At 74.4% G+C, this 57,671-nt stretch carries 50 protein-coding genes (2 of these 50 only partly in view); 18 read left to right on the forward strand and 32 right to left on the reverse strand.

The genetic code is table 11. The annotated features are described in order from the left end of the window. The 4 genes from SM573_RS24855 to SM573_RS24870 all read right to left on the reverse strand — a co-directional run. A protein-coding gene (locus SM573_RS24855; RefSeq protein ID WP_474610299.1) for a GAF and ANTAR domain-containing protein crosses the window boundary here: on the reverse strand, positions 1–732 show its 5' portion. It extends 9 nt beyond the left edge of the window; the window shows 732 of its 741 coding nt (coding positions 1–732); the start codon lies at positions 730–732; the stop codon falls past the left edge of the window. A gap of 177 nt (positions 733–909) precedes the next feature. After that, the gene (gene secA2, locus SM573_RS24860) at positions 910–3,201 is read right to left on the reverse strand and encodes an accessory Sec system translocase SecA2 (protein ID WP_474610300.1); all 2,292 of its coding nucleotides are present in this window, start codon (positions 3,199–3,201) and stop codon (positions 910–912) included. 90 nt (positions 3,202–3,291) lie between these two features. After that, positions 3,292–4,380 carry a zinc-binding dehydrogenase gene (locus SM573_RS24865; RefSeq protein WP_474617180.1) on the reverse strand — a complete coding sequence of 363 codons (1,089 nt, stop codon included), beginning with the start codon at positions 4,378–4,380 and terminating at the stop codon, positions 3,292–3,294. Then, a complete protein-coding gene (locus SM573_RS24870; protein ID WP_474617181.1) occupies positions 4,373–5,383 on the reverse strand; it encodes a Gfo/Idh/MocA family protein in 1,011 nt (336 codons plus the stop codon). The genes SM573_RS24865 and SM573_RS24870 overlap by 8 nt, the downstream gene beginning before the upstream one ends. 195 nt (positions 5,384–5,578) lie before the next feature. Between SM573_RS24870 and SM573_RS24875 the strand changes: the two genes are divergently transcribed. The 5 genes from SM573_RS24875 to ctaD all read left to right on the forward strand — a co-directional run bounded on the left by SM573_RS24875 (position 5,579) and on the right by ctaD (position 11,361). Further along, a complete protein-coding gene (locus SM573_RS24875) occupies positions 5,579–6,595 on the forward strand; it encodes a glucosyl-3-phosphoglycerate synthase (RefSeq protein ID WP_474610303.1) in 1,017 nt (338 codons plus the stop codon). An 88-nt stretch (positions 6,596–6,683) separates the two neighbouring features. Continuing rightward, positions 6,684–7,841: a glycosyltransferase gene (locus SM573_RS24880; protein ID WP_474617182.1), complete on the forward strand. Its 1,158-nt coding sequence runs from the start codon at positions 6,684–6,686 to the stop codon at positions 7,839–7,841. A gap of 98 nt (positions 7,842–7,939) precedes the next feature. After that, positions 7,940–8,401: a DUF4383 domain-containing protein gene (locus SM573_RS24885; protein WP_474610305.1), complete on the forward strand. Its 462-nt coding sequence runs from the start codon at positions 7,940–7,942 to the stop codon at positions 8,399–8,401. A gap of 116 nt (positions 8,402–8,517) precedes the next feature. Further along, on the forward strand, positions 8,518–9,246 hold the full coding sequence (locus tag SM573_RS24890) for an ATP-binding protein (protein WP_474617183.1): 729 nt from the start codon (positions 8,518–8,520) through the stop codon (positions 9,244–9,246). A 105-nt stretch (positions 9,247–9,351) separates the two neighbouring features. Next, complete coding sequence (gene ctaD / locus SM573_RS24895) at positions 9,352–11,361, forward strand: aa3-type cytochrome oxidase subunit I (protein WP_474610307.1); 2,010 nt, start codon at positions 9,352–9,354, stop codon at positions 11,359–11,361. Between the two features lie 72 nt (positions 11,362–11,433). On the opposite strand, the gene SM573_RS24900 is transcribed toward ctaD, so the two are convergent. The 4 genes from SM573_RS24900 to SM573_RS24915 form a co-directional block, all read right to left on the reverse strand. Then, positions 11,434–12,570 (reverse strand): SigB/SigF/SigG family RNA polymerase sigma factor, encoded by a 1,137-nt coding sequence (locus SM573_RS24900; protein ID WP_474610308.1) that lies wholly within the window; start codon positions 12,568–12,570, stop codon positions 11,434–11,436. 225 nt (positions 12,571–12,795) lie between these two features. Continuing rightward, positions 12,796–14,199 (reverse strand): hypothetical protein, encoded by a 1,404-nt coding sequence (locus SM573_RS24905; RefSeq protein WP_474617208.1) that lies wholly within the window; start codon positions 14,197–14,199, stop codon positions 12,796–12,798. A 381-nt stretch (positions 14,200–14,580) separates the two neighbouring features. Next, entirely contained in the window at positions 14,581–16,341 is a 1,761-nt protein-coding gene (locus SM573_RS24910) for a thiamine pyrophosphate-binding protein (RefSeq protein ID WP_474617184.1), read from the reverse strand. Continuing rightward, a complete protein-coding gene (locus tag SM573_RS24915; RefSeq protein ID WP_474610310.1) occupies positions 16,334–17,458 on the reverse strand; it encodes a baeRF2 domain-containing protein in 1,125 nt (374 codons plus the stop codon). The genes SM573_RS24910 and SM573_RS24915 overlap by 8 nt, the downstream gene beginning before the upstream one ends. Positions 17,459–17,602: 144 nt before the next feature. On the opposite strand from SM573_RS24915, the gene SM573_RS24920 reads away from it, so the two are divergent. Both SM573_RS24920 and SM573_RS24925 read left to right on the forward strand, forming a co-directional pair. After that, positions 17,603–18,151: a hypothetical protein gene (locus tag SM573_RS24920; protein WP_474610955.1), complete on the forward strand. Its 549-nt coding sequence runs from the start codon at positions 17,603–17,605 to the stop codon at positions 18,149–18,151. A gap of 57 nt (positions 18,152–18,208) precedes the next feature. Then, a complete protein-coding gene (locus SM573_RS24925) occupies positions 18,209–19,069 on the forward strand; it encodes an alpha/beta fold hydrolase (protein ID WP_474610311.1) in 861 nt (286 codons plus the stop codon). Between the two features lie 7 nt (positions 19,070–19,076). On the opposite strand, the gene SM573_RS24930 is transcribed toward SM573_RS24925, so the two are convergent. After that, positions 19,077–19,430: a DUF3817 domain-containing protein gene (locus SM573_RS24930; protein ID WP_474610312.1), complete on the reverse strand. Its 354-nt coding sequence runs from the start codon at positions 19,428–19,430 to the stop codon at positions 19,077–19,079. Between the two features lie 179 nt (positions 19,431–19,609). On the opposite strand from SM573_RS24930, the gene SM573_RS24935 reads away from it, so the two are divergent. Beyond that, positions 19,610–21,088, forward strand: coding sequence for a glutamate-cysteine ligase family protein (locus SM573_RS24935; RefSeq protein WP_474610956.1), 1,479 nt, complete (start codon positions 19,610–19,612; stop codon positions 21,086–21,088). A gap of 52 nt (positions 21,089–21,140) precedes the next feature. Here the strand turns inward: SM573_RS24935 and SM573_RS24940 are convergent, their stop codons facing one another. The 6 genes from SM573_RS24940 to glgX form a co-directional block, all read right to left on the reverse strand. Continuing rightward, complete coding sequence (locus SM573_RS24940) at positions 21,141–22,091, reverse strand: ion transporter (RefSeq protein WP_474610313.1); 951 nt, start codon at positions 22,089–22,091, stop codon at positions 21,141–21,143. A gap of 113 nt (positions 22,092–22,204) precedes the next feature. Beyond that, positions 22,205–23,377 (reverse strand): zinc-dependent alcohol dehydrogenase, encoded by a 1,173-nt coding sequence (locus SM573_RS24945; RefSeq protein ID WP_474617185.1) that lies wholly within the window; start codon positions 23,375–23,377, stop codon positions 22,205–22,207. 18 nt (positions 23,378–23,395) lie between these two features. Continuing rightward, positions 23,396–24,352, reverse strand: coding sequence for an SRPBCC family protein (locus tag SM573_RS24950; protein WP_474610315.1), 957 nt, complete (start codon positions 24,350–24,352; stop codon positions 23,396–23,398). 236 nt (positions 24,353–24,588) lie between these two features. Next, a complete protein-coding gene (treZ, locus tag SM573_RS24955; protein ID WP_474617186.1) occupies positions 24,589–26,322 on the reverse strand; it encodes a malto-oligosyltrehalose trehalohydrolase in 1,734 nt (577 codons plus the stop codon). Continuing rightward, a complete protein-coding gene (gene treY, locus SM573_RS24960; protein WP_474617187.1) occupies positions 26,319–28,640 on the reverse strand; it encodes a malto-oligosyltrehalose synthase in 2,322 nt (773 codons plus the stop codon). Before treY ends, treZ begins: the two co-directional genes overlap by 4 nt. A 1-nt stretch (position 28,641) precedes the next feature. After that, the gene (glgX, locus tag SM573_RS24965; RefSeq protein ID WP_474617188.1) at positions 28,642–30,759 is read right to left on the reverse strand and encodes a glycogen debranching protein GlgX; all 2,118 of its coding nucleotides are present in this window, start codon (positions 30,757–30,759) and stop codon (positions 28,642–28,644) included. Between the two features lie 332 nt (positions 30,760–31,091). On the opposite strand from glgX, the gene SM573_RS24970 reads away from it, so the two are divergent. Beyond that, positions 31,092–32,492 (forward strand): glycosyltransferase family 4 protein, encoded by a 1,401-nt coding sequence (locus SM573_RS24970; protein WP_474617189.1) that lies wholly within the window; start codon positions 31,092–31,094, stop codon positions 32,490–32,492. An 85-nt stretch (positions 32,493–32,577) separates the two neighbouring features. On the opposite strand, the gene SM573_RS24975 is transcribed toward SM573_RS24970, so the two are convergent. The 4 genes from SM573_RS24975 to SM573_RS24990 all read right to left on the reverse strand — a co-directional run bounded on the left by SM573_RS24975 (position 32,578) and on the right by SM573_RS24990 (position 37,681). Beyond that, positions 32,578–33,861 (reverse strand): citrate synthase, encoded by a 1,284-nt coding sequence (locus tag SM573_RS24975; protein WP_474610320.1) that lies wholly within the window; start codon positions 33,859–33,861, stop codon positions 32,578–32,580. Positions 33,862–34,019: 158 nt separating this feature from the next. Continuing rightward, on the reverse strand, positions 34,020–36,104 hold the full coding sequence (locus SM573_RS24980) for a sulfatase-like hydrolase/transferase (protein ID WP_474617190.1): 2,085 nt from the start codon (positions 36,102–36,104) through the stop codon (positions 34,020–34,022). Further along, on the reverse strand, positions 36,097–37,521 hold the full coding sequence (locus SM573_RS24985; protein ID WP_474617191.1) for a class I SAM-dependent methyltransferase: 1,425 nt from the start codon (positions 37,519–37,521) through the stop codon (positions 36,097–36,099). The genes SM573_RS24980 and SM573_RS24985 overlap by 8 nt, the downstream gene beginning before the upstream one ends. A 10-nt stretch (positions 37,522–37,531) precedes the next feature. Beyond that, complete coding sequence (locus tag SM573_RS24990) at positions 37,532–37,681, reverse strand: hypothetical protein (protein ID WP_167183181.1); 150 nt, start codon at positions 37,679–37,681, stop codon at positions 37,532–37,534. Positions 37,682–37,867: 186 nt separating this feature from the next. Here SM573_RS24990 and SM573_RS24995 point away from each other — a divergent pair, with 186 nt between their 5' ends. Continuing rightward, complete coding sequence (locus tag SM573_RS24995; protein ID WP_474610323.1) at positions 37,868–38,269, forward strand: VOC family protein; 402 nt, start codon at positions 37,868–37,870, stop codon at positions 38,267–38,269. Positions 38,270–38,327: 58 nt separating this feature from the next. Here SM573_RS24995 and SM573_RS25000 read toward each other — a convergent pair whose 3' ends face one another. Further along, positions 38,328–39,017: a helix-turn-helix domain-containing protein gene (locus SM573_RS25000; protein WP_474617192.1), complete on the reverse strand. Its 690-nt coding sequence runs from the start codon at positions 39,015–39,017 to the stop codon at positions 38,328–38,330. 83 nt (positions 39,018–39,100) lie between these two features. On the opposite strand from SM573_RS25000, the gene SM573_RS25005 reads away from it, so the two are divergent. Then, the gene (locus tag SM573_RS25005; RefSeq protein ID WP_474617193.1) at positions 39,101–39,952 is read left to right on the forward strand and encodes an arginase family protein; all 852 of its coding nucleotides are present in this window, start codon (positions 39,101–39,103) and stop codon (positions 39,950–39,952) included. A 59-nt stretch (positions 39,953–40,011) separates the two neighbouring features. Here SM573_RS25005 and SM573_RS25010 read toward each other — a convergent pair whose 3' ends face one another. From SM573_RS25010 to SM573_RS25020, 3 genes are all read right to left on the reverse strand, one after another. Continuing rightward, complete coding sequence (locus SM573_RS25010) at positions 40,012–41,535, reverse strand: sensor histidine kinase (protein WP_474617194.1); 1,524 nt, start codon at positions 41,533–41,535, stop codon at positions 40,012–40,014. Continuing rightward, complete coding sequence (locus tag SM573_RS25015; protein ID WP_474610957.1) at positions 41,513–42,253, reverse strand: response regulator transcription factor; 741 nt, start codon at positions 42,251–42,253, stop codon at positions 41,513–41,515. The genes SM573_RS25010 and SM573_RS25015 overlap by 23 nt, the downstream gene beginning before the upstream one ends. Positions 42,254–42,333: 80 nt before the next feature. Continuing rightward, entirely contained in the window at positions 42,334–42,567 is a 234-nt protein-coding gene (locus SM573_RS25020; protein WP_474610327.1) for a hypothetical protein, read from the reverse strand. Between the two features lie 203 nt (positions 42,568–42,770). Here SM573_RS25020 and SM573_RS25025 point away from each other — a divergent pair, with 203 nt between their 5' ends. Together SM573_RS25025 and SM573_RS25030 are read left to right on the forward strand one after the other, a co-directional pair. Next, complete coding sequence (locus SM573_RS25025; protein WP_474617195.1) at positions 42,771–43,724, forward strand: serine/threonine-protein kinase; 954 nt, start codon at positions 42,771–42,773, stop codon at positions 43,722–43,724. Between the two features lie 136 nt (positions 43,725–43,860). Then, on the forward strand, positions 43,861–44,286 hold the full coding sequence (locus tag SM573_RS25030) for an OsmC family protein (protein ID WP_474610329.1): 426 nt from the start codon (positions 43,861–43,863) through the stop codon (positions 44,284–44,286). A 54-nt stretch (positions 44,287–44,340) separates the two neighbouring features. On the opposite strand, the gene SM573_RS25035 is transcribed toward SM573_RS25030, so the two are convergent. Further along, entirely contained in the window at positions 44,341–45,213 is an 873-nt protein-coding gene (locus tag SM573_RS25035; protein WP_474610330.1) for an endonuclease/exonuclease/phosphatase family protein, read from the reverse strand. Positions 45,214–45,621: 408 nt separating this feature from the next. On the opposite strand from SM573_RS25035, the gene SM573_RS25040 reads away from it, so the two are divergent. Further along, positions 45,622–46,473: a hypothetical protein gene (locus tag SM573_RS25040; RefSeq protein WP_474610331.1), complete on the forward strand. Its 852-nt coding sequence runs from the start codon at positions 45,622–45,624 to the stop codon at positions 46,471–46,473. A 7-nt stretch (positions 46,474–46,480) separates the two neighbouring features. Here the strand turns inward: SM573_RS25040 and SM573_RS25045 are convergent, their stop codons facing one another. The 5 genes from SM573_RS25045 to SM573_RS25065 form a co-directional block, all read right to left on the reverse strand. Further along, on the reverse strand, positions 46,481–47,017 hold the full coding sequence (locus SM573_RS25045) for an ATPase (RefSeq protein WP_474617196.1): 537 nt from the start codon (positions 47,015–47,017) through the stop codon (positions 46,481–46,483). 148 nt (positions 47,018–47,165) lie between these two features. Continuing rightward, a complete protein-coding gene (locus SM573_RS25050; protein WP_474610333.1) occupies positions 47,166–47,612 on the reverse strand; it encodes a response regulator in 447 nt (148 codons plus the stop codon). 66 nt (positions 47,613–47,678) lie between these two features. Continuing rightward, complete coding sequence (locus tag SM573_RS25055) at positions 47,679–48,026, reverse strand: STAS domain-containing protein (RefSeq protein WP_474610334.1); 348 nt, start codon at positions 48,024–48,026, stop codon at positions 47,679–47,681. An 80-nt stretch (positions 48,027–48,106) separates the two neighbouring features. After that, on the reverse strand, positions 48,107–49,138 hold the full coding sequence (locus SM573_RS25060) for a cobalamin B12-binding domain-containing protein (protein ID WP_474610335.1): 1,032 nt from the start codon (positions 49,136–49,138) through the stop codon (positions 48,107–48,109). Beyond that, a complete protein-coding gene (locus SM573_RS25065) occupies positions 49,135–50,841 on the reverse strand; it encodes a PP2C family protein-serine/threonine phosphatase (protein ID WP_474617197.1) in 1,707 nt (568 codons plus the stop codon). Before SM573_RS25065 ends, SM573_RS25060 begins: the two co-directional genes overlap by 4 nt. Before the next feature lie 205 nt (positions 50,842–51,046). On the opposite strand from SM573_RS25065, the gene SM573_RS25070 reads away from it, so the two are divergent. Continuing rightward, complete coding sequence (locus SM573_RS25070; protein ID WP_474617198.1) at positions 51,047–51,538, forward strand: STAS domain-containing protein; 492 nt, start codon at positions 51,047–51,049, stop codon at positions 51,536–51,538. Here the strand turns inward: SM573_RS25070 and SM573_RS25075 are convergent. After that, positions 51,525–51,842: a hypothetical protein gene (locus SM573_RS25075; protein ID WP_474610338.1), complete on the reverse strand. Its 318-nt coding sequence runs from the start codon at positions 51,840–51,842 to the stop codon at positions 51,525–51,527. The genes SM573_RS25070 and SM573_RS25075 overlap by 14 nt on opposite strands. A 202-nt stretch (positions 51,843–52,044) precedes the next feature. Between SM573_RS25075 and SM573_RS25080 the strand changes: the two genes are divergently transcribed. From SM573_RS25080 to SM573_RS25090, 3 genes are all read left to right on the forward strand, one after another. Next, positions 52,045–53,025, forward strand: a complete 981-nt coding sequence (locus tag SM573_RS25080) for a DUF2267 domain-containing protein (protein ID WP_474617199.1) — start codon at positions 52,045–52,047, stop codon at positions 53,023–53,025. Between the two features lie 97 nt (positions 53,026–53,122). Continuing rightward, on the forward strand, positions 53,123–53,929 hold the full coding sequence (locus SM573_RS25085) for a spermidine synthase (protein WP_474610340.1): 807 nt from the start codon (positions 53,123–53,125) through the stop codon (positions 53,927–53,929). Between the two features lie 94 nt (positions 53,930–54,023). After that, positions 54,024–55,100, forward strand: a complete 1,077-nt coding sequence (locus SM573_RS25090) for an AI-2E family transporter (RefSeq protein ID WP_474610341.1) — start codon at positions 54,024–54,026, stop codon at positions 55,098–55,100. Positions 55,101–55,153: 53 nt separating this feature from the next. On the opposite strand, the gene SM573_RS25095 is transcribed toward SM573_RS25090, so the two are convergent. Then, positions 55,154–56,455: an NAD(P)/FAD-dependent oxidoreductase gene (locus SM573_RS25095; protein ID WP_474610342.1), complete on the reverse strand. Its 1,302-nt coding sequence runs from the start codon at positions 56,453–56,455 to the stop codon at positions 55,154–55,156. Positions 56,456–56,496: 41 nt separating this feature from the next. Continuing rightward, positions 56,497–57,671 carry the 3' portion of an amylo-alpha-1,6-glucosidase gene (locus SM573_RS25100; RefSeq protein ID WP_474610343.1) on the reverse strand. The gene runs 976 nt beyond the window's last position, so only the last 1,175 of its 2,151 coding nucleotides appear in the window; its start codon lies off the right edge, out of view; the stop codon is at positions 56,497–56,499.

Genomic DNA, 57,671 nt, shown 5'->3' on the forward strand with positions numbered 1-57,671 from the left:
GCGGGACCGGGAGACGGTGCGGACCAGCCGTTCGGCCACCTGGCGCAGCGGGATGTCGAGGGAGGAGGCGGCGGTGCGCAGCACCTCCAGCGCCTCCTCGGCCGGGCAGCCGCGCTGAGTCATGATCACGCCGATGGCCTGGCCGACCACACCGTCGTCCAGCAGCGAGGTGTCGCGCTCGCCGGCCACCTCGAGTTGCCGGGCCCGGTCACGGACGGCGGCGAGCAGCAGTCCGGCGTGCTCGGCGAGCAGCATGGCGGTGAGCTGGTGCTGGGTGGTGAGCACGTCGGACGCGCCCGCGTAGAGGTTGATGGCCCCGAGCACGTGGTCGTCCACGTCGAGCGGAGCGGAGATCACGCCGCGCACGCCGAGGTCGACGGCGTGGGCGGTCCAGTCCGGCCAGCGCCGGTCCCGGCCGAGGTTCTCCGAGATGACCATTTCCCGACGCCGGATCGCGTCCATGGCCGGGGTGTCGGGGCCGTGCCGGAGGTCGTCCAGGCCGGCGAGGCGAGGATCGGAGGCGGCCGCCCCGGCCGGCTCACCGGCGCGCAGGACCGTGAACCCGCACCAGCTCACCCCGGCCACGGCGTCGCGGGTGATCCGGACGAGCGCGGCCAGAGCCTCATCGAAATCGGTCACGGAGATGAGACCGGCGGTCAGCTCACGCAGCAGCGCGGCGGTCTCCAGCACGCCGACGGTCGGCGCCGTCGGCTGGTCGGTGTCGAGGTTCACCGGCGCGCAGCCCCCACCCCGCGCCCCGTCACGGCACGCCCGGTCGGTGCCTTCACGTGTGTCATCGTCTGCTCTCCCGGATGTTCGGACCCGGCCTCATACCCGGGCTCAGCCGGGTCGAAACGGTCTAAAAGGGGGCCCGGCCGGCGGTACCGGCGCCGGCCGGGCTCCTCCTCGTCAGCGAGCGGCGCCGGTGAGCCGGCGCCCGACCGAGGCGATGAGCCGGTCGAGTTCCGAACCGAACGGGTTGTCGTGCACCAGGTAGGTCCACGTCGCGCTCGGGCGCACCAGCTTCGCCTCGTCCGGCTCCCAGTCCTCGTCGAAGTCGGTCTCGGTGAAGGTCGCGATGGTGCGCGCCTCGATCTCCGGGACCAGGGCGTTGAAGGCCGGGACGGCCGCGCGGTGGAACTCGTCCAGCGGGTCCAGCCGGCCCAGCGCGCGCAGGTGCACGCCCTCGCGGACCTCGGAGAGCTCGGCCAGGTGCTCGGCCCAGAGCCGGTCGAGGTGGTAGAGCGCGATCGACCGGGCCACCCGGGCGAGCAGGTCCTCGTCCATCTCGCCGGCCTTCTCCGGGACCTTGTCGAGCAGCATGAGCGCCGCCACGTCGCTGGTGAGCAGCCGCTCCCGCCGCTCGGCGAGCGCCTTGCGCTGCTGCTCGATCACCACGCTGTAGCGCCAGGTGTTGCGGTGGATCTCGTGGTTGACGCCCTCGGCGACCCGCTGGGCGTGCTCAACCGCGTAGTCGACCTGCTCGTCGGTGACCAGACCGTCGGCGTGCATCCGGGGGGACGCCGGCACCGCGTCGGCGGCGTGGCGGACCACGAGGTCGTCCTCCAGGCTCACGAAGAAGACCGAGCCGCCCGGGTCGCCCTGCCGGCCGGCCCGGCCGCGCAGCTGGTCGTCGACCCGGCGGCTGTCGTGGCGACCGCTGCCGATCACGTAGAGACCACCCAGCTCGGCGACCCGCTCCCGGTCGGCCTGGTCGCTGCCGCCGAGCCGGATGTCGACACCCCGACCGGCCATCTGCGTGGAGACGGTCACCGCGCCGTACGCGCCGGCCTCGGCGATGATCGCCGCCTCCTCGTCGTCGTTCTTGGCGTTCAGCACCACGCACGGCACGCCGGCCGCGTGCAGGCCGGCCGCGAGCTGCTCGGACTCCTTGACGTCCAGGGTGCCGACGAGCACCGGCCGTCCGGCGGAGTGGCAGCGCCGGATCTCGTCGATCAGCGCCTCCTCCTTCTCCGCCCGGGTGGCGTAGATGCGGTCCGGCTCGTCCTCGCGGATGCACGGGGTGTTCGGCGGGATCACCGCCACCTCGAGGTCGAAGAACTCGCGCAGCTGGTCGCCGACCAGCACCGCGGTCGCCGTCATGCCGCAGACCTTCGGGTAGAGCCCGATGTACGCCTGCACGGCGATGGTGCCCAGCACCTCGCCCTCGGCCGTGGCGTCCAGCCCCTCCTTGGCCTCCACGGCCGCCTGGAGCCCGTCCGGCCAACGACGGCGCTGGGCCACGCGGCCGCGCATCTCGTCGATCAGCTCGACCGAGCCGTCGCGGACGATGTAGTCGACGTCCCGGTGCAGCAGCGCGTGCGCGTGCAGCGCCACGTTCACCGCGGACAGGTGCTCGACGTGCTCCTCGTCGTAGAGGTCGAGGCCGAGCTTGGCCTCCACGGCGGCCAGGCCGGCGGAGGTGAACGCCACGCTGCGGCCGTCCTCGGCCACCGTGTAGTGCTTGCCCTTGCGCAGCCCGCGCACCAGCGCGGCGGCGGCGTGCACCGGGTCCTGCTCGCCGGGCACCGCGCCGGCGAGCACCATCGGCACCCGGGCCTCGTCGATCAGGATCGAGTCGGCCTCGTCCACGATCGCCGTGCGCAGCGGCGGCTGGACCCGGTCCTCGATGTCGGTGACCAGCTGGTCGCGGAGGAAGTCGAAGCCCGCCTCGCTGACCGAGATGTAGGTGACGTCGCAGGCGTAGGCCGCGCGCCGCTCCTGCGGGGTGGACGCCTCGTTGACCCAGCCCACGCTGAGGCCGAGCAGGGTGTAGACCGGCTCCATCCACTGGGCGTCGCGGCGGGCCAGGTAGTCGTTGACGGTGAGCACGTGCACCGGCCCGTTGCCCAGCCGGACGTGCCCGTACGCGGCGATCGTGGCGGTGAGCGTCTTGCCCTCACCGGTGGCCATCTCGGCGACCTTGCCGGAGAGCAGCGCCATCGCCCCGAGCAGCTGCACGTCGTACGGCCGCTGGTCGAGCCCCCGCCGGGCGGCCTCGCGGCCGACGGCGCAGATCTCCACGTAGCCCTCGGCCTTCCCGGCGGCCTCGGTCAGCTCGGCGTCGTCGAGCGCGGCGAGCTCCTCCTCGCGCGCCTCGATCGCCGGCAGCAGCTTCTCCAGCGGGGCCAGGTCGACCGTCGTCCCCGGGCGCTGGAGGAACCGCCGGAACCTGGTCTTCAACCGTTGCGACACACCCATGAGCGGCAACGGTACGCGAACCGGGCCGGTTTCCGCGTCCCGCCCGGCGGCATGTCCGACCCCGGACGGAACGGGTGACGGACGACACCCTCAGACGGTGAGGACGACCTGCATCTCCTGTCGGCGACGGGCGGCCAGAGCGGTCAGCAGGGCGGGCGCCTCCTCGAAGGGCAGCACCGCCGAGACCAGGTGCTTGCGGATCGCGTCGCCGTGGGCGCGGAGCAGGTCCACGGTCGCCGCGGAGAGCCGCTCCCGGTCCCAGGTGGGAGCGAGACCACGCGGCACGCGCCCGATCTGGGCGCACCGGACGGAGAGCCCGTTGTGGTGGAACTCCTCCCCGAGCCGCACCTCGTCCGCCCCCGCCTGGTAGAAGGCGAGATCGATCACGGTGCCCTGTGGTCGCAGCAGCCGCAGCGCGAGGTGCAGCGCCCAGGCCTGCCCGCGGCACTGGAACACCACGTCGGCGCCGCGGTCGCCGGCCGCGTGCGCCCAGCGCGTCTTGAGCACCACGGCCGGATCCTCCGCCTCCGGGTCGAGGGTCGCCAGGCCGAGCGCCTCGGCGACCTGGCGGCGGTGCGGGGTCGGGTCGAGCACCACCACCGAGGCGGCGCCGTGTTCCCGGGCGAACAGCGCGGTGAACAGGGCGACCACGCCACAGCCGACCACCGCCACCCGGCGCCCGCGCACCCCGTCGCCGAGCGACCGCACGTCCGCGCCGTGCAGGTCGGCGGCGGCGTGCAGCAGCCCGTTGGCGCAGATCGGGCCCATGTGTGCCACGTACACGCCGAGCAGGGGGTCCAGGTCGTCGGGGAGCGGCACGAACCGCTCGGCGACCGGATCGGCGACCCAGCCGGTGCGGTGGCCGTACGTCATCGCGCCGATCGTGCCCTCGGTCACCGCGGGGGTGGCGCTCTCCACGACCCGGCCGACCTGCATGTAGCCGAGCCGGGTCACCGGGTAGGGGCTGTCCGGCGCGCCGGGGCGGAACAGGCCGAGGTCCGCGTCCCAGGTGACGGTGAGGTAGGGGTTCGTGCCCTTGACGTAGCTGAGCTCCGTGCCCGCCGAGATGCCGCTGAACAACGTCCGCACCCGGAACGTGCCCGGGCGCAGCGGTGCCGGGTCCTGCTCGACCAGGCGCACCCGGCCGGGGCCGTCGACCACCACCACCCGGTCACGCATCGACGGTCACCCCGGTGCGGTGCGGCGTCGTGGTGGCCGGCGGGTCCAGGCGTACGGGCCGGCCGGTGCGGGCCGAGTCGGCGACCGCCAGGGCGAGCCGGTGCGTGGCGAGGGCCTCGGCGTACGGCACGCGCACGTCGTCGCCGAGGCCGCGGACGGCGTCGACGAAGGCGCGGTCCACCGCCACCCGGGCGGCCTCGGGATCAGCCGGCATCCGCCGTTCGCCCTCACCGTCGCAGACGCGCAGCCCGTCCTCGGTCAGCGTGAGCGCCAGCCCGTCGGCCAGGATCTCCAGCCCCGCCCGGTGCTTCCAGCCGAGCACGCAGGCCGTCGTGAGGGTGCCGACCGCTCCCCCGGCGAAGCGCAGCGTGGCGGCGGTCACCGAGTCGACGTCCGCGCCCTCGACGGGTGGCGGGGCGCCGTCGCCGTACGCGGTCACCTCGACCGCCTCGCCGACGAGCACCCGGACGAGGTCGAGCACGTGGGCGGCCTGCTCCACGACCGGGCCGCCGGAGCGGTCCCGCCGGCACCACCAGTCGACCGGTGGCACCTTGTCCCACCAGGTGCCGCTGACCATCCGGACGGGGCGGCCCTCCAGCAGGTCCCGGGCCTGCCGCACCACCGACAGGTACCGCCAGTGGTGGCCGACGGCGGTGAGCAGCCCGCGGCGGGCGACCAGGTCCGCGACGCGCTCGGCGGTGAGCAGGTCCAGCGCGACCGGCTTCTCCACGAACATCGGCACCCCGGCGGCCACGACGGCCTCCTCCGCCGGGCCGTGCGCGAACGGCGGCACGCACACGTACACCGCGTCCGGCCCCGCCGCGAGCAGGGCGTCGACGTCGGGAAAGGTGCGCGCGCCGTGCCCGCCGGCGAGCGCGGCGGCGGCCGCGGGCCGCACGTCGGTCACCCCGATGATCTCGGTGTCCTCGAACCCGGCGAGCACCCGGGCGTGGCGCTGGGCCACCCCTCCGGCACCGACGAGTCCCACCCGGCACGTCCGCATCGATCCGCCCTCTCCGCCCCGCGATGTCGCGTCCCGGACAAGCACTCCCCCCACGGCCGCGCAATCAAACGTTCACCACCCGGGAACCCGGCGTGGAGGCTGTCGTGATCAAGCTGTTAGGCATGATCCGGTTAGCGCGAGGGCGCGAGTGGGAAAAACCGTCGGCGTTCTCGGCCACGATCTGGGGGTGTGCCCGTGCGGGATACTGATTCGACCGTCTCGCCGGTGGTGGAGGCGTGGGCCACCTACCGGACGACCTCCGCGGGCGACTGGAACGCCCGGCGCCTGGCCCGGGCCAAGGGGGAGAGCCGGGTCAGCGTCGTGCTGCCGGCGCGCAACGAGGAAGCGACGGTCGGCGCGATCGTGGCGACGATCCGCGAGCACCTCATGGACCGGATCCCCCTGGTCGACGAGCTGATCGTGGTGGACTCCCGGTCCACGGACCGGACCGCCCGGGTGGCCCGAGCCGCCGGGGCGGAGGTGGTGAGCCAGGACGCGATGACCCGCGGGCTGCCCCGGCTCGACGGCAAGGGCGACGCGCTCTGGGCCGGTCTCGCCGCGGCGGAGGGGGACGTGGTGGCCTTCGTCGACGCCGACCTGCGGGAGTTCCGGCCACACTTCGTGACCGGGCTGGTCGGCCCGTTGCTGACCGACCCGTCGGTCGAGTTCGTGAAGGGGTTCTACCACCGACCACTGGTGGGCACGACGGGCGTGGAGCCCGACGGGGGCGGGCGGGTGACCGAGCTGATGGCCCGGCCGCTGCTCAACCTCTTCTGGCCGGAACTGGCCGGCTTCGTGCAGCCCCTCGCGGGCGAGTACGCCGGCCGCCGCGACGTGCTCGCCCGGGTGCCCTTCGTCTCCGGGTACGGGGTGGAGACGGCGATGCTCATCGACCTGCTGGAGCTGGTGGGGTTGGACGCGCTGGCCCAGGTCGACCTCGGCGAGCGCAAGCACCGGCACCAGGACACGGCGGCGCTGGGGCGGATGTCCGCCCAGATCCTGCTGACCGTCTGGTCGCGGCTGCAGCGGCGCGGCTGGGCGGCCCCGGGCGTCGACCCCACCCCGCTGCTGACCCAGTTCCGCCGGGGCGGCTCCGAGGCACTGCCGAACCTGGAGCGGGAGATCGTGGTCAGCGACGTCTCCGTCGAGGAGCGTCCGCCCCTGGCGGAGCTGCGGCACCGGGTGCCGCGGCGGCGGATGGCGGCGGCGTGAGCACCGGGCCGGGTCGGGCCGGCGGATCGGAACCCCCCGGGCCGGGCCCGCGACGCACCGGGGGCACCGGGGAGAGGCGGGCGTCCCGATGAGCCTCACCGTGCTGATGAACGCCGGTCCCTGGCTGTCCGTGCCGCCCCCGGGATACGGCGGCATCGAGAACGTGGTCGCGACGCTCGTGCCGGAGCTGCGGCGGCTCGGCGTCCGGGTGGTGCTCGCCTCGGTGGGCGACAGCACCCTGCCCGTCGACGAGCTGCTGTCGGTCTTCCCCGAGGGGCAGTTCGCCTCCCTGCAACGGCCGTACAACCAGGTGTGCGGCGTCGCCCAGGCACACCTGGCGGGCGTGGTCCGGACGCTGCACACCCGCGACGACATCGACCTGGTGCACGATCACGTCGAGGCGGTCGGCCTGGCCACCCTCACCGCGATGGGGTCGGACGCCCCTCCGGTGCTGCACACCCTGCACTGGGACCTGGCCAAGCACCCGGCGCTCTACGGTGGCTACGACGGTGGTGACCGGGTCCGGGTCAACGGGGTGTCCGCCGCCCAGCTGGCCCGCGCGCCGCAGGCGCTGCGCGATCACTCGGTGGGGCACGTGCACCTGTCCACCCCCCTCGCCGTCGGGGCGGACCGCCGGCCCCGGCCGGAGAAGGGCGACCACGTGGTCGTGCTCGGCCGGATCAACCCGGGCAAGGGGCAGGACCTCGGCGTGCGACTCGCCCGGCAGGTCGGGTTCCCGCTGGTGCTGGCCGGGCCGGTCGGGCCGTACCACCGGCCCGAGGATCTCGCCGCCGCCGGTGACGAGGCCCGGCAGAACCCCGACGTGCGCTTCTTCCACGACGAGGTCGCGCCCTACGTGGACGGGGACCTGGTCCGTTGGGTCGGCACGGTCGCCGGCCGGGAACGCGACGACCTGGTGGCCGGGGCGCGGGCGTCGCTCTTCCCGCTGCGCTGGGAGGAGCCCGGCGGCACCGCGGTGGTGGAGTCGCTGGCCCTGGGCACACCGGTGGTCGCCATGGCGCGGGGCTGCCTGCCCGAGCTGATCACCCACGGTCGCACCGGGCTGCTCACGGCCGACGAGGCGGAGCTGGGCGAGCTGGTGCTGGCCGCCGGCCTGGTCGACCCGGACGAGTGCCGCCGGGAGGCCGCGGCCCGCTTCACCCCGGCGGTGATGGCCGAGAAGTACCTCGCCCTCTACGAGCGGGTCCGTCGGCTGGCCGCGGCGCCCCGTCTCCAACCGGCCTGAGGGCCGCTCGCCGCCGACGGCCGACCGGCCGGGGGTTTGGCCGACCGCACCGGGGGTAGCCGCGCCCCGCCGAGGGCCCGCAGCGGGAGGAGACGGTGGTGGCCGGACCGATGGCACACTCCCGCGCCCGGGCCAACCCGGCCGACGGCAAGGCGCCGGTGCGCCGGGCGGCGGGCGTGGTGGCGGTGCTGTTCCTGCTCGTCGGGCTCTTCGGCTTCGTTCCCGGCGTCACCACCTCGTACGGCGACCTGCGGTTCGCCGGCCACCACTCCGGCGCCGTCCTGTTCGGCGCGTTCCAGGTGTCGGTGCTGCACAACCTCGTGCACCTCGCGTTCGCGATCGCGGGGCTCGTCGCGTCCCGCACGGTGACCGGGGCGAGGGCCTACCTGGTGGGCGGCGGCGCGATCTATCTGGTGCTCTGGCTCTACGGGCTGGCGGTGGACGCGGACAGCGGCGCCAACTTCCTCCCGCTGAACGCCGCCGACAACTGGCTGCACCTGGGCTTGGGCGTCGTCATGATCGCCCTCGGGCTGCTGGCCGGGCGGCCACCGCGTCGTTGACGACGGCCCGCACGGCGTCGACGGGACCGGGGTCCGGTGTGGCGGCCGACGCGGTTTGGCCGATCGGCCGCGAGGGTAGTTTCCGAGTCCCACCGACGAGACGCGAGAGGTCCCTGATGTCGAGCCGGATCACCTGCCAGGTGCACGACACCTCGCCGGTGACCGTCGTGCGGCTCGAGGGTGCCCTCGACCTGAGCACGATGCGGTCGGTGCACCGGACGTTGGACGACTGCCTCTCCGCCCAGCCCGACGGCCTCGTGGTGGATCTGGGTGGGCTCACCGTGCACGACCGGCTGGCGCTCGCCGTGTTCGCCGCGGCGGCCCGGCGGGCCGAGGAGTGGCCGGCCGTGCCGGTGGTGCTCTGCGCCCCGCCGCCGACCGCCGCGCGCTGGCTCGCCGAGTCCACCGCGTGCCGGGCGCTGCCGGTGCGCCGCGACCGCGTGGAGGCGACCCGCGCCGCGGGGGCCGCCGTCGCGCCCCGGTTGCGGGCCCGGCTGGAGCCGGTCGCCGGCGCGTGCCGCCGGGCCCGGGAGCTGGTCGGTGACGCCTGCACTCGGTGGAACCTGCCCGAGGTCACGGGGCCCGCCTCCGTCGTGCTCAGCGAGCTGGTGGCAAACGTGGTCCGGCACGCCGGCACCCCGATGCAGGTCACGCTGACCCTGCGCCGGCCGTACCTGCACCTGGCGGTGGTCGACGGCAGCCGGTCGACGGTGCGCGAGCGCGCGCCGGACGTACGGTCCGAGGGCGGCCGTGGCCTGCTGCTCGTCCGCCAGCTGGCGCAGCGCTGGGGCTGCGTCCCGGCCGGGGACGGGAAGGCGGTCTGGGCCATGCTGCCGGCGTCGTGACCGACAGCGCGAATTGACCGAAATTACCCCTTGAGGCTGGTTACATAGGGGACGGGGCCGGGTAGGCACGGCCGTCCTCTTCCAGCGACGACGGGGTGAGAAGCCATGCCCGAGCAGGTCACGACGGATCCGGGGCGAGACCGCGGGCCGGCGATCCTCGCGCCGGCCCAGTTCGGCGGCTACCCTGGCCCGCTGCGTGCCCCCCTTCCGGGTTCGTCGCTGATCCGGTTCCTCGCGACCACGGACCACAAGCAGATCGGCATCCTCTACCTGCTGACCTCGTTCGGCTTCTTCGTGGTGGCCGGGTTCGAGGCGATGGTGATGCGCGCCGAGCTGGCCCGACCCGGCCTGCAGATCCTGTCGCCGGAGCAGTACAACCAGCTGTTCACCTCGCACGGCGCGGTGATGCTGCTGCTCTTCGCCACCCCGGCGGCGTTCGGGTTCGCCAACTTCATCGTGCCGATCCAGATCGGCGCCCCCGACGTCTCCTTCCCCCGCCTCAACGCCCTCGCCTACTGGCTCTACCTCTTCGGCGGGATCATGGTCGTCGCCGGCTTCGCCACGCCGGGCGGCTCGGCCGACTTCGGCTGGACGGCGTACACCCCGCTCAGCGACGTGGAGCACTCCCCCGGTGTGGGCGCCAACATGTGGGTGGTCGGGCTCGTCATCTCCGGGCTGGGCACCATCCTCGGCGCGGTCAACCTGATCACCACGATCCTGACCCTGCGGGCGCCGGGCATGACGATGTTCCGGATGCCGATCTTCACCTGGAACATGCTCTTCACCAGCGTCCTGGTGATCCTGGTGTTCCCGCTGCTGGCCGCGGCGCTGCTGGCACTGACCGCGGACCGGATCCTGAACGCGCACGTCTACGACGCCGCCACCGGCGGGCCGATGCTCTGGCAGCACCTCTTCTGGTTCTTCGGCCACCCCGAGGTGTACATCATCGCGCTGCCGTTCTTCGGCATCATCACCGAGATCATCCCGGTCTTCTCCCGCAAGCCGATCTTCGGCTACACCGGCCTGGTGCTCGCCACCATCGCGATCACCGTGCTGTCGATGACCGTCTGGGCGCACCACATGTTCGCCACCGGCCAGGTGCTCCTGCCGTTCTTCAGCATCCTGAGCTACCTCATCGCCGTGCCGACCGGGGTGAAGTTCTTCAACTGGATCGGCACGATGTGGAAGGGGCAGATCACCTTCGAGACGCCGATGCTGTTCGCGATCGGTTTCCTGGTGACCTTCCTGCTCGGCGGCCTCACCGGCGTGCTGCTCGCCAGCCCGCCGGTCGACTTCCACACCCACGACACCTACTTCGTGGTGGCGCACTTCCACTACGTGGTCTTCGGCACCGTGGTGTTCGCGCTCTTCGGCGGCTACTACTTCTGGTGGCCGAAGATCACCGGGCGGCTGCTCGACGAGCGGCTCGGCAAGGTGCACTTTTGGACGATGTTCCTCGGCTTCCACGGCACCTTCCTCGTGCACCACTGGCTCGGCAACGAGGGCATGCCCCGGCGCTACGCCGACTACCTCCCGACGGACGGCTTCACCGCGTTGAACACGTTCTCCACCATCTCCGCCTTCGTGCTCGGCGCGTCCACGCTGTTCTTCATCTACAACGCCTGGAAGTCCTGGCGGTACGGGGCGCGGGTGACAGTGGACGACCCGTGGGGGTTCGGCAACTCCCTCGAATGGGCGACGACCTGCCCGCCGCCGCTGCGCAACTTCGACCGGATGCCCCGCATCCGCTCCGAGCGCCCGGCGTTCGACGCCAAGTACGGCGCGCTCGTCTCCGACCTCGGCCGGGACCTGCCGCAGCGCACCACCCGGCCGCCGCAGGAACTGCGCGACGAGCTGCGGCACGTCTCGCAGGTGCCCGAGTCGCCGGCCGCCGAGGGGGCGCACGGGCCGCACGAGGCCGCCGACTACACGCCCGCGCCGCAGTCGGGTGCCCGCCCCGTCGACGTGCCGGACCCGGAGCAGGTCCGCCGGCCGAGCTTCGAGGACACCGACGAGCCGGAGGAGACCCGCTTAGGGGCCCAGCGGGCGCCGCAGGAGAACGAGGAGTGGCGGCACCCGGGCAGTCGCGGCGACCCGCCGGAGCACGAGCGCTGACCGGCACGCGGTGGGGGCCGGCACCCGTACGGGTGCCGGCCCCCGTCGTCGCCGAGTGCGCCGGCCGGTCGGTCAGTCGCGGGCCGGCGCGAGGCCCGCGGCGGTGAGCGAGCGGCGTACCGCGGGCTGCACCCGCGTGAGCCGCAGCGGCACGCCGGTACGAGCGGCCGCCTCGCGGCCCGCCACCAGCGCGGCGATCCCACCGGCGTCGACCCCGCCCGCGCCGACCAGGTCGACGACCACCTCGCTCGGCTGCCCGGTCACCGCCTCCAGCATGGCGCGGCGCAGCTGGTCGGCGCCGTCGCGGTTGACGTCGCCGCCGACCTCGACCACCACCCGGTCGCCGTTGTGCCGCACCGAGATGCGCGGCTTGGTCGACTCCGTCTCGGCGGCGCCGTTCTGCCACGGCGGCGGGGTGTCGGCGAGCATCGCCTGGCGCAGCCAGGTCAACGCGCGCGACAGCAGCCGCGAGACGTGCATCTGGGAGATGCCGAACCGCGCCGCGATCTCCGCCTGGGTCTGGTTGCCGTAGAAGCGCATCGCGAGGATCCGGCGCTCGCGCCAGGGCAGGCGGTGCAGGAGCCCGCTCACCGTCACGCGGTCGTCGACGGACTCCAGCGCGTTGTCCGACTCGCCGACCAGGTCACCGAACTCCGCCGAACTCTCCCCGCCCACCGGTGCGTTCAGTGAGGCCGGGCTGTAGCCGGCGGCGGACTCCAGCGCGGCGAGGATCTCCTCCTCCGGGGTCTCCAGGCGTTCGGCCAGTTCGGCCACCGACGGCGCCCGGGACAGCTCGCTGGTCAGCGCCGCCGTCGCCTGTCCCACCTCGAGGATCAGGTCGCGCAACCGACGGGGTACGTGCACACCCCAGGTGCGGTCCCGGAAGTGCCGCTTGATCTCACCCACGATGGTAATGGCGGCGTACGCGGTGAAGGAACCCCGTTCCGGGTCGTACCGGTCAACGGCGTTCACCAACCCCAGCCGGGCCACCTGTTCCAGATCCTCCAGCGGCTCCCCCCGTCCGCGGTACCGGCGCGCGAGGCGGCCGGCGAACGGCAGGGCGAACCGGACCAGATCGTCCCGGGCCTCCTGCCGCCGTTCGGGTGGCAGCCCTTCGATCCGTGCCGCGTACGCGAGCGCCGCCGCGTCGAGGTCCTCCAGGCCCCGCTCGGTCGGTGGTGGTGTGCTTGTGGTGGTCTGTCCGAACATCCGCGCCTCCCTCAGGAAGGTCCCCCGCCCGGATCGGGAAAGCCGGTCGTGCGCGTGGTCGGGCCACGCACCGGGCCGGAAGTTGGGTTACGTGACTGGGACGCCAGCGGGCGACGACACCACGCTGCGCAACGTGATCAGTCCATCGCAGCCTGCGATGTTCCCGCTCCGTAGGTACTCAATCACGGGATCCCGGGTTCGCGAGGATGTTTCGCTGGGCTCACCTCAAGAGACGAGCAACCCCTGGTGGGTGCCGCTGTCGCGGAGCACGTCGAGGGCCTCGGGCACGGTCAGCGGGGGCGGCACCGGCAGGTCGTACGGCTGCGCCCGGAGCACCTCAGTGGCGCGACGGGTGGGCACGGAGGTGATCGGGTAGCCCCGTGCGGAGGCGCGGTCCAGGGCGCGGCGACGGCGGCCGAATCCGGCCACGGCCAGCCACTGCGGCAGTCCCGCGAGCGCCGGGGAGCGGATGCCGGGCGGCTCCGGCAGCACGTCCACGGACGTGAACGGCTCGCTGCCGGCGAGCCACCACTCGGCCCCCTCGACGCTGCGCCGGGTGGCGTTCTCGCACCAGTACGGCACCAGCCCCGCCCGCACCACCTGCCACGGGTCGAGCAGCCGCCCGCACTCCACCACCAGCCGGTCGCCGGTCTTGCCCGCCGCGCGCAGCCACCGCCGGTACAGGTCGGCGACGGCGGCGCTGAGCCCGTCCGGCCGGGGGAAGAGCACGCGGTGCAGCGGGTGGCCGTTGCGCGTGGACCAGTCCCGGGCGCTGAGTTCGAAGGCGGACTCCACGCCGTGCTCGGCGTAGCCCGACGGCGAGGAGACCTCCGGCGGCTCCCACCGGGAGGCGTCCCCGCCCGCCGAGCGCAGCACCTGGCGCAGGGCGTGGCTGTCGGGGTGGAAATCCACCGGGTCGAGCCCGCTGGCCGGGCACCCCGCCTGGAAGCTGTGCCCCTGCCCCGGGTCCACCACCGGCCACGTGCGCGCGTCGCGCAGCAGCAGCACCGGCGCGCCCGGAGCGAGCCGCTCGGACAGGAACCGCCGGTACGCGGCCGGCAGGCTCCGCCACCGGGCGGCGAGCAGGACGGTGGCACCGGCCAGCGCGCCCCGGCTCGCCGGGCAGTGCACCTGGCGCACGTGCAGGTCGTCGTTGCCGGCGAGCAGCCGGGCGGCGAGGGCCGCCCCGTGGTCCAGCGCCGCGCCGGGCCGGTCCACCGCGCCCTGCGCCCAGTGCACGGTCATCTCGAAGCCGGCGGGCAGCCAGGGCACCCCGAGGGCCACCGCCAGGTGCACGGCCGCGCCGTGCGGCGAGCCGAGCACCGCGCCCGGGTAGCTGCGCCGTGGGTACTGGTCCACGAACCAGCGGGCCACCCGCTCGGCGTCGACCTCGGCCACCTGGGCCGGCGTGAGCGCGACCCGGCCGACGGCCCGGGTGGCGGCCGCCCGGCGGACCGGCTCCGGCGCGCCGGGGAACCGGGACACCGGACCCGGGTGCCCCAGATCGGCGCAGTCGGTGCCGCGCAGGGCGCGGGCCGCGGCGGCGACCAGGACACGTGCCGCGCTGCCGGCCGACACCACCCGGTCACCGGCCAGACCGGCGTCGGCGGCCGTGAGCCCCTCGCGCACCTCGTGCACCGGCTCCACCTTGCCTCGTTCGCTCACCACGCGGCCCGGCTTCCCGTCCCGATGCGGTTCAAACGGGCCCTCCTCCACCTGCCGGGACCAATCCGCTGATCGGGGACACTTCGCTCGATCCCTGGTGGTTGGCGGTGTCCCGCCACGTGCGAGCGGGCCGTCCCGGCCGCGCGGGATCGTCCACGGCGGCCCCGTCCGGGCCCTTCCGGCGCGCTCGACCCGGCCGCGCGGGACGTCCGCGAGCGACCCGCAAGCCCCGTCGCCGGCCGGTCCGGGACGGCGCGGCGGCGGGCCGCAGGGGTGGTGAACGGCAACGCCGGGCGGCCGGACCCCACCGTGGGCTCCGGCCGCCCGGCCTCGTGACGCGGGCCGCTAGACCAGGTCCTCCGCGGCCACGGAGAGCTGCCGGTCGGTCTGCTCCCGGACACGCCGGGCCGCGGCGCCGTCGGCGAACACGCCCCGCAGGTCGGCGAAGGCCGGCTCCGGCGGCGCGAGCGGCACGCTGGCGTCGACCACGGCCTCCACCACGCACGGGCGGTCGGCGGCCAACGCCTCGTCCCACGCGGCCCCGACCAGCTCCGGTCGGTCGACCCGCACGCCGTGCAGCCCGAGCAGCCGGGCCCAGCCGGCGTACGGCACGTCGGGGCGGCGCTCGGACGGCCCGGTGAGCGGCTGCCGCCCGCCCCCCATGCCCGACAGGTCCCGGTTGTTGAGCACCAGCACCACGAGCCGGGGATCGCGCCACCGGGTCCAGTGGTGCGCCACCGTGATCAGCTCGGCCAGGCCGTTGAGCTGCATGGCGCCGTCGCCGACCAGCGCGATCACCGGCTGGTCGGGGGCGGCGAGCTTGGCGGCGACCGCGTACGGCAGGGCGCAGCCCATCGAGCCGAGCGTGCCGCAGAGCTGCGCGTTCACTCCGGGAGGCAGCTCCAGGTGGCGCGCGTACCAGTAGATGACCGATCCCACGTCCACCGCGATCGCGCCGCTGGCCGGCAGCCGGGTCGAGAGTTCCTGGAGCACCTGCTGCGGGTTGACCGGCTCGGCCGGCGCGGCGGCCCGGTCGGCCAGCTCCCGCCGCCACCGGTCCACCGAGTTCTCCACGGTGGCCCGCCACCGCGGGTTCGGCCGGTCCGGGATCCGGGCGAGCAGCGCCTCCGCGGTCTCGGCGGCGTCGCCGACCAGCGCCACGTCGACCGGATAGCGGCTGCCGATCCGGCGACCGTCGATGTCGATCTGCACCGTCCGCACCTGCCCGGGCATCGGCAGGTAGCCCGTCCACGGGTCGTTCGTGCCGACCAGCAGCAGCGTGTCGCAGCCGCCCATCAGCTCGGCGGCGGCGCGGGTGCCCACCTCACCGAGGACGCCGGTGTGGAACGGCAGCCGTTCGTCGAGCACCGGCTTGCCCAGCAGGGAGCTGGCCACGCCGGCGCCGAGCCGGTCGGCGAGGGCGAGGACCTCGTCGGCCGCGTCCCGTGCGCCCTGCCCCACCAGGATCGCGACGCGCTGCCCGCTGCCGAGCATCTGCGCGGCGGCCGCCAGGTCCTCGTCGTGCGGGATCACCCGGGCCAGCGGTTCCCCGGGCATCGCGGTGATCACCCCGGCGGCGTGGGCCTCCAGGTCGGGCACGACCGCCTCCTGCACCTGCCGGGGCAGCACCACACAGACCGGGCTGCGGGTCGCGGCGGCCGTGCGGAACGCCTGGTCGAGCAGGGTCGGCACCTGCCCGGGACCGCGGGCGTACCGCACGAATTGGTTGCACACGTCGGCGAAGAGCCGGCTCAGGCCGATCTCCTGGTGGGCGCCGCCCAGCGGGCCGGAGACGTCCTCGCCGACGATCGCCACGACCGGCTTGCTGTCGAGTTTGGCGTCGTAGAGGCCGTTGAGCAGCTGCACCGCGCTCGGCCCCTGGGTGGCCAGGCACACGCCGATGCCACCGGTGAACTTCGCGTGCCCGGTCGCCATGAAGGAGGCGGTCTCCTCGTGCCGCGCCGGCACGAACTCCGGATCCCCGCCGGCCCGGTCCAGCGCCGCGACGACCGGGGCGATCGCGTCACCGGGGTAGCCGAACGCCCGCGGCACCCGCCAGGCGCGCAGGCGCTCGACCACCAGATCGGCCGCGGTCCGCTCAGCCATTGCCGCGTCCCGGCGTGCTCGCGTCCACGTACCGCAGCACCGCGCCGACCCCGTCGGTCAGCTCCGGCGCCTCCTCCGGACCGAGCACGGTCAGCTCCGCGTCGGTGCCGACCAGCGCGCGCACCAGCGCCGCGTCGGCGCGTACCCGCTGCGGGTCGGCGATCGACATGGCGGTCAGCTGCCCCGGGTCGACGGCGATCTCGGTGGGCTCGGGGCCGATCCACAGCTCACCGTTGGCCGACGGATCGTCCACGATGAGCATGGTGTCGACCTGGTTGCGTTGCAGCGCGCCGACCACGGCCTCCAGGCCGGCCCCGACGTCCTCCTGCATGCCGAACCGGTCGAGGGCGGCGGCGATCCGCTGGTCGGCCACCTCCGCGATGGTCTGGACGGTCACGTCGTCCAGCAGGGTCTGGTCGGCGCCCGCGGCCCGGGAGCCGGCGTCGGTGCGGACGAGCACGTCCTGCCAGCGGGGCGGCATCTGCGCGGCGATCACGCCGGTGGCGCGGACGTCACCGGCGACCACCACGACGTCGGCGCCGACCCGCTCGGCCAGCTCGACGGTCGCGGCGGTCACGTCGCCGGCGTTGTGGTGCCACGCCTCCATGGCCGCGCGCTGGTAGCGCGACTGCGACCAGCCGCCCGGCTGCACCCGGCGCAGCTGGAAGTCCTCCCGGCCGGTGACCGTGGCCCGGCGGGGCACGCCTCCGGCGCTGACCGCCATGGCGTCACCGCCGGTCCGGTCGGCGAGCACCCGCACCCAGGCCACCTGCTCGCCCCGCTGGGCGAGCAGCGGCATCACGTGCGGCAGCGGCGCGTACGAGGCGAGGTCGCGCAGCGGCGGCGCGGACAGGTACTCGGTGAGTACCACCCGGCCGGCCGTGGCGAAGACGGCGAGCCCGTAGTCGCCCGCGACCGGGTCGTGTCCCCGTACCACCCGGTCCAGCGCGGCGACCGTCGGCTCGTCCGCGCCCTGGTCGATCAGTTGGCCCTGGAGTGCCCGCCACCGCAGGTCCAGCGCCGGGTGGGCGTCGTGCGTGTCGGCCGACGCGTCCAGGTACACCGAGCACCAGGGCCCGGGGCGGTCGTAGAGCGGACGCAGGAAGGACAGCTGCATGCTCGACCCCTTTCCAGCTCGGCCCTGCGCATACCCGTGCCGCCCCGGATGTCACCTGGCCCGGACGTGAGCGCGTGACCAGGTTTCATTCACGCCGTTCAACCTCGCACGCCGATACCATCAGTGAACGGATCAGGACTCTCGGTGGTGGTCATGGACAGCGGACTCGATACCCGGCGGATCGCCCACCCGACGGAGCGCACCTTCACCGGCCGCGTCGTGCGGTTGCTCGACGGCTACACCCGCGAGGTGGCCGTCAGCCAGCCCGTGCTCGTCGGCGTGCTCGCCGCGGCGGGCGTGGGAGCGCTGTTGATGCTGCTGGTGCGCGCGGTCTTCCCCGGCGCGGGCGGCGGCGCCCGGCGCCGCTGGAAGGAGCTGCGCAAGGGACCCGAATACCTGGTGACCCCGCTGCGCCTGCGCGACGCCACCGGCCGCCTCCACGAGGTCGAGCTGCACGGCCACCTGCCGCAGAGCGCGCTGCACCCCGCTGACCACGTGCAGCTGACCCTGCGGGCGCAGGCCGATCCGGACCTGCCGCCGCGGATCGAACGGATCGTCAACCTCACCACCGGCCAGCTGCTCACCCCCCGGCCCGCGACGCTCTGGACGCACCTCGGTCCGCCCCTGCTGCTCCAGGCCACGCTCGGAACGCTGCTGGTGCTCGGCATCGCCGCCTGGTCCGCGCTGACCTGACGGGCGCCCGGCCGGCGGCACGTTTCCGGCGCGCGACCGCGGGGCACCGGGGGTGCCATGTTCCCCGGATTCAGGCTGGAGCACGTCGACGTCGGCCCGGTGCGGCTGCGGGTCCGCCACGGTGGCTCCGGCCCGCCCGTCGTGCTGCTGCACGGTCATCCCCGCACCCACGCCACCTGGCACCGGGTCGCGCCGCTGCTCGCCGAGCGGCACACGGTGATCTGCCCCGACCTGCGCGGCTACGGCGGTTCGACGGCGCCGCCGGACACTCCCGACCACGCGTCGTACGCCAAGCGGGCGATGGCCGCCGACGTGGTGGCGCTGCTCGACGCGCTGGGACACCCCCGGGCCGCGGTGGTCGGCCACGACCGGGGTTCCTACGTGGCGACGCGGACGGCGCTGGACCACCCCGACCGGGTCAGCCGGCTCGGGGTGCTCGACGGGGTGCCGATCGGCGAGGCGCTGGCCCGGGCCGACGCCCGGTTCGCCGCCGCGTGGTGGCACTGGTTCTTCCTGGGGCAGCTCGACAAGCCCGCCGAGCGGGTCATCAACGCCGACCCGGACGCCTGGTACGGCGGGTCGCCCGAGCAGATGGGCGAGGAGGCGTACGCCGACTACCGGCGGGCGATCCACGACCCGGCCACCGTGCACGCGATGTGCGAGGACTACCGGGCGGGACTCGGGCCCGACCGGGCGGCCGACGACGCCGACCGGGCCGCCGGGCGCCGGATCGGGTGCCCGGTCCTCTTCCTGTGGAGCGAGCGGGACGATCTCGTGGAGCTGTACGGGGATCCGGCGGCGATCTGGCGCGACTGGGCCGACGACGTGCGGGTCGCGTCGGTGGACTCCGGCCACCACATGGCCGAGGAGGCGCCGGAGCAGCTCGCCGCGCTGCTCGCCGACTTCCTCCGGGAGTGAGGCGGGCTCAGCGCACGGACGCGGGCTCGGGACGCGCGGGCGACGACGCCGCCGTCGTGCCGAGCATCCCGCGGCGGTGGGCCCAGCGCTCGTACGCCAGGGTGGCGAACGGGGGGACCGCACAGGCGAGCGCGACGCCCGTCGCCAGCAGGCTCCACCGGTGCCGCCGGGCCACGGCGAGGACCAGCACCAGGTACACGACGAACAGACCGCCGTGGATCGGCCCGAAGACCTTCACGCCGAGTTCGTTTCCGGGCGGGCCGTACTTCACCGCCATGCCGACCAGCAGGCCGAGCCAGGAACACGCCTCGGCGATCGCCGCCCCGACGAACAGCCTGGTCACTCCGTCGCGCTTCGCCACCGCCACCACCCTCTCGGCCGGCCATGCTAGCCGCACCGGCGCCCACGGGTGGACGCGACCGGCCGGAGGCGACGGGAATCACCCGGGACACGGATGGGTACAGAACAATCCTCGTGCCCTTCCCCCGCCCGTGCCGGCATGGGAGGTTAGGGATACCAGCGGTGACACGGATGGTGGCCATGGGTGAGGACGTCGGCGCGCGGACCTTCAGCCGGGAGGATCGGACGCGCTATCGGGACAAGGTCCGCCGGTGCCTGGACGTCTTCGCCGAGATGCTGCGCGAGTCCCACTTCGACGTCGACCGCCCGATGACCGGGCTGGAGATCGAGCTCAACCTCGTCGACGACGAGTCGCAGCCGGCGATGCGCAACGCCGACGTGCTGGCCGCCGTCGCCGACCCGAGCTTCCAGACCGAGCTGGGCCAGTTCAACGTCGAGATCAACGTCGCGCCGCGCCGGCTCAACGGCACCGGCACCGCGCAGTTCGAGGAGCACGTGCGGGCCAGCCTCAACGCCGCCGACGAGAAGGCGCGGACGGTCGGCGCCCACATGGTGATGATCGGCATCCTGCCGACCCTGCGCCCCGAGCACCTCACCGGGCACACGCTCTCCGCCAACCCCCGCTACGAGCTGCTCAACGAGCAGATCTTCGCCGCCCGGGGCGAGGACCTGCGCATCGCCATCAACGGGGTGGAGCGGCTGGCCGTCACCGCCGACACGATCACCCCGGAGGCGGCCTGCACCAGCACCCAGTTCCACCTCCAGGTGAGCCCGGCGCAGTTCGCCGACTACTGGAACGCCGCGCAGGCGATCGCCGGGGTGCAGGTGGCGGTGGGCGCCAACTCACCGCTCTTCTTCGGCCGGGAGCTGTGGCGCGAGACCCGGATCCCGCTGTTCCAGCAGGCCACCGACACCCGCCCGGAGGAGATCAAGGCGCAGGGCGTACGCCCGCGGGTCTGGTTCGGCGAACGCTGGATCACCAGCGTGTTCGACCTGTTCGAGGAGAACGTCCGCTACTTCCCGGCGCTGCTGCCCGTCTGCGAGCCGGAGGACCCGGCGGAGGCGCTCGCGGCCGGCGACGTGCCGACGCTCGCGGAGCTGCGGCTGCACAACGGCACGGTCTACCGGTGGAACCGTCCCGTCTACGACGTGCTGCGGGGCCGCCCGCACCTGCGGGTGGAGAACCGGGTTCTCCCGGCGGGGCCGACCGTCGTGGACACCGTCGCCAACGGCGCGTTCTACTTCGGTCTGGTCCGGGCGCTGGCCGAATCCGACCGCCCGCTGTGGTCACAGATGTCGTTCAGCGCCGCGGAGGAGAACTTCCTCACCTGCGCGCGGCACGGCATCGACGCGCACGTCTTCTGGCCCGGCCTGGGCTACCTGCCGGTGACGGAGCTGGTGCTGCGGCGGTTGCTGCCGCTGGCCCACCACGGGCTGGACCGGTGGGGGCTGGACCCGGCGGAGCGGGACCGGCTGCTCGGCATCGTCGAACGGCGCTGCCTCACCGGGCGCAACGGGGCGAGCTGGCAGGTGGAGACGCTGCACCGGCTGGAGTCGGCCGACCACCTCGACCGGCCCGCGGCGCTGCGCGAGGTGGTGCGCCACTACGTCGACCTGATGCACAGCAACCGGCCGGTGCACGAGTGGCCGCTGCCCTGACCCGGGCCGGCGCACCCCCACCCGGCGGCGGGCGGCCTCCACAGCGGACCGGCTAGCGGCCGGCGGGGTCGCGCGCGGCCCCGTGCCGGGCGTGGCCGTCGTCGCGGTCGATGCGCAGCTCCCGCTCCAGCTCGGCGATGACAGCGCGCAGGTCGTCCAGCCGTTGGGTCAGCGCGATCCGGTCCACCTCGTCGGGCACGCCGTCACCGTCCTCGTCGTACCCGGGCGCCAACCGTTCGGTCATCTCCAGCCGGCGGGCCTCCTCCATCGAGTTGACGATGACCGCGATCAGGATGTTGAGCAGCAGGTTCACCGTGATGATGACGTAGCTGACGTAGTAGACCAGCGTCCACGGCGACACCGCCATCCCCTGCTCGATCAGGTCCGGCAGGGTCTCCAGCGAGAGCAGCACGAACAGTGTCAGCAGGGACCGTCCGATGTCGCCGTACTGCTCGGGGTAGTGGTCGGCGAAGATCAACCAGCCGGCCATGCCGTAGACGTACAGGGTCACCACGGCCAGCGCGAGGAAACCGGCGACGCCGGGGATGCTGCGCCACAGCGCCGCCACGATGGTCCGCAGGCCCGGGCTGAAGCGGACGAGCCGCAGCACCCGGGCCATCCGCAGCACGCGCAGCAGCGCCGGGTCGCCGTGCAGGCCGGGAATGAAGATCGCGAGGATCACCAGGAAGTCGAAGACGTTCCAGCCGTGCCGGAAGAAGTCCTGCGGGCGGCGCCCGTACGCCAGGACCCGGACGACGATCTCCGCCACGAAGGCCGCCCGGAACGACAACTCCAGCCAGTGCAGGGCGGGACCGGCCGTCCCGAGGTGCCGGAACGTCTCGACGCCGAGCACGACCCCGTTGGCGACGATGAGGACGACGATGGCGATCTCGAACGGCCGGGACCGGACGGCCCGCGCGCACCAAACCGAGAGGATCGAGAAGCGGGACGCGGGCGCGGTGGTCGCCTGCCGTTGGCGGGGCACGGTGCCGCGGCGGCTCACGACCCGGACAGCTCCGCCGCCAGCGTCTCGTCACCGGGGTCGTGGATCACAACGCGCATGGCGAGAGCCTATCGACCGGCCCCGACCGCCGTCGCCGACGCCGAGCGCCGGCGTCAGACCGTGAGCAGCACCTTGCTGCACTCGTCCTGCTTCTTCTGGAAGATCTTGTAGCCCTTCGGGGCGTCCTTGAGCGGCATCCGGTGACTCACGATGAAGCTCGGGTCGACGTCCCCGCGCTGGATGCGCTCCAGCAGCGGGCGGGTGTACCGCTGCACGTGACACTGCCCGGTCCGCATGGTGAGCGCCCGGTTCATGAACGCGCCCATCGGGAACTTGTCGACGAAGCCGCCGTACGCGCCGATGACCGAGACCGTCCCGCCGCTGCGGCAGGCCAGGATCGCCTGGCGCAGCGCGAAGGGCCGCTCGGTCTCCGCCCGGACGGCCTGCTTCGCACGGTCGTACGCGTAGATGGCGGCGTTACCGTGGTGCCCCTCGAGGCCGACCGCGTCGATGCACGCGTCCGGCCCCCGGCCGGCGGTCAGCTCGTTGAGGGCGTCCAGGACGTCGGTCTCCTCGTAGTCGAGCGTCTCGGCGCCGGTGTGCTCGCGCGCCAACCGCAGCCGGTACGGGTACCGGTCGATGACGAACACCCGCTCCGCGCCGAGCAGCCGCGCGCTGGCCGCGGCGAGCAGCCCGACCGGGCCCGCGCCCCAGATGGCGACCACGTCGCCGGGCTGGATGTCGCACATCTCGGCGCCCATGTAGCCGGTGGGGAAGACGTCGGCGAGCATCACCGCCTGCTCGTCGGAGACGTCGTCGGGCACCTTGATCGGTCCGACGTCGGCGAACGGCACCCGGGCGTACTCGGCCTGGCCGCCGGCGTACCCGCCGAGCAGGTGCGAGTAGCCGAAGATGCCGCCCGGCGAGTGCCCCATGATCTTCTCGGCGATGCCGGCGTTGGGGTTGGAGTTCTCGCAGACCGAGTAGAGGCCGCGCTGGCAGGAGTTGCAGTGCCCGCAGGCGATCGGGAACGGCACCACGACCCGGTCGCCGGGGCGCAGGTTGCGCACCTGCGGGCCGACCTCGACCACCTCGCCCATGAACTCGTGCCCGAGGATGTCGCCCTTGCGCATCGCCGGGATGTAGCCGTGGTAGAGGTGCAGGTCGGAGCCGCAGATGGCGGTCGTCGTGATCCGTACGATCGCGTCCCGGGGGTTCATGATCGTCGGCTCGGGCACGTCGATGACCTTGACGCTGTCCTTGCCCATCCAGGCGGTGGCCCTCATCGTCGTCCTCTCCTCGGGTCAGCGCCGCAGCCCGCTGGGCAACGGCTGCGCGGGGCGTTGCATGACCTGCTGCCGGACCGAGATCCCGTCGGGGCTGCCCTCGGAGCGGACGATGTCGCCGGTCTCCAGCACCTGCTTGAACCGGCGCAGGTCGTCCCGGACCTGCTGCTCGGGCTCCTCGCCGAAGAGCTTGGCCACGGCCCGGCCCAGCGCGCCGGCCGGCGGCGCGTAGCCGAGCTGCACGCGGACCTCGGTGCCCCGGTCGCCGGGGGCGGGCACGAAGCGGACCCGACCGGCGTTCGGCACCCGCGTGCCGGGCAGCGACCGCCACGCGATCGACCGGTTCGGTTGGTCGTCGACGATCTCCGCGTCCCACTCGATGTGACGGCCCGCCGGGCCGCGTGCCGTCCAGTGCGACCGGCGCAGGTCGTCGGCGCGGATGGACTCCACGTGCGACATGAACCGGGGCAGGTTCTCGATGTCGCGCCAGTACCGGTACGCCTCGGCCGGCGAGCGGTTGACCGTCACCGCCATGTCGATGCGGATCTTCCGGTCCCGGGCCCGGCGCGCGCGGGACGCGCCGAGCGCCGCGAGCACGTCGACGGCGGTGATGCCGGCGACCACGGCCGTGGTCAGGGCGACGCGGCGACGCCGTTCGCCGCGGCGGTCGGCCATCGCGCGGGCGAGCAGGGTCAGGTCCGCGGCGTCACCGGCCACCCGGGTCCAGGCCCAGGCGGACGGGCGCCGGCCGGTGATCAGACCGAGGCCGTGGCCCAGCTCGCGGGCTCCGACGGCGGGGATGATGGTGCCGGCCATCGGTGAGTCGTCCACACCGGTGAGGCGGGCGACCGGCCCGGGGGCGGCGACCGCTCCCGCCCCGAGGGCGAGGCTCAGCCAGCCGAGCGCGCGGGGCAGCCAGGGGTCGCGGGTCGGATCGTCCAGTTCGGGCAGGAGCACTCCGTCGATACGGCTCACGTGGATCCCTCCGCTCGGGGCGCGTACCCGCCGGCTGCGGGTGCCGCCACCGTGACGCTATGCCCTGCGCCGGCCCCGTGTGCCCGCTTCGAGCGAGAACGAACCAGTACCCACCATCCAGGGGTACTTGTGCACGGTCGCCGTATTCGTCCTCACGTTGCCCCTACGCCTCGTCGAGAGGCGCCGACTTCACGCTCCCCGACAGGCGTCCGCCACCGGGACGATCCCGGGCCCCACTACAGCGCCACGACGGCCGCTGTCTCCGCCGGTAGTTCGATGCGGTCGCGCATCACCGTCACACCGTCGCCGGTGGCCAGCAGCACCTTCCGCACCACCCCGGGCAGAGTGATCCGCTGCGGCTTTCCGGCCAGGTTCGCCGCCACCAGGCACTCCCCCCGGCGCATCAGCAGGAACTGGTCGCCGTGCCGCACGTCCACGGCCGACAGCCGTGGGTCGGACAGGTCGGGCCGCGCCTTCCGCAGCGCGATGAGTCGCCGGTAGAACTCGTACATCTCGCGGTGCTCGGGCTTGTCCAGCTCCGCCCAGTCGAGCCGGGACCGCAGGAACGTCTGCGGGTCCTGCGGATCGGGCACCTCCCCCTCCGGCCAACCGTGCGAGGCGAACTCCCGTCGGCGCCCGGTGGCGACGGCGGCGGCCAGCTCCGGCTCCGGGTGGGAGGTGAAGAACTGCCAGGGCGTGGACGCGGCCCACTCCTCCCCCATGAACAGCATCGGTGTGAACGGCGCCGTCATCAGCAGCGTCGCCCCGACCCGCAGCAGGGCGGGCGAGAGGGACGCGGAGATCCGGTCGCCGGTGGCGCGGTTGCCGATCTGGTCGTGGTTCTGGAGGTACGCCACCAGCCGGTGCCCGGGCAGCCGCTGCCGGTCCACGGGCCGCCCGTGGTGCCGCTGCCGGAAGCTGGACCAGGTGCCGGCGTGGAAGAAGCCGCCGGTGAGCACGTCGGTGAGCGCCTCCAGCGACCCGAAGTCGCCGTAGTAGCCCTGCCGCTCCCCCGTCAGCAGCGTGTGCAGCGCGTGGTGGGCGTCGTCGTTCCACTGGGCGTGCAGCCCGTAACCGCCCGCCTCCCGCGGAGTGATGAGCCGCGGGTCGTTCAGGTCGGACTCGGCGATCAGCGACAGCGGCCGGCCCAGGTGGGTGGAGAGGGCCTCCACCTCCACGGTCACCTCCTCCAGCAGGTGCACGGCGCGGGAGTCGGGCATCGCGTGCACGGCGTCCAGCCGCAGACCGTCGACGTGGTAGTCCCGCAGCCACATGAGCACGCTGTCGATGATGTAGCGGCGCACCCCGTCGGAGTGCGGCCCGTCCAGGTTGACCGTGCGGCCCCAGGTGTTGCTCTGCTCGGTGAGGTACGGCGCGAACATCGGCGCGTAGGCCCCGGAGGGCCCGAAATGGTTGTAGACGACGTCGAGGATCACCCCCAGCCCCTTGGCGTGGGCCGCGTCGACCAGCCGCTTCAACCCGTCCGGGCCGCCGTAGGGCTGGTGTGGCGTATACCAGCAGACGCCGTCGTACCCCCAGTTGTGCTCGCCGTTGAAGGCGTTGACCGGCAGCAGCTCGACGAGGTCGACGCCCAGCTCGACCAGGTGGTCGAGCCGGCCGATGGCGGCGTCGAACGTGCCCTCGGGGGTGAAGGTGCCGACGTGCAGCTCGTAGAGGACGCTGCCGGGCAGCTGCCGGCCCGTCCACGCGCCGTCGGTCCACTCGAAGGCCGCGTGGTCGTAGACCCGGCTCGGGCCGTGCACGCCGTCGGGCTGCCACAGCGAGCGCGGGTCGGGCAGGGCGAAGTCGTCGTCGTCGAGGAGGAACGCGTAGTCGGTGCCCGGGCCGGTGCCGGGCGCCTCGACCCGCCACCAGCCGCCGGCCTCGGCGCGCATCTCGTGGTCGGTGCCGTCGAACAGGCGCAGCCGGACCCGGGCGGCCTCGGGCGCCCACACCGTGAACTCGGTCATGCGGCAGCCTCCACGGAATCGGTGGGAGCGAGGAGGGCGACGGGGTAGGTGCTCAGCAGATCATGAAGGAGCAGCTCAGACCCACTGTAGACCCGTCCGGTGAACACGTCGCTCACGTTGTGTCCGGGAAGTGACAGAAACGTGTCGCGCCAGCCACCGGCGCGGGCGAGGCGTACCGGCAGGCGGGTGGCGACCGCGATCGCGCCGCCCCGGTCGAAGGCCACGGCGTGCGCGGCGGCCGGCCCGTGCACCGGCACCGGTCGGTAGCCGGTGAACAGCTCCGGGTGGTCGCGGCGCAGCCGCAGGGTCCGCGACACCACGAGCAGCTTCGCCGCGCCGTTCGCGTCGACGGGCGGCCGCCAGCCCGCGTCGAGGCGGGCCAGCAGCTCGCGACGTACGGGGAAGTCGACCGGCCGCCGGTTGTCCGGGTCGACCAGCGAGTTGTCCCACAGCTCGCTGCCCTGGTAGGTGTCGGGCACCCCGGGCATGGCGAGCTGCACGAGCTTCTGCCCGAGGGAGTTCGACCAGCCGGCCGGGGTGATCTCGTCGGCGAACGCGGTCAGCTCGGCGCGCAGCTCCGGGTCGTCGTACATCCGGTCCACCACGGCGTGCAGCGCCCCCTCGAAGGCGGCGTCGGGGTCGGCCCAGCTGGTGGAGACCGACGCCTCCCGGGCGGCCTTCTCCACGTACGCGTGCAGGCGCTCGCGCTCGATCGGCCAGGCGCCGACGGCGGTCTGCCAGAGCAGGTGCGCGAACGCCGGGTCGGGCAGCGGTGCCCGGGCCGTCCAGGCCGTGACCCGGGCCGCCCACCGGTCGGGCAGCTCGCTGAGGACGGCGAGGCGGGCCCGCACGTCCTCGCCGCGCTTGGTGTCGTGGGTGGACAGGGTGGTCATGGCGGCCGGCCAGCGGACCTGCCGGGCGGCGGCGAAGCGGTGGAACTCGGCCGGGGGCACGCCGAAGTGGGCGGGGCTGCCCCCGACCTCGTTGAGGGCGACGAACCGGCTCCAGCGGTAGAAGGCGGTGTCCTCCACGCCCTTGGCCATCACGGCGCCGGTGAACTGGGGGAATCGCGCCGCCAGCTCGTCGTCCGGGTCGCGCAGCCGCCGGGTGACCGCGTCCAGCGCGTCCGCGAGGTCGGGGCGGCGGCGGCCGGCCTCCGCGCGGGCGGCCGCCAGGTGGCGGGCGCCGTGCGGCGGGTAGCCCCGGTAGACGGGGAAGGCGGCGGCCAGCTCGGCGAGGGCCGCCCGGGCGGCGTCGGGCTCCACCTCGGGGGCGAGGGCGGCCAGCCGGGTCAGCTCGGCGGCGAGCAGCCGGGTGGCGGCGGCGAGCTTGGTGTCGTGGGTGAGGTCCTCCCACGAGGTGCGCCGGCCGACGAGCCGGGTGTCCAGGGCGGTGAGGTCGGCCTCCGCGTCGGCGTCCACGAACAGCCCGGACACCGCCGCGAGGGACTCGTAGCCGGTGGTGCCCTCGACCGGCCAGTCGGGCAGCTCCTCGCCGTACTCCAGGATCTTCTCCACGACGAGCCAGACCCGCGGCGCCGCGGCCCGCAGCCGGGCCAGGTAGCCGGCGGGGTCGCGCAGCCCGTCGGGGTGGTCGACGCGAATGCCGTCGACCTCGCCGGCCGCCGCCCACGCCAGGATCAGCTCGTGGGTGGCGGCGAAGACCTCCGGGTCCTCCACCCGCAGCCCGGCGAGGTCGGAGACGGCGAAGAAGCGGCGGTACGTCAGCTCGGCGTCGCCGCGCCGCCAGCTGACCAGCTCGTAGTGCTGCCGGTCGTGGACCTCGCGGGCGGTGCCGTCGCCCGTGCCGTCGGCGACGGGGAAACGGTGCTCGTGGTAGCGCAGCTCCCCGTCGACGACCTTGAGGTCGCCCAGGGCGTCGGGGGTGTCCGCGAGCACCGGCAGCAGCAGCCGGCCGCGCTCCCAGTCGATGTCGAACCAGCGGGCGTACGCCGACGAGCGTCCCCGGCGCAGCACGTCCCACCAGGCCGGGTTGGCCGCCGGCGCGGCGACCCCCGCGTGGTTGGGCACGATGTCCACCACGAGGCCGAGCCCGGCGGCGCGCAGCGCGCGCAGCAGCCGCCGCCGGCCCGCCTCGCCGCCGAGCTCCGGGTTGACCGCCCGGTGGTCGACCACGTCGTAGCCGTGCGCCGAGCCGGGGGTGGCGGTGAGCAGCGGCGCGCTGTAGAGGTGGGTGACGCCGAGGTCGGCGAGGTAGCCGGCGAGGCCGGCGGTCGCGTCCAGGTCGAACCCGGGGCGGACCTGGACGCGGTAGGTCGCGCCGACCCGGGCCGGGCGCGGGAGGGGTGCCGCGGGCATCTCAGATCGTCCTCTCCAGAACCACCAGGGAGCGGTCCGGTACGCAGAGGGCGCCGCCCGCCTCGACGACTGTGGTCTTCTCCGCGTCCGGGTCCGCGGTGCTGATCACCAGCTCCCAGCGCTGACCGAACTCGGCGGGCGGAAGGGTGAAGTCCAGCGGCGCGTCGTGGGCGTTGAAGCAGAGCAGGAACGAGTCGTCGTGGTGGCGCTGGCCGTACGTGCCGCGTTCGCGGATGCCCTCCCCGTTGACGAACAGCGCCACCGAGCGACCGAAGTCGTTGCCCCAGTCCTCGCCGGTCATCTCCCGGCCGTCCGGGGTGTACCAGGCGAGGTCGGGCAGGGGTGAGCCGACGTCCCGCCCGCCGACGGGCAGGCCGGTGAAGAAGCGGCGGCGGCGGAACACCTGGTGCCGGCGGCGGAAGGCCACGAGCCGCCGGACGAACTCCAGCAGCGCCTCGTCGGCGTGCTCCCAGTCGATCCACGACAGCTCGCTGTCCTGGCAGTAGGCGTTGTTGTTGCCCCGCTGCGTACGGCTCAGCTCGTCGCCGTGGCCGATCATCGGCACGCCCTGGGAGAGCATCAGGGTGGCGAGGAAGTTGCGCTGCTGGCGGGCGCGCAGGGCGAGCACCGCCGCGTCGTCGGTGGGGCCCTCCACGCCGCAGTTCCAGGACCGGTTGTGGCTCTCCCCGTCCCGGTTCTCCTCGCCGTTGGCCTCGTTGTGCTTGTCGTTGTAGGACACCAGGTCGGCCAGCGTGAACCCGTCGTGGCAGGTGACGAAGTTGATGCTGTGGAAGGGGCGCCGGCCGTCGTCCTGGTAGAGGTCGGCGGAGCCGGAGATCCGCGACGCGAACTCGGCGAGGGTGGCCGGCTCGCCGCGCCAGAAGTCCCGCACGGTGTCCCGGTACTTGCCGTTCCACTCGGTCCACTCCGGCGGGAAGTTGCCCACCTGGTAGCCGCCGGGGCCCACGTCCCACGGCTCGGCGATCAGCTTCACCTGGCTGACCACCGGGTCCTGCTGCACCACCTCGAAGAACGTGGAGAGGCGGTCCACCTCGTAGAACTCGCGGGCCAGGGTGGCCGCCAGGTCGAAGCGGAACCCGTCGACGTGCATCTCCCGCACCCAGTAGCGCAGCGAGTCCATGATCAGCTGGAGGGAGTGCGGGCTGCGGACGTTGAGGCTGTTGCCGGTGCCCGTGTAGTCGACGAAGTAGCGCCGGTCGGACTCGGAGAGGCGGTAGTAGCTCGCCGTGTCGATGCCCTTGAAGCTCAACGTCGGCCCGAGGTGGTTGCCCTCGGCGGTGTGGTTGTAGACCACGTCGAGGATCACCTCGATGCCGGCGGAGTGCAGCGCCCGCACCATGCCCCGGAACTCCTGCACCTGCTGGCCGAGCCGGCCCATCGCGGAGTAGCCGTGGTGCGGGGCGAAGAAGCCGATGGTGTTGTAGCCCCAGTAGTTGCGCAGCCCCAGGTCGGCCAGGCGGTGGTCGTGCACGAACTGGTGCACCGGCATCAGCTCGATCGCGGTCACGCCGAGCCGGGTCAGGTGCTCGATCATCGGCGGCGACGCGATCCCGGCGTAGGTGCCGCGCAGCTCCTCCGGGATGTCGGGGTGGCGCATGGTCAGGCCGCGCACGTGCGCCTCGTAGATCACCGAGTGGTGGTACGGGGTGCGGGGCGGCTTGTCGTTGCCCCAGTCGAAGTAGGGGTTGACGACCACGGACTTCGGCATGAACGGCGCCGAGTCGACCTCCGACATCCGCTCGGGCTGGCCCAGGTCGTAGTCGTAGACCGCCGGGTCCCAGGTCACGTCGCCGTCGATCGCCTTGGCGTACGGGTCGAGCAGCAGCTTGTGCGGGTTGCACCGCAGCCCGTTCGCCGGGTCGTACGGGCCGTGCACGCGGTAGCCGTACCGCTGCCCCGGCTCGATCCCCGGCAGGTACGCGTGCCAGACGTACGCGTCCACCTCGCGCAGCTCGACGCGGCGCTCGGCGCCGGTGTCCCACTCATCGAAGAGGCAGAGCTCCACCTTCTCGGCCACCTGGGAGTAGATGGCGAAGTTGGTGCCCATCCCGTCGTACGTGGCGCCGAGGGGGTAGCGCTCGCCCGGCCAGACCTGCATGTCGCTCCTTCGGTTCTGATCATGAGCGCACCGCGTCATGAGCGCACCGTACGGCGGGCCGGGCGGTGCGCACGGCGGTAATGCCCCGCGCCCGGTCCGGCCAATCCATCCTGTCAGCCGATTGCCGGAAATCCGTCCGAGTCGGACAGGCGGGATGATCGGGTGTCTTCCGTCACGGTGGCTCTCCTCGAGATGCGGACCGCCGCCGCATGCCCTTTGCTGGTCCGGGGGCGCGCGCCCGCGCGTCACCGCCCGGCCTTCGGCCACCCACCACCGTTCGTCGCGCCGCCATCGCCGCCGGCGCGTGCCCACCTGCCTGGACGGAGACGAATGTGACGACGCTGCGGGTCGGCGACCAGCTCGCCGCCGCGCCGGACCGCACCTGCCGGCCCACCCTGACCCGGTCCCAGATCCCGCAGTCCCCCGGCTCCGGCGCGGCCCCGCCGGCGCGGCGCATCCTGATGCTCTCGTGGGAGTACCCGCCGGTGCTCGTCGGTGGCCTCGGCCGGCACGTCCACGCCCTCTCCGTCGCCCTCGCCGCCGCCGGCCACGAGGTCACCGTGGTCACCCGCCACGCCGACGGCGCCCCCCTGGAGGAGTACGCCGACGGCGTCCGCGTCATCCGCGCCGCCGAAGACCCCGTCACCTTCCCCCTGGCCACCAACACCCTCCTGGCCTGGACCATGGCCTTCAACCACACCCTCACCCGCGCCGCCCTGCGCGCAGGCGAAACCGCCGACTACGACGTCATCCACGCCCACGACTGGCTCGTCGCCCACACCGCGATGACCCTGCGCGAGCACCTCGACGTCCCGCTGGTCACGACCATCCACGCCACCGAGGCCGGCCGGCACCAGGGCTGGCTGCCCGAGGAGATGAACCGCACCATCCACGGCGTCGAGCACTGGCTCGCCGGTGAGTCCGGCCGGGTGATCGTCTGCTCCGGGTACATGCGGGACGAGGTGACGGGGCTGTTCGGGGTGCCGAACGGCCGGGTCGACGTGGTCCCCAACGGGGTGGAGGCCCGGCGCTGGCGGGCGCCGCGCGGTGCGGTGGCGTCGGCCCGGGCCCGGTTCGCCGGGGACGGCCCGCTGGTCACGTTCGCCGGCCGCCTGGTGTACGAGAAGGGCGTGCAGCACCTCCTCGCGGGCGTGCCCCGGCTGCGGGAGCGGCACCCGGGGTTGCGCGTCGTGGTGGCCGGCGACGGCCCGTACCGCGGGGAGCTGGAGACCGAGGTGCGCCGGCTGGGGCTGGCGGGCGCGGTGAGCATGCCGGGGTTCCTCGGCGGGGTCGAGTTGCCGGCCGTGATGGCCGCCTCGGACTGTTTCGCGGTGCCGAGCATCTACGAGCCGTTCGGCATGGTCGCCCTGGAGGGGGCCGCCGCCGGGGCGCCGCTCGCGGTCTCCGCCACCGGCGGGCTGGCCGAGATCGTCGAGCCGGGCGTCACCGGGATGACGTTCGCGCCGCAGGACCCGGACGGGCTGGTCGAGGCGGTGCACGCACTGCTCGCCGACCGGGAGCGGGCCCGCTCCCTGGCCCGCCGCGCGCTCGCCGTGGTGCACGAGCAGTACGGCTGGGCGTCGATCGCGCAGCGTACCGCCGCCACCTACGCGGCCGCGATCGCCGGCGGGCCGGCGTTCGCGGCGGAGCGCGCGGCCCAGCGGATGGCGCACGGCCTCGCCCTGCCGGCGCTCGGCGAGGGCAACCTGCTCGCCGCCGCCGGCCTCCGCTGACCCAGCCTCCCTCCCCCGGGCGGGGATATGGGCAGGCCGCCGGTCCCCTGTGGGGGCCGGCGGCCTGTTTTCTGTGTGCCGGAGGTCAGCGCTCGGCGAGGGGCACGAAGGCACGCTCGGGAGAACCGGTGTAGACCTGCCGCGGGCGGCCGATCTTGGTCTCCGGGTCGTTGATCATCTCGCGCCACTGGGCGATCCAGCCGGGGAGGCGGCCCAGGGCGAAGAGCACCGTGAACATCTTGGTGGGGAAGCCCATGGCCTTGTAGATGAGGCCGGTGTAGAAGTCCACGTTCGGGTAGAGCCGGCGCGACACGAAGAAGTCGTCGGCGAGGGCGATCTCCTCCAGCTGCATCGCGATGTCCAGCAGCGGGTCCGGCTTGGCCATGCGGCCGAGCACGTCCTGGGCGGCCTTCTTCACGATGGCGGCGCGCGGGTCGTAGTTCTTGTAGACCCGGTGGCCGAAGCCCATGAGCTTCACGCCGTCCTGCCGGTCCTTCACCTTCTGCACGAAGGTCTTGACGTCGCCACCCTCGGCGTGGATGCGCTGCAGCATCTCCAGCACGGCCTGGTTGGCGCCGCCGTGCAGCGGGCCGAAGAGGGCGTTCACGCCCGCCGACACCGAGGCGAACAGGTTGGCGTTGCTGGAGCCCACCAGCCGGACCGTGGAGGTCGAGCAGTTCTGCTCGTGGTCGGCGTGCAGGATGAAGAGCATGTCCAGCACCCGGGCCATCACCGGGTCGACCTCGTACGGCTCCGCCGGCACACCGAACGTCAGCCGCAGGAAGTTCTCCACGTAGCCGAGGGAGTTGTCCGGGTAGAGCAGCGGCTGGCCGATCGACTTCTTGTAGGCGTACGAGGCGATGGTGGGGACCTTCGCCATGAGCCGGACCGTGGAGATCTCCACGTGCTCGGAGTCGAACGGGTCCAGGCTGTCCTGGTAGAAGGTCGAAATCGCGCTCACCGCGGACGAGAGCACCGCCATCGGGTGCGCGTCGCGCGGGAACCCGTCGAAGAACCGGCGCATCTCCTCGTGCAGCAGCGAGTGCCGCCGGATCCACTCGGTGAACTCGCTGAGCTGCTGCTCGGTCGGCAGCTCCCCGTAGATCAGCAGGTACGAGACCTCCAGGAAGGAGGACTTCTCGGCCAGCTGCTCGATCGGGTAACCGCGGTAACGCAGGATCCCCGCGTCGCCGTCGATGTAGGTGATCGCGGACGAGCAGGCCGCGGTGTTGACGAAACCGGGGTCGTAGGTGGTCATTCCGGTTTCTTTCAGCAGCTTGCTCACCCCGATACCGGCGGGGCCCTCGACCGCGGTGTGCACCGGCATCGACAGCTGCCCGCCGGGGTGATCGAGCTTGACTTCCGTCATGTGGTTCCTCGCTTCGCCGGCAGATCCTCGTTGAATTGCCTTCGCTTTTACCGTAATCGTGGTTCCTGGGACACCGTTTGCCGTGGTTCTGCGGTGAGGTATGCGTCACCCGATTCCCGACCGGCCGGATGGGGAAACCGGTGAAACGCCCGAACGAATCAGGACAGGGCGAGATGGCGCAACCCGCCGTCGGTGGCGATCTGGTAGACGTCGAGTCGATTCTCCCCGGCGTGGAAGAGCGCGTCGTCGGCGAGGAGCGCGGCGAAGCGACGGCCGCCCGGATCGGGGGGCACCACCGGCACGACCGCGCCGACCCGACCGTTCACGACGACCGCGAGCAGCGTGCCGTCGTTCACCTCGTCGGGAACCGTTCCCCACACGAGCGCCGGCAGCGTGCCGGTGTCCGGGTCGACGGCGCGGAACGAGCCGAGATCGGCCACCCGGGCCGAGCCGCCGGACGGGCGCTGCCCCACGGTCGTGCCCACCAGCGGGTGCGGGCCCGGCGGCGGCACGGGCTTCGGCACCCCGTCCGGGATGGTGATCGGCTGCGCCGGTCGGTCGTAGAAGTGCTTCTGCCCCGCCGGCCGCGGTGTCGCCCGCGCGGACCGCCCGTCGACCCGCCACGGCAGCCGGACGCCGGCCTCGTCCGCCACGGTCGGCAGCAGGTCCACGTGCTCCCAGTTGCGGTCGTCGACACGGCCGGTGCGCTGGCCCGGCTCCTTCACGAACATCGGCACCCAGGCGACCTCCCCCGGCGCGGCCTTGATGGCGTCCATGCCGCGCCCCTGGAAGCCCCGGGTGAAGCTCACCCCGTGGTCGGCGGTGACCACCACCAGCGCCTGGTCGTAGAGGCCGGTGGCGCGCAGCGTCCGCAGCGTCTCCCCGATGAGCCGGTCGGTGTAGCCGAGCTGGGCCAGGTGCCGTTGCCGGGCCAGCTCGACCCAGCCGGCGCCCTCGTTGGGCAGGTCCTCCGGCCCGTCGTAGCGCGCGCCGGAGGGCAGGAACGTCCACGGCGAGTGCGGCATCAGCAGGTGCAGGAAGTGCAGTGTCGGGCGCGGCGACGGCTTCAACCCGGCCAGGAAGCTCGTGAACCGGGCGGGTTGGTTGTCGTCCAGGTTGTCCCAACGGAACGTGGGGTCGTCGGGGATCGGCTCGGCCGCGTCGATGCCGGCCTCGGCCGCCGTCTGTTCCCGGTAGGAGTCCTCCGGGTCGATCCGGCTGTCGTGCGGCGCGACGACCTGGCCCAGCAGCCGTCGGGTCTCCCGCACCAGCACACCGAGCCCCTGCTCCGGCGCGACGGGCTGCTCGCAGCGGCTCGGCGGGCAGAGCCGGGTGATGCTCTCCTCGGCGCGGATGTCGTACAGGCCGCCGAGGGCGGTGAAGAGGTTGTCCGGGTACTGCGAGTAGTGCGGTGCGACCTCCCGCGCCGGGTAGCGGCCCGTGAGCATGGCGGGCAGCGCGTACGGCGTCCAGCCGCTGACTCCGGTGGCGTTGCGGTACCACGTCGACCCGCCCGCCAGTTCGGCGAAGTGCGGGAACCGGGTCGCGTCGACCCGACCGTCCGGGCCGAGCAGCGAGACCAGCGGCAGCTCGTCGAGGATGAGCATGACGACCGGCGGGTGCACGGCGGTCGCGGCGGTGCCGGCGGCGCCGTCCGCCGCCCGGGGCAGCACCAGCACCGACGTGGGCGAGAGGAACAGGAAAAGCCCCGCGAAGACCAGCGGACCGGCGGCGGCGACCCGCAGCACGCGGCCCGGTGCCCGCCACCGCCGGTGGGCGGCCGCACCGGCGGCGCCGGCCACCGCCGCCACCACCAGCAGCGGTACGCCCCGCAGCGGTGTGACGTGCCGGCCCACCTGCACGGCGAGCGCGGCGAGCAGCAGCCCGACGAGCAGCGTGTGCGTCACCGAGCGGGCCGCGCGGCCGGCGAGCCGGCTGAGCACCCCGAGCACCGCCAGCGGCACGGTGGGCGCCACCGCGACCAGGGCGAGCAGCAGCAGGACCTCCTGGCGGCCGGCGCGGTGGAACAGGAAGAAGTCGGGGCTGCGCCCGAGGACGTCCAGCAGCGGCTGGGTGACCACCAGCCCGACCAGCGCCACGATCTCCAGCAGCCGGCCCAGCTCCGTACGGCAGGCCGCCGCCCAGCGGACGCGACGCCCGGGGCGGGGGTCGGGGGCGGCGGCGTCGCTGCTCGCCGGGTCGGGCTCGGGCGCGGTGGCACCGACGGTCGTCGGGTCAGCCACCCACGACCGCCGTGTAGAGCGTCCGGGTGCCCGAGGGCAGCTCCTCCCGCCGGGCGATCCGGCAGCGGGCGGCGAGCAGTCGCTCGAACTCGGCCCGGCGGTAGCCCGGGAAGAGCCCTTCGGGCTTGTTGGCGAGCAGCCGCCGGGCCATCGGGTCCTCCGGGTGGACGAACTCCACGACGATCCGTGCCCCCGGCGCGCCGAGGTCGGCGAGCCACGCCACCACCTCGGGCAGCGGCACGTTCCGGCCGATGGCCAGGTGGTGCACCACGGCGAGGGCCAGCACCACGTCGGCGGCGGACCGATCGGCGAACGACGCCCGTTCGACCCCCCGCCAGCCGCCGCCGGGCGACGGGTCGGCGAGGTCCATCACCAGCGGCAGGACGCGCCGCTCCCCCTCCGCGCGCAGTTGCCGGTAGAGCGTGTCGACGACGGCCGGGTCCTGCTCGACGGCGACCACCTGGTCGGCGTGCCGGGCGGCGAGGCGGGCGTACCGGCCGTCGTTGGCGCCGAGGTCGAGCACGAGCCGGGGGCGGGGCCCGTCGGCCATTGCGGCGGTGACGAACTGCTCCTTGGCGGCCCGGTCCTGGGCCGAGTAGCCGCAGGTGCGCTGGTAGTCGGCCCAGTGGCTGGCCGCGACCGGCCGGTCGAGCCGACCGACGAGCCGCTGCATGCCCCGGATGGTGGCGAGCGCCAGCTCCCGGGAGTACCCGGCCGCGCGCAGCTCGGCGCGGACGTCGGTGGTGGTGGCCTCGGCGTGCCGGCTCTGCATGGCCGCGTGCAGGTGCAGGTGGGTCGGGACACCGGGGCGGAACCGCCGCAGACCGCGGAAGAGCGGCCGCAGCTCGTCGGCCTCGATCCCGTCCACCCGGGCGCGCAGCCACGGCTGGAAGTCCACGCCCAGGTGCGCGGTGAGCAGCAACGGGTAGAGCATCGTCTGGCAGAACTGCCGGTAACCCGCCCACGGCTCGCCGTCGCGCACCGGCTCGAACGAGCCGACGTCGATGAACACCGGCTCGACGCCACGCCACTGGAGGTTGTACGCCGACCCGTCCTTCGTGGTGAAGCCGGCGGGCAGCGCCTCGCGGAGGATCTCCAGGTGCAGGAGCGCGGCGTCGCGCAGCATCGCGAACGACCACTCGTAGGGGTGCGACACGAAGGGGATGCGTTCGTGCCGCAGCACCGCCGTCCACGACGTGTCACCGGGCACGGCTCCCGGCTCGACCGTCTCGGTGCCGCAGACCTTGCCGGCGGCGAGCAGGGACGCGAAGAACTCGGTGCCGGCCAGCGCCCGCCAGTGCGCGGCGGCCTGCGCGTCGAGCCCGCGCAGCACGTCGTCGCCGAGGTGGAAGACCCGGTTGGCCGGGTCACGGAACGAGCCGGGTTCGGGCCGTACGCCCGCGGGGGAGACTGCCATCGCGGGCGGATCAGCGCTGGTCGGTGGGCTGCCGCCGGAACCGGTCGACCAGGCGCCGCCAGTACAGTTTGGCGGCGACGGCGGCGCCCGCCACACCGCCGACGACCGCCTGCACGATCAGGCTGCCGGATCCCGCGTCCAGGTAGGCCAGGTGGTTCACCGACCGCTCCTTCCCCTCACCAGTCACGACGTCGGCGTCCCGGAGGTCCAGCGCTGAGGCTTTTGACCGGAAGGCCGCTTTCCTGCCACCGTACGCCGATCGTCGAGGTCGTGCGGCGACACCGGCCACTCGGGTCGGTCCGTTTCGTTCAAGACACCCGCCGGTCGGTGCTCCTACCGTCGGGCCATGACGCCTCGCTTCGACCTGATCGGAATGGTCACCACGGACATGGCCCGCACGCTGGACTTCTACCGCCGCCTCGGGCTGGACGTCCCGGCCGGCGCCGAGTCCCAGCCGCACGTGGAGGTCACCCTCCCCACCGGCGTCCGGCTCGCGTGGGACGACGTGACCATGGTCCGCTCCTTCGACCCGGACTGGACGCCCCCGACCGGCAGCCCCCGGATCAACCTCGCCTTCCGCTGCGACGACCCGGCGGAGGTCGACCGCTGGTACGCCGAGCTGACCGGGGCCGGCTTCCACGGTGAGCTGAAGCCGTGGGACGCCTTCTGGGGGCAGCGGTACGCCGTGCTGCACGACCCGGAGGGCAACGGCGTCGACCTGTTCGCCCCGCTGCCCTCGGCCGACTGATCCGAGCCCCGCGGGGCCGCGACGGGCGACCGCGCGACCCGCCCGGGCGGCGGGCCGGTCAGCCGCCGGCGAGCAGCGTTGCCGGCGGCACCCCGGCCAGGTCCCGCACGTCCCGGGTCAGGTGCGCCTGGTCGGCGTACCCGGACGCGGCGGCCACCTCCGCCAGCGGCGTGCCGGCGCGGGCCAGGGCCAGCGCCCGGCGCATCCGCAGGATCCGGGCGAGGGTCTTCGGGCCGTACCCGAACAGCTGCCGGCTGCGGCGCAGCAGCACGCGCGGGTCGAGCCCGACCTCGGCGGCGATCACGCCGACCGGCAGACCGGCGGCCGCGGCGGCGGCGACCCGGGCACCGAGCGGATCCGGGCCTCCGACCTCACGGAGCCGCCGTGCCGCGATCGTCCGCAGCACCGCCGCGGGGTCGGCAACCGCCCGCTCGGCCAGCTCGGCGACCGTCCGGTCGCCCCAGAGCGCCGCCAGCGGCACCCGGCGGTCGCGCAACTCGTCGGCGGGCACGCCGAGCACGGCGGGGCCGACGCCCGGTGGGAGGCGCAGCCCCACCCACCGCTCCCCCGCCGCGCCGACGCTCAGGAAGGCGGTCCGGTCGGGGCCGGCGACCAGCAGCCCGGCCCGGCTGGACCAGAGCAGGTCGACGCAGCCGTCCGGCAGCACCCGCGTTGTCCGGGCACCGCCCGACCCGCCGCCGGTCCAGAGGATGCCGCCCGCGACTCCGGCGGGACGTTCCCGGTACACGCGCCCCAGGCTGCCACGACCGGCCGGCGGACGCGAACGGCGAACCGCCGACGCGCCCGGGGCGGCGCCGATACCGTACGGGTGTGCGATGGACGGTGGTCGACGCCCCACTGGACTCGTCCGGCCGGGGGCGGGGCGAGCAGCGGGCGCCGGAGGCCCTGCGCGGGGCGGGTCTGCTCGCCGCGCTCGGCGCCGACGACGGCGGGGTCGTCGACGCGCGCGTCGACGACCCCACGCGCGACCCGGTGAGTGGGCTCATCGGCGCCGCCGCCGTACGCCGGGCCGGCGCGGCCATCGCCGCACGGGTCGCCGAGCTGCTCGCCGCCGGCCGGCGCCCCCTGGTGCTCGGCGGCGACTGCGCCATCCTTCCCGGCGTCTGCCGGGCGCTGCCGCCGGAGACGGACCTGTGGTTCGTCGACGCCCACCCCGACTTCTACGACGGCGCGACCTCCGAGACCGGCGAGGGCGCCGACATGGACCTCAGCGTCGTCACCGGGCACGGGCCCGCCGTCGCGGCGGGCGTGGACGGCGCGCTGGTCGACCCCGGCCGCGTGCACCTGCTCGGGCACCGTCCGGCGGTGGAGGAGGCCGGCCGGATCGAGGCGGCCCGGGTCGACCCGCGGATCCACCAGGTGCCCGCCGCGGAGCTGCGCCGGCGCGGCCCGGACACGGTCGGCGCCGCGCTGGCCGGCGGGTCCGGCCCGGCGTGGCTGCACCTCGACCTCGACGCGGTCGACCCGGCCGACCTGCCGGCCGTGACCTACCCGGAGCCGGGCGGGCTGCGCTGGCCGGAGCTGGTCGCGCTGCTCACGCCCCTGGCCCGCGCCGACCGGCTGCTGGGGATGAGCGTGGCCGACCTGAACGTCGACGAGGACCCCGACGGGCGCCACACGCGGCGCGTCGCCGAGGTCCTCGCCGGCCTGCTCCGCTCCTGAGCCGCAGGGCCGGCAGGTTCGCCGGCTGGGCCTGATCGCGTCGCGGGCGGCGCGGCCGGCTACGCGTGCGCGGCGGGATCCGGCAGGCGCACGGTGAAGACCGTCCGGCCGGAGCGGCTGTGCACGGAGACCACGCCGTGGTGCGCCTCCACCACGGCGGCCACGATGGCCAGACCGAGGCCGGTGCTGCCGTGCGCCCGGGACCGGGAGGTGTCGCCGCGCGCGAACCGCTCGAAGAGCTCCGCCTGCAGCGTCTCGGGGACGCCGGGCCCGTCGTCGGCCACGCTGAGCACCGCCGCGTCCGGCTCGGCGCGCAGCGTGGTGGTGACCGTGGTGCCCGGTGGCGTGTGCACCCGGGCGTTGGCCAGCAGGTTCGCCACCACCTGGTGCAGCCGGGCGGCGTCGCCGGTCACGGTCAGCGGATCCTCGGGCAGGTCGAGCTGCCACCGGTGCTCGGGCCCGGCCACGTGCGCGTCGCTCACCGCGTCCACCACCAGCGCGGTGAGGTCCACCGGCTCGGCGACGAGCGGCCGGCCGGAGTCGAGCCGGGCCAGCAGCAGCAGGTCCTCCACCAGGCTGGTCATCCGGGTGCTCTCCGACTCGACGCGACGCAGCGCGTGGGCCACGTCGGCCGGCACCCGGTCGTGGCCGCGGCGCGCCAGCTCGGCGTACCCGCGGATCGCGGCGAGCGGCGTCCGCAGCTCGTGGCTGGCGTCGGCGACGAACTGGCGGACCCGGGTCTCGCTGGCCTGCCGGGCGGCGAGTGCCGCGGCGACGTGCCCGAGCATCCGGTTCAGCGCGGCGGCGACCTGACCCACCTCGGTACGCGGGTCGGTGTCGGCGGCCGGCACGCGTACGGACAACGCGACCGCGCCCCGGTCGAGCGGCAGCTCGGTGACCCGGGTGGCGGTGGCGGCGACGCGGTTCAGCGGGCGCAGGGCGGCCCGGACGACGACCGCGCCGAGCCCGCCGGCGATCAGCAGCCCGACGGTGACCACGCCGGCCTGCGCCACGACCATCCACATGACCGTCTCCTGGACCCGGTCGAGCGGGATGGCGACGGCCAGCACGTCACCGGAGGAGAGCTGTCGGGCCACCGCCCGGTAGTCGCCCCGGGCGCCGAGGTCGACCGTGTGCGGGCGTCCGTCGGTGGCCAGCTCCGCGAGCGGGCGTACGTCGGCGGCGCCCACCGCCTCGACGCCGCCGTTCTCGGCGCGGGCGCCCGCCGTGGTGGCCCCGTCGGTGACGCGCACCGCGATGGAGCCCGGCGGAAACCCGCGCGGCGGCTCCGGGACCCGCGGCGTGGTGCTGGACTGCGCGCCGGGCCAGGGCGGCTGCGCGCCCTCCCGGAACCAGGGCGGGTCGGCCGGTCGCCGCTCGCCCATGGTGAGCTGGTCGTCCACCTGGAGGACCAGGAAGTGGCGCAGCGCCACGGTGGTCAGGCCGCCGATGCCGACGCTGACGAGGGCGAGCAGCGCCACCACGGACAACACGAGCCGGCGGCGTAGCGACCAGCCGGCCAGCCGGCGGCGCGGCACACCGCCCGGCGGATCGGGGGTGTCACGGCGCGGGCTTGAGGACATACCCCGCGCCGCGCAGCGTGTGGATCATCGGATCCCGCCCGGCGTCGATCTTCTTGCGCAGGTACGAGATGTAGAGCTCCACGACGTTGGCCTGACCGCCGAAGTCGTAGTGCCAGACCCGGTCGAGGATCTGCGCCTTGCTCAGCACCCGGCGCGGGTTGCGCATGAGGTAGCGCAGCAACTCGAACTCGGTCGCGGTCAGCGTGATCGACTGCCCGCCCCGGCGCACCTCGTGGCTGTCCTCGTCGAGGGTGAGGTCACCGACGGTGAGCAGCGCCGCCTCCCGGGCGGCGACCGCGAGGCCGGCGCGACGTAGCAGGGCGCGCAGCCGGGCGATGACCTCCTCGAGGCTGAACGGCTTGGTCACGTAGTCGTCACCGCCCACGGTCAGCCCGGCGATCCGCTCCTCGACGGCGTCGCGGGCGGTGAGGAAGAGCACCGGGACGGTGGGCGCGTGCTCGCGCAACCGGCGCAGCACCTGGAGGCCGTCCAGGTCGGGCAGCATCACGTCGAGCACCACCGCGTCCGGCTCGAACTGCCGGGCGGCGGAGAGCGCCGTCATCCCGTTGTGCGCGCTGCGCACCTGCCAGCCCTCGTAGCGCAGCGCCATCGAGAGCAGGTCGGTCAGCGTCGACTCGTCGTCGACCACCAGCACCCGGACGGGCTCGCCGTCCGGGCGGCGCAGCTCGATGCGGCCGGGGGCCGCCTGCCCGTCCATGACCATGCCCCTCATCGTGGGCGGCTTTCCTGTGCCGCGCCCCTGCGTAGCCTGTGTGCCAGCTGTGCGCGGAGCGTGCGTCACTCGGTGACGCCGAGCGGGTCGGTGCGGACGTAGCGCATCGTCCAGGTGCCCGCGCCGTCCGGCCGGTCGCGCTCGTAGAGGTGGTCGGGACCGCCGCCCTCGACGGGCCCCTCGCCAGCCGGGTGTCGCATGACCCAGCGCGCCGGCGGGCCTCCGTCGGCGTCGCCCGGCAGGGCCCGGACCAGGCCGTGGGCCGGCCCGCCGACGAATCGTACGCTCACCTCACCCATCGCCGTTCCCCTCGGTATCCGTGTCGGCACCCGGCGTGACCCGGCTCCGCGTCGGAAGCTACCGCACGCGTCGCGCGGACCGCAGGCGGCTCGCGAGGCGGGCCCGGCCGGTTCGTGATCATCGCGGTTTGCCCTGCTCCGAGGTCGGGTACCGCGACGGCAGGCGCCCCACGGGCGGGACGACGAGGACGAGGAGCCGGCCGATGCGCACGCTGGACGGGCGGTACCGGCTCGAACAGCGCATCGGCGTCGGCGGGATGTCCGAGGTGTGGCGCGGGCACGACGTGGTGCTGGACCGGCCGGTGGCGGTGAAGGTGATGTCCCCGGGCCACGACCGCGAGGAGACGTCGGTGGAGCGGATCCGGTCGGAGGCCCGCGCCGCGGCCCGGCTCGTGCACCCCAACGTGGCCAGCGTGCACGACTTCGGCACCTGCGCGGGCGGACCCGGGCGGGTGGTGCCGTACATCGTCATGGAGCTCGCCGAGGGCGAGACGCTCGCCGCGCACCTGCGGGCGGGGCCGTTGGACTGGCGCATCGCGGTGCGGGTCTGCGCGGAGGTGTGCGCCGCGCTGGCCGCGGCGCACGCGAACGGCATCGTGCACCGGGACGTGAAGCCGGCCAACGTCATCCTCACGCCGGCCGGAGCGAAGGTCCTCGACTTCGGTATCGCCACCCCGGCGGGGACGCCCGACCCGACGCCGGACGGGATGCTGGTGGGCACCCCCGCGTACCTCGCACCGGAGCAGCTGGACCGGGCGCCCGCCACCCCGGCCGCCGACATGTACGCCGTCGGCGTGCTGCTGTACTACAGCCTCACCGGAGGGCTGCCGTACGAGTCGGGCAGCGCCACGGAGCTGCTCGGCGAGCGCCGACGGGAGCGACCACGGCCGTTGCCGGCGATCGAGGCGCTGCCACCGGAGGTGGCCGAGCTGTGCCGCCGCTGCCTGGCCGACGAGCCGGCCGAGCGACCGTCCAGCCTGGTCGCCGCGCTGCTGCTGGCCGAGGCGGTCGACGCCCGGGTGTACGTGCCGATGCAGCTGCCCACGCCGCGTCGACGCCGGGGCGCCGCGCTGTCGCCGTGGAACGAGCGCGCGGCCGCCGAGACCACCCAGGCCGCGGTCGTACCCGAGCGCCCGGGCCGACTGGTCGACCACTGAGGCGCCCGGCGGACGGCCGCCGCGCGCGTGCGCTCGGGCCGGCGCGCCCACGGCGAGGGCCGGCCGGCCGGCGTGTCGCCGGCGGTTTCACCGGTCGAGGGCCGGGTAGCCGGGGCGTGATCGAGGGAGGAACGCCATGCCGGATCCGAGTTCCTGGCTGCATGAGGCCGCCGCGACCGCCGAGGGCGGTCACGTACGCACCGACGACGGCGGGCTCTCCACCGCGCTGGCGTCCCCGCTGGCGGCGCACTGCACGGGGCTGCGACCCGAACAGCTGCTCGCCGCGGCGTTCGCGTCCTGCCTGCACCACGCGGCGGTGGAGGCCGCCGGCCGGATCACCGACGAGGCCCACACGGTCCAGGTGCGGGCAGAGGCCAAGCTCGGGCGCGACGTCGACGGCCGCTACCGGGCCGACGTGCACGCGTCGATCGCCTCGGCCGGGCTCACCCGGCAACAGCTGGCCGCGCTGGTCGAGCACGCCGACCGGCTGTGGCCCTTCTCCAGCGGCGACAACAGCCGCCACCGGCTCACCGTCACCCCGGCGGAGAACGGCCGTCACTGACCCGGCTCGGGGGCGCCGCAGCGGCGCGACCGTCCACGAACCGGCGGCGGGCCGCTACCAGTGGAAGCCCGCGGTCACCGCGCGGTGGTCGCTGTCGGGTGTGCGCAGCACCCCGGCCGACGTCGCGGTCAGACCCCGGTAGAGCACGTGGTCCGGCCGGGTCACCGGGACGGCGGCCGGCCAGGTGAAACCGAACCCGCGGCCCGCGTCGGCCTGGGCGTCGTCCAGCAGCCGGGTCAGCGGGGTGAAGACGCGGTCGGTGCTCGCGGTGTTGAGGTCGCCGAGGACGAGCAGGTGCCGGGCCGGGTCACCGCGCAGCCGGTCGGCCAGCGCCGCGACCGTCTGGTCGCGGGTGGCGGTGTCGCCGGCCCGGGCCGACCCGAGGTGCACCACGTAGACCGTCAGGTCGCCGTCCGGCGTGGCGACCACGGCACGCAGCGCGCGGTTCCACCCGAGGCCCGTGTCGAACCCGTCGCGTTCCCGGATCGGGTAGCGGCTGTAGAGCGCGACGGTCGAGACGGTCGCCCGGTGCGGGTAGCGGCTGTCCAGCACCGCGCCGACCCGGTCGTCCGCGGACACCTCCTGCAGGGCGATCAGGTCCGCGCCGGCCTCGGTGAGGGCCCGTACGGTCGCCGCGGGGTCGGGGTTGCCGGCACGCAGGTTCTGGCTGACCACCCGGAAGGTGGCGCTGCCCTGCGCCGGACCGGGTCCGAGCCAGGCGCCCGCGTAGAGCGCCGTCCAGACGGTGGCCGGCAGCAGGACGGCGACGAGGGCGAGGCGCGACCGGCGCAGGAGGGCGCCGAGCGCGAGCAGCGGCACCGCGACGCCGAGCAGCGGGGTGACGCTGTCGAGCAGACTGCCGAGCCCACGGACGTTCGGCACGGCCCGGTGCCCGGCCAGGACACCGGCGACCAGCACGGCCGCCACGGCCAGGAGCCGTCCCCGCCGCCACCCGCCGGACCACCCGGGCCGGGCCGCACGGGGCCGGCCGTGTCCGGCCGCCGGGCCGGATGGCGGCCGACCGTCACCCCACGGGAAGCGCCGCCGGAGGCGACGCGCGGGTCCGTCGTCCGCACCACCGCGCGGCGGTCCGTCCGGCCCAGGGCCACCTCGGCCGTCCGGTGGAGGAACGGCGGACCGGCGCGCCGCTCGCCCAAGATCACCCATCTGCCCAGCTCATCCCCACATTACGGTCATAGCGGTAATACCCGAGACGCGTGCTTCATCACCTTCGTCGTCACCCGACCGCAATGCCCCGCACAGTGGTGGCAAATTGTGACGCATGCCACGAACCAGGCGGGTGGCAGGAAGCCCTCAGCTTTCTAGCCTCGGCGGGTGCATCCCGACCATCCCTCCGACCACGAGCTCACCACCACCCCCACCCGTCGCCGTACGATCGACCCCGCATCCGCCGAACGGACGATCGGCCGGCACCGGGCTCCGGAACCGCCGCGAAGCGGCGCCCGGGCGCTGCTGACCTCGACGCCCGCCCGGGTGGCCCTCGCCACCGGTGTCGCCTGCTGCCTCGGTGTCGCCACCTACGCGGGCGCCCGTCCGGAGAGCGATGACCGCCCGCAGCCGCCGGCCGAGGCGGTCGCCGAGCGGGCGGCGCTCGCCGACGAGCGCCGGGCCTCCCGGTCGCTGGAGCGCAGCCCACTGCCCACCCCGGTCAGCCCGAGCCCGACCGCGACCCCGAGCCCCACCGCGACCAAGAAGAAGACCGCGCCGAAGAAGCCGCCGAAGCCGCGCCGCCCGCGCCCGGTGGCCGGGCTCACCCAGGCGCAGATGGACAACGCGAAGATCATCGTCGACGTCGGTCGCGAGCTGGGCGTGCCCAAGCAGGGCCTCGTCATCGCGGTGGCCACCGCGATGCAGGAGAGCAACCTCTACAACTACGCCAGCGGCGTGCTGCCCGAGTCGCAGGACTACCCGCACCAGGCCATCGGCTGGGACCACGACTCGGTCGGCCTGTTCCAGCAGCGGCCGAGCAGCGGCTGGGGCACCGTCCGTGACCTGATGCGTCCCGCGTACGCGGCCCGCGCGTTCTACCTGGCGCTGCTGAAGGTGCCCGGCTGGCAGGACATGAGCCTCACCGTCGCCGCGCAGACCGTACAGGTCTCCGCGTTCCCCGACGCGTACGCGCAGCACGAGGAGCGGGCCACGACGGTCGTCGACGCGCTCACCTGACGGCGGGTCAGCGCAGCCGGGCGTCGTCACGCCCGCCCGGCGGGTCGACCGCGTCGCCGGCGCCCACCCGGGTGGACGGCACCCCGGTCGCCCCGGCCGCCGCGGTCGGCGTGTCCACCGGCACCGGCTCCACGGTCACCCCGTCGAGCAGCTCGTCGACCCGGGCCGCGCGCCGACGGCGCGCCTGCAGCGCCGCCTCGACCTCCCGGCGGGTCCGCACGGCGTCCTCGTACGCCCGCTCGCGCACCTGCCGGGCCTCCTCACGGGCCGCGTCGAGCTCGAAGCGCGCCTTCGCGAGGATCGCGGCCGCCTCCCGCTCGACCTCGCCGGTGGACTGCCCCACGACGCCCGCGTCGTCCAGGTGCAGCCGGCGCAGCAGGCCGCAGAGCCCGGCCGCCTCCTGCCGGATCCGGTCCCAGTCGCGGCCGCCGCCCGGGACGGTCTCCACCCAGGCCGACAGCCGGGTCAACCGGACACCCAGCTCATCCAGGCAGGAGTCCACCTGCCGCTGGTCGTAGCCCCGCTCAACGACCGAGAACCTCATGCTGTCGCCCCCCACACAGCCGGCGATACTTCCCCACCTGAAATCCTCGGCGGCGGGGCGGGCCCGCGCGGAGGTTCGGGGGAAATGTTCAGCATGCGAGCACCGGCGCGCCCTCGCGACCGCGAGACGGGCCCGGGGCGGCGCGGGCTCAGGGGCGCTTGGGCAGCACGACCACCCGGCCGAAGAACTCGTCGATCCGGTGCACCACGTCGTTGAAGTCGTCCAGGTCGATCGGCTTGGTGACGTAGGCGTTCGCCTGGAGGGTGTAGCTGCCCAGCACGTCGGTGTCGGCGTTCGAGGTGGTGAGCACGACGACCGGGATGGTACGCAGGTCCGCGTCCTTCTTGACCTCGCCGAGCACCTGCCGCCCGTCCATCCGGGGCATGTTCAGGTCGAGCAGGATGACATCGGGCCGTACGGCGTCGGTGTGCCGCCCCTCGCGCCGGAGGAACTCCATCGCCTCCTGACCGTCGCTCACCACGTCGATGACCTTGTCCACGTCGGAGTCCTGCAGCGCCTCCTCGATCATGAGCACGTCACCCGGATCGTCGTCGACCACGAGGATGCGGACCGGGTTCGGGCTTTCTGCGCCCATGAGCTACCTGCCTCTGGTCAGCGGTGAAAGGGACTTCTCGGTGCGGTGCTGGCGGAATCTAGCCGATCAGGGCGCGATCCGTGTCGCCGGGTCGACCGGTTGCGAATCGTAGCCGAGCAGCTCGGCGACGCCGGTCAGTCGCAGCACACGTTCGACCCGCCCGCTGGCGCCGGTGACCCGCAGCCACCCGCCGTCCGCGGCGGCCCGGTTGTCGCCCCGGACGAACGCCGCGATGCCGGTCGAGTCGCAGAATGTCAGCTCGGTGAGATCCACCAGCAGGCGGTGCTCGCCCGCCGCCGTGAGCCGGTCGACCGCGGCGTTGAACTCGGGGGCCGTGCTCATGTCCAGCTCGCCCGCGAGGCGCAGGCACGCGCCGGCGCCGTCGCGGTCGGCGTACGTGACGGTGAAGGTCACCGTGTTCCCCCTCGCTCCGGCGCAGGATGTTTGCAGTGGAGCAAGTATAAGCAGCAGCGCCGCGTCCGCCGGCGTCACCGTCAGGGGCGGGCACCGGCCCCGGCGGGGGTGAGCAGCGCCCGTCCCCGGCGGAGGAAACCGACCGCCCGGGGGAAGTCGTGCAGCCTCCGCCCGTAGAGCTCCAGGGTCACGCCGAGCGCGCCGGCCGGCACCCCGCGGCTGGTCAGGACCGACACCAGCCACTGCACGAACTCGGTGAACAGCGAGCCGTCGTCCACGTAGAGCGCGGCGGCGAGGAAGTCCACGAGGTGACCCAGGTCGGCCACGGTCGCGTCACGCTGCGCCGGAGTGTATTCGCGGGTCGCCGGGACGCGGTCACGCAGGTCGGCCATCGCCCCGTCGATCAGCTCGGCGCGTCGCCTCGCCAGGGCGGCGTACTCGTCGTCGGGTGGCGCGAGCCGTGCGGGCGGCACGCGGGTCAACGCCCGCTCGTCCGCCACCAGGTCGGCGGCGGCGGGCGCGTCCGCCGCCCAGGCGACGCCGAGGCGGCGGGCCCAGCGGCCGTCGGAGCCGAACCCCCGCCCGCCGACCACGACCGGCACGTCGGCGCGGCGACAGGCCTCGACCATCCGGTGCGCGTGGGGCAGCCGCATCGGCAGCGCGCACGCCAGCGCGACCGCGTCGGCGTCGTGCCGGCGCAGGTACGCCACCAGGTGCGCGGCCGGGACGCTCGCCCCGAGGAAGGTGACCCGCCAGCCGCGCAATCGGAGCACCTCGGCGACCAGCCGCGGCGGCAGCGCGTGCCACTCGCCGTCCATGCAGGCCACCACCACCCGCCCGCGGGTCGGCCGGGAACCCGTGCGGCCGGCGAGCGCGGCCACCACCCGTTCGCTGATGTGGGTCGCGGCGTGCTCCTGGGCGACACTCCACTCGTTGCGCGCCCACCGCTCCCCCACCTCCGCCTGGGCGGGCGCGACGAGATCCAGCAGCACCCGCTCGGCCGGGACGCCGGCGTCGAGCAGGCCGAGGGCGACCTCGATCGCGCCGTCCTCGTCGGGCTCGGCGAGGCGGTCCAGGTAGCCGAGGAACGCGTCCCGTGGCACCGTCGTCACGGGGCGACCTGCCGCGCCGGTGCCGGCCCGGTCCCGGCGGACGGGCGCCGCGACACCGGCCCGGTGGCACGCAGCGCCAGCACGGCGATGTCGTCGTGGTCGCCGTACGTCAGCCAGTCACTGGTCACCTGCTCCACGCGCTCGGCCAGCGCGGGCGCCGGCACCCGCTGGCAGCCGGTCAGCGCGTCGACCAGCCGCGCCGTCCCGAAGTACTCGTCGCCGCGGGGGCCGCCCCGCGCCTCGGTCACCCCGTCGCTGTAGAGCACGCACGTCTCGCCCGGCTCCAGCCGTACGGTCACCTCACCGATGCGCGGGTCCGGGACGACGCCGATCAGCATCCCGCTCAGCGGCACCGTCTCCACCTCTCCGCTGTCCCGCAGCACGAGCGGCGGCAGGTGCCCGCCGCCGGCCATGGTGAGCGTCAGCCCGCCGTCGGGGTGCGGTCGCGCCACGCCGAGCACCAGCGTCGCGAAGCGGCCCTGGTCGTACGCCTGAGCGGTCTCCAGCAGCGCCTCGTTGACCAGCCCGAGCAGCGGGGCGGGCCGGGACTCGACGCGGTGCAGCGCGTGCAGGCACTGGCGCAGCTGGCCGGTGAGGACGGCCGCCTCCACCCCCTTGCCCGACACGTCGCCGAGGAAGAAGAGCGCCGAGCCGTCGGAGCGCCGGTACGCGCCGAGGAAGTCCCCGCCGATCCGCAGCCCCGCCTGCGCCGGCCGGTACGCCGTGCCCCACTGGACACCCGCGGTCGCGGCGGGCGCCACCGGCAGCAGACTTGCCTGGAGGGTCTCGACCACCTCCGCCTGGTCCCGGTACAGGGTGGCGGCGGTCAGGGCTGCGCCGGCCCGGACCGCGAACGCCTGGAGCACGTCCGCCCCGGCCTCGTCGTCGGACGGGTCGGCGGGGCGGGCGACGAGCAGCACGCCGGCCGGGGCGTCGGCGCCGGGCAGCGGCACGAGCCGTACGTGCGGGTCACCCCGGGCGGGCAGCCAGCCGGCCTCGACGGCGTGCTCGACCAGCCAGTCCGCCGTGTGCGTCGGCACCCCGGCCAGCCCGTCCGTGACGGCCGGGGGCAGGTCGCCGGCGGGCAGCACGCCCGTGTCCACGGTCGAGACCTCGTCGTCCGCCCGGGTGGCGCGCCACCAGCGGGCGCGGCCGGCCCGGGGCGCGAGCACCAGGACCGCCACGTCGGCGAGGGTGGGCACGGCCAGCCGGGCGATCGCCGCGGCGGCCCGGTCCGGGTGCAACGGGTTGCCGAGCTTCTCGCCGACAGCGGCGAGGAAGGCCGTGCGGGCCCGCTCGGCCAGCAGGGCGTCGGCGCGGCTCACGCTGTCGGTGACGTCCTCGACGTACCAGCAGCAGCGACCCCCCGACAGCGGCACCCGGCGCGCCTTGAGCCGGCGCGACCGGTGCTCGAAGCCGGCGGGGTCGGCGGTGAGGCCGGGTACGCCGGCCGCGGCGAGCAGCGCACCCGGGGAGATCTCGGGGAGCAGCTGCGCGGCGGGCGGGCTCAGGTGCTGCACGCGGCCGTCCGCGTCGCAGACGATCACACCCTCCCGCAGCTGGGGGACGATCTCGGACCAGTCGGACGCGCCGGGCGAGGCCGTCGGTCCCGGGCGGGCGGGCCGGCCCGGGACGCGGGAGCCGCTCCACCGGGAGGTGTGCCCGTCGCCCCGGTCCCCGTCCCTGACCTCGGCAGCAACCACCCGGTGAGCCCCGCATCCCCGTCGTCCCGGGTGCGCCGGGACCAACTGTCTCCTGGTCCGATACCACGCCCACCCTACGCCGGCAGGTCCGAACCGCCACCGTCACGCACTGGTGGACCCGGCGGCGGCGCCGGGCGGATGGTCCCGCAGGTTGTTACGATCGGCCCGATCCGGCCGGACCGGCACCCCGTGGAAAGGCAAGAGCGTGGCATCCCACGGGCCGACACCCGAGAAGACACCGCTCAGCCTCTCCGTGGACCGCACCGACCCGGTGGCGCCGTCGATCCGGGTCGGCGGTGACCTGGCCTACACCACGGCGGCACCGCTGCGCGACGAGATCGACCGGTTGCTCGCCGACGCGCCACCGCGCCTCGTCCTGGACTTCGCCGACCTGCTCTTCATCGACAGCACGGGGCTAGCGGTGATCGTGTACGCGTGGCGGGAGGGCCAGCAGGCCGGCAGCGCGCTCGAGCTGCGCGCGCTTCCCCGGTTCCTCAACACGATCCTGGACATGACCGGGGTGACCGGCCTGCTGGCGCGCCCGCCGCAGGCCCGGGCCCGAGCCCGACCGGCCCACGGCCGACGCCTGAGCCCCGGCGCGGGCCGCCCCGGTGTGGCGGGGCGGCCCGGCGCTCGGGTGGCCCCCGACCCTGGGACCAGGGGTCAGGGGCCGGAGTGTGGTCTCAGGTGGCGGTGACCGGTTGCAGTCGCGGTCCGTCAGCGCGCTGGTCGCCCGCCGGGGGCTCCGGCTCGGCGTCCTCGGGCGGGCCGGAGCCCGGCGTCTGGAACAGGTAGCGGACGAACTCCCCGCCCGCCTCGTTGTCGTCCGCCCCCGGCCACTGGCCGATGCAGTCCACGCCGATCACCTCGCGTCCGGTGCCGTCGGCCTCCTCCAGCAGCGCCCACAGGCTGACCGGGTAGCAGCGGGTGGTTTCCGGTGAGACCTGCCAGCGGGCGTACCAACCGGGCCTCGCGGGGACGATCTCGACGATCCTCTTCATGACGACCTTCCCTTCCGCGTACCTCGGAAGAACTCCGGTCCTGGTTCCGATCATGCGGCCCCGGCGGGTGACCGTCCCTCACCCCCGCCGGATGAAGCCGGTCCCCCCGGCGGGACCGGGCGGCGCGGCGCGTCCGTTTCCTTGTCTGCGGCCTCGGGAAGGCAGCGGCGGAACCACGATCCCCAGCGGAAGGGGTGTCACCATGCGCAAGCAGATGGAGGGCGACAACCAGCGCCGCCGGGCACTCGCCCGACAGGCGCGGGAGCAGGGTCGCCAGCCCAGCGAGACGGGCGCCAGCCTGAGCGCCTCCAAGCAGCTGACCCACCTCGACCGGGGCAAGCGTGCGGGGCCGCCGCCGGCCGGCAGCCGGCACAAGGCGAACAGCAACCGCGGTGGGCCGTCCCCGCCGCCGACCGGCACGCCGACGAATCCCCGGCCCCAGGTGGCGCCGGGCGTGAACACCGGCGCGACGACGACGATGGGCTACCACGACCTCGTCGACGGCGTCCGCCGGCGCGCCGGCGTGGACTTCCGCACAGCAAAGGTGGGCGCCGAGGCCACCGTCCTGGTGCTGGCGTTCGCGCTGGACGAGGCGGAGCGGCGGCGCCTGCTCTCCGCGGTGCCCGCGTCGCTGCACGACGTGGTCCCGGTCGACGGGATCCAGCGGCGTCGCGACCTGCCCGGCTTCCTCGCCGAGGTGGGACGGATCAGCGGCAACAGCCCCGAGCAGGCCCGCTACCAGGCGGAGGCGACGCTCGCCGCGCTCGCCGACGCCGACGGCGACCTGGTCGAGTCGCTGCACGTCCCGGACGGGCTGCGCGAGCTGCTGGATCCGCCGCAGGCCGGGGGCGGTGTGGTCGGTCCGACCACCTCGACGCCTCCGCTGACCGAGGCGGAGCTGGCCGCGGCGCTCTCCGACCTGCCGTACTGGTCCGGTGACGGCGACGGGCTGCACCGGGTCGTCGCGCTGCCCGCCGACAACCTCGACCGGGTGCTGGACCGCATCGAGCGGCTCCGGCAGGACACCGGACGGGCACCGACGATCGGCCGGCCCGGTCCGACCGCCGCCGTGCTCTCCGTCCGGTCCCGGCAGGCGGGCGCGGTGACCGCGCAGGACGTCGACCTCGCCCGGCAGATCGACGCCGCCATCGACGAGGCCGGGGCCGGAATGGCCGGCGGCTGACGTCGTGGACCGGCGGGCCCGCCACGCGGCCCGCCGGTCCCCGCCACCAGGGGCCCACCGGTCCCGGCCTGTCCGGTGATCGGTTACGGTGCCGGGCATGGACCCCGCGGGCGACCGGCTCGAACTGGTCGCCGACCCGGCCCGCCGCACCGGGCGCCTGCTGCTCGCGGCGGGCGTCGAGCAGTCGTACGTCGACGTGGCCGATCCCCGCTACCTGCACTTCGAGTACGTGCGCCGACTCGCCGCGGTGGCCGACCTGATGGCGCCCACGGGCACCCCGCTCGCCGCCCTGCACCTCGGGGGCGGCGCGCTCACCTTCCCCCGCTACCTCGCGGCCACCCGGCCCGGCTCGCCGCAGCGGGTGATCGAGCGGGACCCGGCGGTGGTGGACCTGGTCACCCGGGACCTGCCGCCCCTCCCGCCCGAGGTGGATCTCCGGATCGCCGACGCGCGCGCCGCGGTGGCGTCCGAGACACCGGGCCGGTACGACCTGGTGGTCGCCGACATCTACCGGGCCGCGCGGATGCCCGCGCACGTCCGCACCGCCGAGTTCGCCGCCGAGGTGGCCCGGACCCTGCGGCCGGAGGGCGTCTACCTGGTCAACCTCACCGACCTCCCGCCGCTGGTGGCCACGCGCGTGCAGGTCGCCACCCTACGGGCGGTCTTCGCCGACGTGTGCCTGCTGGCCGACCGGAGGATGCTGCGCGGGCGACGGTACGGCAACCTGGTGCTCGCCGCCGCGCGTCGACCAGGTCGGCTGCCGGTGGCCCGGCTGGCCGTGGTGACCCTCCGGGACCGCGCGCCCGGCAGCGTGCTGCACGGCGCCGCCCTGGACGGGTTCGTGGCGGGCGCCCGGCCCCGCACCGACGCCGATCGCACCGATCGCGGCGATCCGCCCGGCTGAGGACCGCTACGCCCGTCCGTGGGCCCTGCCGTGATCGTCCCGATCCGCGCGCGCCCGCGGGTTTCGCGTGGTCTGTCCCGGGTAGCCGCGGCGGGTGAACGGCACCGATGACCGCAGGACCGCCCGCCGGGCGCTGATCGTCATCGGGCTGCTGCTGGCCACCGCGGTCGCCCTGGCCTTCGTCTACGCCACCCGCCGGGTGCTGACCTGGGCCCTGGTCGCGGTGTTCTTCGCGGTGGCGCTCAAGCCCCTGGTCGACCTCGTGCAGCGCCGGCTGGTCCACCGGCGCGCGCTGGCCACGTTGCTGGTCTTCGTGGTCGCCTTCGTCGTCCTCGCCGCCCTGGCCGCGGTCATGGTAGTGCCGATCATCGACGACCTGGCGCGCTTCACCGAGCGGGCCCCGGAACTGCTGCGCGAGGCCCGCGCCGGGCAGGGCCCGATCGGGCGGCTGCTGGACCGCATCGGGCTGCGCGACTACCTCGCCAACCACTCCGACCAGATCACCCAGTACGCCGAGCGCCTGCGCCGCCCCGCGGTCGGGGCGCTGCGCAGCGTGGCGGAGGGGGTCATCGGGCTCATCACCGTGATCGTCCTGTCGTACCTCATGGTGCTGGAGGCCCCCCGGATCACCGGCACGCTGCTGTCGGCGGCCGGCGAGCCCCGGGCCGCACGGTGGCGGCGAATCGGGCACGAGGCGGCGCGCACCGTCACCGGCTACCTGACCGGCAACCTTCTCATCAGCGTGATCTGCGGCCTGCTGACGTTCGTGGTACTGCTGGTCACCGGCGTCCCGTTCGCCGCCGTGATCGCCCTGCTGGTGGCGATCGCCGACCTGATCCCCCTCGTCGGGGCCACGCTCGCCACGGTCATCGCGGCCCTGGCCGCCTTCGTGCACTCCCCCACCGCCGGGATCGTCGTGCTGGTCTTCTTCGTCATCTACCAGCAGGTGGAGAACCACCTGCTGTGGCCGGTGATCCTGTCCCGCGCGGTCCGGTTGAACCCGCTGACGGTGCTGGTCAGCCTCCTGCTCGCCGCCGAGCTGGCCGGGCTGATCGGTGCGCTGCTCGCCATCCCCGCGGCGGGCATCGTGCAGATCCTGGTCCGCGAGTACGGCCCGTTCCGGCGCCCGCCACCCCCGCCGGCGGAACCCGACCCGCGACCGAGCGGCTGACGAGCCCGGCCCGCCGGCGGTCGAGCCGACGAAGACCGGGCGGTGGGCGCCGCTCAGCGGTGGCGCACGGGCACCTCCGGAGCCGTGCTCTCCAGCGGGACGGCGTTCGCCGGGATGAGGCCCAGCTGCACCGACGGCCGCGGCAGGGTCGCGTCGAGCAGCCAGTCCGCGCTGATCCGGGTCCGGTTCGCCGGCATCGCGAGCAGGTGGTAGCCGCGGGTGACGGCCTTCGCCGGCAGGCCGGCCAGGTTGACCTTCAGCGGGTTGGCCGCGGCGTCCTTGCCGCCGAGGTCGACCACCCAGCCCAGGTCGTGGTGCTTGTAGGGCCGGCGACGGCCGTGCCCGTACGAGGCGGCGATGTTGTGCGCGGCGAGCTTCCCCTGCCGTTGGGCGTGCTGCGCCGTCATCGCACAGATCTGCCCGGGCCGGGTCGCGTCCGGTACGGCCGCCGCGTCGCCGCAGGCGTACACCTCCGGGAAGCCGGGGACGTTCAGGTACTCGTCGACCACCAGCCGGCCGCGTTCGGTGCGCAGGCCCAGCTCGGCGACGAACGGGTCCGGGCGCACGCCCACACACCACACCAGGGTGCAGGTGGGCACGTACTCGCCGTCGGTGAGCTTCACCCCGTCCGCGGTCGCCTCGGCCACCGAGGTGCCCATCCGGACGTCGACGCCGCGACGCTGGAGCACCCGGTGGGCGGTGTCCGACATCCGCTTGTCCAGCTCGGGCAGCACCCGCTTCGCCACGTCGAGCAGCATCCAGCGGGGGCGCTGCGTGAGCCGGGGCCGCTGGGCGTGCAGCGCGTCGGTGAACAGCTGCCCGTGCGCGGCCACCTCGGTGCCGGTGTAGCCGGCGCCCACCACCACGAAGGTGGCGCGCGCCTGCTGCTCCGCCGGATCCTCCGCCTGCTCGGCCAGCTCGATCTGCCGCACCACATGGTCGTGCAGGTAGAGCGCCTCGGGCAGCCCGCGGAAGCCGTGCGCGTACTCGGTGACCCCGGGGATCGGCAGCAGCTTGTTGACGCTGCCCACGGCGAGGATGAGCCGGTCGTACGCGAGGCGGTTGCGGTCCCCCTCCGGCTGGGTGAAGCCCACCCACCGGTTCTGCAGGTCCACCTCGTCGGCCTCGCCGATGACCACGCGGACGCCGTCGAGGGTCCCGGCCAGCGGCACCGCGATCCGGGTGGGCTCCACCACGCCGGCCGCGACCTCGGGCAGCAGCGGCAGGTAGAGGAAGTAGTCGGTCGAGTTCAGCACGACGATCTCGGCCCGGTCGCGGGCCAGCCGGCTCAACGTCTTCGCCGCGTGGTAACCGGCGAACCCGGCCCCCACGATCACCACACGAGGCTTCGTCATTGGGATCACGTTCCCGCCGACCCGCCCGACAAACGTCCGGCTCAGGCGTTCGCGAGCCGCACGTACCCGGCGTTGCCCACCGCCTCGACGTTCCACAGGTGCCCGAAGGCCCGGACCCGGTCCGCGGTGATCCGGCCGATCTCCGCCGGGATGTCGGGGTCGATGACCAGCCTACCGTCCACCGGTTCCAGGCCGAGCATCGCCCGGACGAACGCCAGCGGGGCTCCGGTGGCCCAGGCCTGCGGGCTGCACGCGGTGGGGTACGGCACCGGGAAGATGAGCCGATCCCGGTCGAACCCGCTCAGCGCCTCGGGCAGCCGGTAGCCGAACTGTTCGGCCGCCTCCAGCAGCGCCAGGCTGATCCGGTTCGCCTCGGCCCGGTAGCCGTACCGGGCCAGGCCGAGCACGGCGATCGAGTTGTCGTGCGGCCACACGGTGCCGAGGTGGTAGCCGACGGCGTTGAACATCCGCTCCTCCCGGGACAGGGTCCGGACCCCCCAGCCGGAGAACATGCCCCTCGACATCAGCTGCCGCACCACGGCCGCCGCGCGCTCGCGGGGCACGATGCCGCTCCACAGCAGGTGACCCATGTTCGAGGTCTTCGTGTCGATCGGGTTCTTGTCGGCGTCCAGCCCGACGGCGTAGTAGCCGCCCCGGTCGTCGATCCAGTAGTCGCGGTTGAACCGGTCGAAGAGGTCGGCCGCCTCGGCGCGCAGCCGCTCGGCGAGCGCCGGGTCGGCGAGCGGCCCGTCGGCCAGCTCGGCGAGGCGCAGCTTCGCGTCGTAGACGTAGCCCTGCAGGTCGCTGGTGGCGATCGGCAGCACCGGGATCCGGCCGTCGGCGAAGCACACCCCGTCCGGCGAGTCACGCCAGCACTGGTTCCCCAGCCCCTCGGGCGAGCGGGTGCCGTACTCGACGTAGCCGTCGCCGTCCCGGTCGCCGTACTCGTCGATCCACCGCAGCGCGGCGAGCGCGTTGTCCCGCAGCATCCGGACGGTGTCGTCGTCGCGGGTCCACCGCCAGTACTCCGACAGCAGGATCAGCCAGAGCTGGGTGGCGTCCGCGGTGCCGTAGTTCGGCGCGTACGGCTTCACTCCGGTGCGGGTCAGCTCGCCGCTGCGGACCTCGTGCAGGATCTTGCCCGGCTCCTCGTCGGTGAAGTCGTCGCACTCGTTGCCCTGCAACCGGGCCAGCGCGAGCAGCGCCCCCTTCGCCA

The organism is Micromonospora xinjiangensis (genome assembly GCF_056150165.1).

Bases quoted from the DNA above. Each gene is read 5' to 3' on its own strand.
- secA2 (WP_474610300.1), bottom strand. From the start codon at position 3,201: ATGGGTGTGTCGCAACGGTTGAAGACCAGGTTCCGGCGGTTCCTCCAG.
- SM573_RS24865 (WP_474617180.1), bottom strand. From the start codon at position 4,380: ATGCGTGACCGGGTGGTGGTGGTCGACGGCCCCGGCCGGGTGCGCCTG.
- SM573_RS24870 (WP_474617181.1), bottom strand. From the start codon at position 5,383: ATGCGGACGTGCCGGGTGGGACTCGTCGGTGCCGGAGGGGTGGCCCAG.
- SM573_RS24880 (WP_474617182.1), top strand. From the start codon at position 6,684: ATGAGCCTCACCGTGCTGATGAACGCCGGTCCCTGGCTGTCCGTGCCG.
- SM573_RS24890 (WP_474617183.1), top strand. From the start codon at position 8,518: ATGTCGAGCCGGATCACCTGCCAGGTGCACGACACCTCGCCGGTGACC.
- ctaD (WP_474610307.1), top strand. From the start codon at position 9,352: ATGCCCGAGCAGGTCACGACGGATCCGGGGCGAGACCGCGGGCCGGCG.
- SM573_RS24900 (WP_474610308.1), bottom strand. From the start codon at position 12,570: ATGTTCGGACAGACCACCACAAGCACACCACCACCGACCGAGCGGGGC.
- SM573_RS24910 (WP_474617184.1), bottom strand. From the start codon at position 16,341: ATGGCTGAGCGGACCGCGGCCGATCTGGTGGTCGAGCGCCTGCGCGCC.
- SM573_RS24915 (WP_474610310.1), bottom strand. From the start codon at position 17,458: ATGCAGCTGTCCTTCCTGCGTCCGCTCTACGACCGCCCCGGGCCCTGG.
- SM573_RS24925 (WP_474610311.1), top strand. From the start codon at position 18,209: ATGTTCCCCGGATTCAGGCTGGAGCACGTCGACGTCGGCCCGGTGCGG.
- SM573_RS24935 (WP_474610956.1), top strand. From the start codon at position 19,610: ATGGGTGAGGACGTCGGCGCGCGGACCTTCAGCCGGGAGGATCGGACG.
- SM573_RS24945 (WP_474617185.1), bottom strand. From the start codon at position 23,377: ATGAGGGCCACCGCCTGGATGGGCAAGGACAGCGTCAAGGTCATCGAC.
- treZ (WP_474617186.1), bottom strand. From the start codon at position 26,322: ATGACCGAGTTCACGGTGTGGGCGCCCGAGGCCGCCCGGGTCCGGCTG.
- treY (WP_474617187.1), bottom strand. From the start codon at position 28,640: ATGCCCGCGGCACCCCTCCCGCGCCCGGCCCGGGTCGGCGCGACCTAC.
- glgX (WP_474617188.1), bottom strand. From the start codon at position 30,759: ATGCAGGTCTGGCCGGGCGAGCGCTACCCCCTCGGCGCCACGTACGAC.
- SM573_RS24975 (WP_474610320.1), bottom strand. From the start codon at position 33,861: ATGACGGAAGTCAAGCTCGATCACCCCGGCGGGCAGCTGTCGATGCCG.
- SM573_RS24985 (WP_474617191.1), bottom strand. From the start codon at position 37,521: ATGGCAGTCTCCCCCGCGGGCGTACGGCCCGAACCCGGCTCGTTCCGT.
- SM573_RS24995 (WP_474610323.1), top strand. From the start codon at position 37,868: ATGACGCCTCGCTTCGACCTGATCGGAATGGTCACCACGGACATGGCC.
- SM573_RS25010 (WP_474617194.1), bottom strand. From the start codon at position 41,535: ATGTCCTCAAGCCCGCGCCGTGACACCCCCGATCCGCCGGGCGGTGTG.
- SM573_RS25015 (WP_474610957.1), bottom strand. From the start codon at position 42,253: ATGGACGGGCAGGCGGCCCCCGGCCGCATCGAGCTGCGCCGCCCGGAC.
- SM573_RS25020 (WP_474610327.1), bottom strand. From the start codon at position 42,567: ATGGGTGAGGTGAGCGTACGATTCGTCGGCGGGCCGGCCCACGGCCTG.
- SM573_RS25025 (WP_474617195.1), top strand. From the start codon at position 42,771: ATGCGCACGCTGGACGGGCGGTACCGGCTCGAACAGCGCATCGGCGTC.
- SM573_RS25030 (WP_474610329.1), top strand. From the start codon at position 43,861: ATGCCGGATCCGAGTTCCTGGCTGCATGAGGCCGCCGCGACCGCCGAG.
- SM573_RS25045 (WP_474617196.1), bottom strand. From the start codon at position 47,017: ATGAGGTTCTCGGTCGTTGAGCGGGGCTACGACCAGCGGCAGGTGGAC.
- SM573_RS25050 (WP_474610333.1), bottom strand. From the start codon at position 47,612: ATGGGCGCAGAAAGCCCGAACCCGGTCCGCATCCTCGTGGTCGACGAC.
- SM573_RS25075 (WP_474610338.1), bottom strand. From the start codon at position 51,842: ATGAAGAGGATCGTCGAGATCGTCCCCGCGAGGCCCGGTTGGTACGCC.
- SM573_RS25080 (WP_474617199.1), top strand. From the start codon at position 52,045: ATGCGCAAGCAGATGGAGGGCGACAACCAGCGCCGCCGGGCACTCGCC.
- SM573_RS25085 (WP_474610340.1), top strand. From the start codon at position 53,123: ATGGACCCCGCGGGCGACCGGCTCGAACTGGTCGCCGACCCGGCCCGC.
- SM573_RS25095 (WP_474610342.1), bottom strand. From the start codon at position 56,455: ATGACGAAGCCTCGTGTGGTGATCGTGGGGGCCGGGTTCGCCGGTTAC.